At 73.0% G+C, this 54,612-nt stretch carries 56 protein-coding genes (1 of these 56 running past the window's edge); 27 read left to right on the top strand and 29 right to left on the bottom strand.

Features of this window, described 5'->3' with window-relative positions:
- A protein-coding gene (locus tag AC07FK_RS09625) for an ABC transporter permease (protein ID WP_479104085.1) crosses the window boundary here: on the bottom strand, window positions 1–139 show its start. It extends 599 nt beyond the left edge of the window; only the first 139 of its 738 coding nucleotides appear in the window; it begins with the start codon at window positions 137–139; the stop codon falls past the left edge of the window.
- 2 nt (window positions 140–141) lie between these two features.
- Complete coding sequence (locus AC07FK_RS09620; protein ID WP_479104083.1) at window positions 142–1,074, bottom strand: ABC transporter ATP-binding protein; 933 nt, start codon at window positions 1,072–1,074, stop codon at window positions 142–144.
- Between the two features lie 108 nt (window positions 1,075–1,182).
- Between AC07FK_RS09620 and AC07FK_RS09615 the strand changes: the two genes are divergently transcribed.
- From AC07FK_RS09615 to AC07FK_RS09605, 3 genes are all read left to right on the top strand, one after another.
- Complete coding sequence (locus AC07FK_RS09615) at window positions 1,183–2,373, top strand: sensor histidine kinase (protein WP_479104081.1); 1,191 nt, start codon at window positions 1,183–1,185, stop codon at window positions 2,371–2,373.
- Between the two features lie 4 nt (window positions 2,374–2,377).
- Window positions 2,378–3,028 carry a response regulator gene (locus tag AC07FK_RS09610; protein WP_479104079.1) on the top strand — a complete coding sequence of 217 codons (651 nt, stop codon included), beginning with the start codon at window positions 2,378–2,380 and terminating at the stop codon, window positions 3,026–3,028.
- A gap of 120 nt (window positions 3,029–3,148) precedes the next feature.
- The gene (locus AC07FK_RS09605; RefSeq protein WP_479104078.1) at window positions 3,149–4,306 is read left to right on the top strand and encodes an ROK family transcriptional regulator; all 1,158 of its coding nucleotides are present in this window, start codon (window positions 3,149–3,151) and stop codon (window positions 4,304–4,306) included.
- 462 nt (window positions 4,307–4,768) lie between these two features.
- Here the strand turns inward: AC07FK_RS09605 and AC07FK_RS09600 are convergent, their stop codons facing one another.
- Both AC07FK_RS09600 and AC07FK_RS09595 read right to left on the bottom strand, forming a co-directional pair.
- Window positions 4,769–5,533 carry a GntR family transcriptional regulator gene (locus AC07FK_RS09600; protein WP_479104077.1) on the bottom strand — a complete coding sequence of 255 codons (765 nt, stop codon included), beginning with the start codon at window positions 5,531–5,533 and terminating at the stop codon, window positions 4,769–4,771.
- A gap of 138 nt (window positions 5,534–5,671) precedes the next feature.
- Window positions 5,672–6,553 carry an RNA polymerase sigma-70 factor gene (locus AC07FK_RS09595; protein ID WP_479104075.1) on the bottom strand — a complete coding sequence of 294 codons (882 nt, stop codon included), beginning with the start codon at window positions 6,551–6,553 and terminating at the stop codon, window positions 5,672–5,674.
- A gap of 130 nt (window positions 6,554–6,683) precedes the next feature.
- Between AC07FK_RS09595 and AC07FK_RS09590 the strand changes: the two genes are divergently transcribed.
- The 3 genes from AC07FK_RS09590 to AC07FK_RS09580 all read left to right on the top strand — a co-directional run bounded on the left by AC07FK_RS09590 (window position 6,684) and on the right by AC07FK_RS09580 (window position 11,051).
- Entirely contained in the window at window positions 6,684–7,514 is an 831-nt protein-coding gene (locus tag AC07FK_RS09590; RefSeq protein WP_479104074.1) for an alpha/beta fold hydrolase, read from the top strand.
- 226 nt (window positions 7,515–7,740) lie between these two features.
- Window positions 7,741–9,465 carry an alkaline phosphatase D family protein gene (locus tag AC07FK_RS09585; RefSeq protein ID WP_479104072.1) on the top strand — a complete coding sequence of 575 codons (1,725 nt, stop codon included), beginning with the start codon at window positions 7,741–7,743 and terminating at the stop codon, window positions 9,463–9,465.
- A 107-nt stretch (window positions 9,466–9,572) separates the two neighbouring features.
- Window positions 9,573–11,051 (top strand): N-acetyltransferase family protein, encoded by a 1,479-nt coding sequence (locus tag AC07FK_RS09580; RefSeq protein WP_479104942.1) that lies wholly within the window; start codon window positions 9,573–9,575, stop codon window positions 11,049–11,051.
- Here the strand turns inward: AC07FK_RS09580 and AC07FK_RS09575 are convergent.
- On the bottom strand, window positions 10,954–12,180 hold the full coding sequence (locus tag AC07FK_RS09575; RefSeq protein ID WP_479104070.1) for a trans-sulfuration enzyme family protein: 1,227 nt from the start codon (window positions 12,178–12,180) through the stop codon (window positions 10,954–10,956). The genes AC07FK_RS09580 and AC07FK_RS09575 overlap by 98 nt on opposite strands.
- A gap of 59 nt (window positions 12,181–12,239) precedes the next feature.
- Here AC07FK_RS09575 and AC07FK_RS09570 point away from each other — a divergent pair, with 59 nt between their 5' ends.
- From AC07FK_RS09570 to AC07FK_RS09560, 3 genes are all read left to right on the top strand, one after another.
- Complete coding sequence (locus AC07FK_RS09570; RefSeq protein WP_479104068.1) at window positions 12,240–12,734, top strand: Lrp/AsnC family transcriptional regulator; 495 nt, start codon at window positions 12,240–12,242, stop codon at window positions 12,732–12,734.
- Between the two features lie 76 nt (window positions 12,735–12,810).
- Entirely contained in the window at window positions 12,811–14,502 is a 1,692-nt protein-coding gene (locus AC07FK_RS09565) for a DUF885 domain-containing protein (protein WP_479104067.1), read from the top strand.
- Window positions 14,503–14,593: 91 nt separating this feature from the next.
- On the top strand, window positions 14,594–15,511 hold the full coding sequence (locus AC07FK_RS09560) for an ATP-grasp domain-containing protein (protein WP_479104065.1): 918 nt from the start codon (window positions 14,594–14,596) through the stop codon (window positions 15,509–15,511).
- 213 nt (window positions 15,512–15,724) lie between these two features.
- Here the strand turns inward: AC07FK_RS09560 and AC07FK_RS09555 are convergent, their stop codons facing one another.
- Complete coding sequence (locus tag AC07FK_RS09555; RefSeq protein ID WP_479104063.1) at window positions 15,725–16,231, bottom strand: rhodanese-like domain-containing protein; 507 nt, start codon at window positions 16,229–16,231, stop codon at window positions 15,725–15,727.
- A gap of 94 nt (window positions 16,232–16,325) precedes the next feature.
- Between AC07FK_RS09555 and AC07FK_RS09550 the strand changes: the two genes are divergently transcribed.
- Window positions 16,326–16,772 (top strand): Lrp/AsnC family transcriptional regulator, encoded by a 447-nt coding sequence (locus AC07FK_RS09550; RefSeq protein WP_479104062.1) that lies wholly within the window; start codon window positions 16,326–16,328, stop codon window positions 16,770–16,772.
- Here AC07FK_RS09550 and AC07FK_RS09545 read toward each other — a convergent pair.
- From AC07FK_RS09545 to AC07FK_RS09530, 4 genes are all read right to left on the bottom strand, one after another.
- On the bottom strand, window positions 16,762–20,070 hold the full coding sequence (locus AC07FK_RS09545; protein ID WP_479104060.1) for an AAA family ATPase: 3,309 nt from the start codon (window positions 20,068–20,070) through the stop codon (window positions 16,762–16,764). The genes AC07FK_RS09550 and AC07FK_RS09545 overlap by 11 nt on opposite strands.
- Window positions 20,067–21,233 carry an exonuclease SbcCD subunit D gene (locus AC07FK_RS09540; RefSeq protein ID WP_479104059.1) on the bottom strand — a complete coding sequence of 389 codons (1,167 nt, stop codon included), beginning with the start codon at window positions 21,231–21,233 and terminating at the stop codon, window positions 20,067–20,069. The genes AC07FK_RS09545 and AC07FK_RS09540 overlap by 4 nt, the downstream gene beginning before the upstream one ends.
- 149 nt (window positions 21,234–21,382) lie before the next feature.
- Window positions 21,383–22,009 carry a YigZ family protein gene (locus AC07FK_RS09535; protein ID WP_479104058.1) on the bottom strand — a complete coding sequence of 209 codons (627 nt, stop codon included), beginning with the start codon at window positions 22,007–22,009 and terminating at the stop codon, window positions 21,383–21,385.
- Window positions 22,010–22,041: 32 nt separating this feature from the next.
- Window positions 22,042–22,596, bottom strand: a complete 555-nt coding sequence (locus AC07FK_RS09530) for a DoxX family membrane protein (RefSeq protein ID WP_479104056.1) — start codon at window positions 22,594–22,596, stop codon at window positions 22,042–22,044.
- Window positions 22,597–22,802: 206 nt separating this feature from the next.
- Here AC07FK_RS09530 and AC07FK_RS09525 point away from each other — a divergent pair, with 206 nt between their 5' ends.
- Window positions 22,803–23,210 (top strand): CoA-binding protein, encoded by a 408-nt coding sequence (locus AC07FK_RS09525; RefSeq protein WP_479104054.1) that lies wholly within the window; start codon window positions 22,803–22,805, stop codon window positions 23,208–23,210.
- Window positions 23,211–23,227: 17 nt separating this feature from the next.
- Here AC07FK_RS09525 and AC07FK_RS09520 read toward each other — a convergent pair whose 3' ends face one another.
- Window positions 23,228–24,052 carry an acyltransferase gene (locus AC07FK_RS09520; RefSeq protein WP_479104052.1) on the bottom strand — a complete coding sequence of 275 codons (825 nt, stop codon included), beginning with the start codon at window positions 24,050–24,052 and terminating at the stop codon, window positions 23,228–23,230.
- A 73-nt stretch (window positions 24,053–24,125) separates the two neighbouring features.
- Here AC07FK_RS09520 and AC07FK_RS09515 point away from each other — a divergent pair, with 73 nt between their 5' ends.
- Window positions 24,126–24,656, top strand: coding sequence for a gamma carbonic anhydrase family protein (locus AC07FK_RS09515; protein WP_479104051.1), 531 nt, complete (start codon window positions 24,126–24,128; stop codon window positions 24,654–24,656).
- 16 nt (window positions 24,657–24,672) lie between these two features.
- Here the strand turns inward: AC07FK_RS09515 and AC07FK_RS09510 are convergent, their stop codons facing one another.
- Together AC07FK_RS09510 and AC07FK_RS09505 are read right to left on the bottom strand one after the other, a co-directional pair.
- Window positions 24,673–25,344, bottom strand: a complete 672-nt coding sequence (locus tag AC07FK_RS09510) for a DedA family protein (RefSeq protein ID WP_479104049.1) — start codon at window positions 25,342–25,344, stop codon at window positions 24,673–24,675.
- Between the two features lie 132 nt (window positions 25,345–25,476).
- Window positions 25,477–25,914, bottom strand: a complete 438-nt coding sequence (locus AC07FK_RS09505) for a DUF4442 domain-containing protein (protein WP_479104941.1) — start codon at window positions 25,912–25,914, stop codon at window positions 25,477–25,479.
- Between the two features lie 108 nt (window positions 25,915–26,022).
- Between AC07FK_RS09505 and AC07FK_RS09500 the strand changes: the two genes are divergently transcribed.
- Both AC07FK_RS09500 and AC07FK_RS09495 read left to right on the top strand, forming a co-directional pair.
- On the top strand, window positions 26,023–27,087 hold the full coding sequence (locus tag AC07FK_RS09500; protein WP_479104047.1) for a DUF8017 domain-containing protein: 1,065 nt from the start codon (window positions 26,023–26,025) through the stop codon (window positions 27,085–27,087).
- A gap of 59 nt (window positions 27,088–27,146) precedes the next feature.
- Window positions 27,147–28,454, top strand: a complete 1,308-nt coding sequence (locus AC07FK_RS09495) for an MFS transporter (RefSeq protein ID WP_479104046.1) — start codon at window positions 27,147–27,149, stop codon at window positions 28,452–28,454.
- Here AC07FK_RS09495 and AC07FK_RS09490 read toward each other — a convergent pair.
- The gene (locus tag AC07FK_RS09490; protein ID WP_479104940.1) at window positions 28,416–29,261 is read right to left on the bottom strand and encodes a spermidine synthase; all 846 of its coding nucleotides are present in this window, start codon (window positions 29,259–29,261) and stop codon (window positions 28,416–28,418) included. The genes AC07FK_RS09495 and AC07FK_RS09490 overlap by 39 nt on opposite strands.
- 217 nt (window positions 29,262–29,478) lie before the next feature.
- Window positions 29,479–30,672, bottom strand: a complete 1,194-nt coding sequence (gene tuf / locus AC07FK_RS09485) for an elongation factor Tu (RefSeq protein ID WP_479104044.1) — start codon at window positions 30,670–30,672, stop codon at window positions 29,479–29,481.
- Between the two features lie 366 nt (window positions 30,673–31,038).
- Between tuf and AC07FK_RS09480 the strand changes: the two genes are divergently transcribed.
- Window positions 31,039–31,752 carry a TVP38/TMEM64 family protein gene (locus tag AC07FK_RS09480; protein WP_479104043.1) on the top strand — a complete coding sequence of 238 codons (714 nt, stop codon included), beginning with the start codon at window positions 31,039–31,041 and terminating at the stop codon, window positions 31,750–31,752.
- Between the two features lie 205 nt (window positions 31,753–31,957).
- On the top strand, window positions 31,958–32,833 hold the full coding sequence (locus tag AC07FK_RS09475; protein WP_479104042.1) for an undecaprenyl-diphosphate phosphatase: 876 nt from the start codon (window positions 31,958–31,960) through the stop codon (window positions 32,831–32,833).
- 10 nt (window positions 32,834–32,843) lie between these two features.
- Here the strand turns inward: AC07FK_RS09475 and AC07FK_RS09470 are convergent, their stop codons facing one another.
- On the bottom strand, window positions 32,844–33,740 hold the full coding sequence (locus tag AC07FK_RS09470) for a pentapeptide repeat-containing protein (protein WP_479104040.1): 897 nt from the start codon (window positions 33,738–33,740) through the stop codon (window positions 32,844–32,846).
- A gap of 132 nt (window positions 33,741–33,872) precedes the next feature.
- Here AC07FK_RS09470 and AC07FK_RS09465 point away from each other — a divergent pair, with 132 nt between their 5' ends.
- From AC07FK_RS09465 to lnt, 3 genes are all read left to right on the top strand, one after another.
- Window positions 33,873–34,046, top strand: coding sequence for a hypothetical protein (locus AC07FK_RS09465; RefSeq protein WP_453404082.1), 174 nt, complete (start codon window positions 33,873–33,875; stop codon window positions 34,044–34,046).
- A gap of 177 nt (window positions 34,047–34,223) precedes the next feature.
- Window positions 34,224–34,712 carry a nuclear transport factor 2 family protein gene (locus AC07FK_RS09460; RefSeq protein ID WP_479104038.1) on the top strand — a complete coding sequence of 163 codons (489 nt, stop codon included), beginning with the start codon at window positions 34,224–34,226 and terminating at the stop codon, window positions 34,710–34,712.
- Window positions 34,713–34,842: 130 nt separating this feature from the next.
- Complete coding sequence (gene lnt / locus AC07FK_RS09455; RefSeq protein ID WP_479104036.1) at window positions 34,843–36,426, top strand: apolipoprotein N-acyltransferase; 1,584 nt, start codon at window positions 34,843–34,845, stop codon at window positions 36,424–36,426.
- On the opposite strand, the gene AC07FK_RS09450 is transcribed toward lnt, so the two are convergent.
- Window positions 36,347–37,255 (bottom strand): Gfo/Idh/MocA family protein, encoded by a 909-nt coding sequence (locus AC07FK_RS09450; protein WP_479104034.1) that lies wholly within the window; start codon window positions 37,253–37,255, stop codon window positions 36,347–36,349. The genes lnt and AC07FK_RS09450 overlap by 80 nt on opposite strands.
- Before the next feature lie 11 nt (window positions 37,256–37,266).
- Window positions 37,267–38,496: an FAD-dependent monooxygenase gene (locus tag AC07FK_RS09445; protein ID WP_479104032.1), complete on the bottom strand. Its 1,230-nt coding sequence runs from the start codon at window positions 38,494–38,496 to the stop codon at window positions 37,267–37,269.
- An 84-nt stretch (window positions 38,497–38,580) separates the two neighbouring features.
- Here AC07FK_RS09445 and AC07FK_RS09440 point away from each other — a divergent pair, with 84 nt between their 5' ends.
- From AC07FK_RS09440 to AC07FK_RS09430, 3 genes are all read left to right on the top strand, one after another.
- Window positions 38,581–39,210, top strand: a complete 630-nt coding sequence (locus AC07FK_RS09440; RefSeq protein WP_479104031.1) for a TetR/AcrR family transcriptional regulator — start codon at window positions 38,581–38,583, stop codon at window positions 39,208–39,210.
- A 32-nt stretch (window positions 39,211–39,242) separates the two neighbouring features.
- Window positions 39,243–39,767: a DinB family protein gene (locus AC07FK_RS09435; RefSeq protein WP_479104939.1), complete on the top strand. Its 525-nt coding sequence runs from the start codon at window positions 39,243–39,245 to the stop codon at window positions 39,765–39,767.
- An 85-nt stretch (window positions 39,768–39,852) separates the two neighbouring features.
- Complete coding sequence (locus AC07FK_RS09430; RefSeq protein ID WP_479104029.1) at window positions 39,853–40,365, top strand: hypothetical protein; 513 nt, start codon at window positions 39,853–39,855, stop codon at window positions 40,363–40,365.
- A 203-nt stretch (window positions 40,366–40,568) separates the two neighbouring features.
- Here AC07FK_RS09430 and AC07FK_RS09425 read toward each other — a convergent pair whose 3' ends face one another.
- Window positions 40,569–41,042, bottom strand: coding sequence for a hypothetical protein (locus AC07FK_RS09425; RefSeq protein ID WP_479104027.1), 474 nt, complete (start codon window positions 41,040–41,042; stop codon window positions 40,569–40,571).
- Between the two features lie 85 nt (window positions 41,043–41,127).
- Window positions 41,128–42,105 carry a helix-turn-helix transcriptional regulator gene (locus AC07FK_RS09420; protein ID WP_479104025.1) on the bottom strand — a complete coding sequence of 326 codons (978 nt, stop codon included), beginning with the start codon at window positions 42,103–42,105 and terminating at the stop codon, window positions 41,128–41,130.
- 112 nt (window positions 42,106–42,217) lie between these two features.
- On the opposite strand from AC07FK_RS09420, the gene AC07FK_RS09415 reads away from it, so the two are divergent.
- Complete coding sequence (locus AC07FK_RS09415; protein ID WP_479104023.1) at window positions 42,218–42,625, top strand: DUF3224 domain-containing protein; 408 nt, start codon at window positions 42,218–42,220, stop codon at window positions 42,623–42,625.
- Here AC07FK_RS09415 and ung read toward each other — a convergent pair whose 3' ends face one another.
- The 6 genes from ung to AC07FK_RS09385 all read right to left on the bottom strand — a co-directional run bounded on the left by ung (window position 42,626) and on the right by AC07FK_RS09385 (window position 48,039).
- Window positions 42,626–43,309: a uracil-DNA glycosylase gene (gene ung / locus AC07FK_RS09410; RefSeq protein WP_479104021.1), complete on the bottom strand. Its 684-nt coding sequence runs from the start codon at window positions 43,307–43,309 to the stop codon at window positions 42,626–42,628.
- Window positions 43,310–43,378: 69 nt separating this feature from the next.
- Window positions 43,379–44,959 (bottom strand): ABC transporter substrate-binding protein, encoded by a 1,581-nt coding sequence (locus AC07FK_RS09405; protein WP_479104019.1) that lies wholly within the window; start codon window positions 44,957–44,959, stop codon window positions 43,379–43,381.
- Between the two features lie 118 nt (window positions 44,960–45,077).
- Window positions 45,078–45,845, bottom strand: a complete 768-nt coding sequence (locus tag AC07FK_RS09400) for an SDR family oxidoreductase (protein WP_479104017.1) — start codon at window positions 45,843–45,845, stop codon at window positions 45,078–45,080.
- Window positions 45,846–45,881: 36 nt separating this feature from the next.
- On the bottom strand, window positions 45,882–46,643 hold the full coding sequence (fabG, locus tag AC07FK_RS09395; protein ID WP_479104015.1) for a 3-oxoacyl-ACP reductase FabG: 762 nt from the start codon (window positions 46,641–46,643) through the stop codon (window positions 45,882–45,884).
- A 158-nt stretch (window positions 46,644–46,801) separates the two neighbouring features.
- Window positions 46,802–47,188 (bottom strand): DUF3037 domain-containing protein, encoded by a 387-nt coding sequence (locus AC07FK_RS09390; RefSeq protein ID WP_479104013.1) that lies wholly within the window; start codon window positions 47,186–47,188, stop codon window positions 46,802–46,804.
- The gene (locus AC07FK_RS09385; RefSeq protein ID WP_479104011.1) at window positions 47,185–48,039 is read right to left on the bottom strand and encodes a HipA family kinase; all 855 of its coding nucleotides are present in this window, start codon (window positions 48,037–48,039) and stop codon (window positions 47,185–47,187) included. The genes AC07FK_RS09390 and AC07FK_RS09385 overlap by 4 nt, the downstream gene beginning before the upstream one ends.
- Window positions 48,040–48,214: 175 nt before the next feature.
- Between AC07FK_RS09385 and AC07FK_RS09380 the strand changes: the two genes are divergently transcribed.
- A complete protein-coding gene (locus AC07FK_RS09380) occupies window positions 48,215–48,697 on the top strand; it encodes a Rieske (2Fe-2S) protein (protein ID WP_479104009.1) in 483 nt (160 codons plus the stop codon).
- On the opposite strand, the gene AC07FK_RS09375 is transcribed toward AC07FK_RS09380, so the two are convergent.
- The gene (locus AC07FK_RS09375; RefSeq protein WP_479104007.1) at window positions 48,684–49,352 is read right to left on the bottom strand and encodes a cysteine hydrolase family protein; all 669 of its coding nucleotides are present in this window, start codon (window positions 49,350–49,352) and stop codon (window positions 48,684–48,686) included. The genes AC07FK_RS09380 and AC07FK_RS09375 overlap by 14 nt on opposite strands.
- A 104-nt stretch (window positions 49,353–49,456) precedes the next feature.
- Here AC07FK_RS09375 and AC07FK_RS09370 point away from each other — a divergent pair, with 104 nt between their 5' ends.
- A complete protein-coding gene (locus AC07FK_RS09370) occupies window positions 49,457–49,924 on the top strand; it encodes a pyridoxamine 5'-phosphate oxidase family protein (RefSeq protein ID WP_479104005.1) in 468 nt (155 codons plus the stop codon).
- 45 nt (window positions 49,925–49,969) lie between these two features.
- Here AC07FK_RS09370 and AC07FK_RS09365 read toward each other — a convergent pair whose 3' ends face one another.
- Window positions 49,970–50,875 (bottom strand): LysR substrate-binding domain-containing protein, encoded by a 906-nt coding sequence (locus AC07FK_RS09365; RefSeq protein ID WP_479104003.1) that lies wholly within the window; start codon window positions 50,873–50,875, stop codon window positions 49,970–49,972.
- A gap of 74 nt (window positions 50,876–50,949) precedes the next feature.
- Here AC07FK_RS09365 and AC07FK_RS09360 point away from each other — a divergent pair, with 74 nt between their 5' ends.
- Window positions 50,950–51,954, top strand: a complete 1,005-nt coding sequence (locus AC07FK_RS09360; protein ID WP_479104001.1) for a DMT family transporter — start codon at window positions 50,950–50,952, stop codon at window positions 51,952–51,954.
- A 489-nt stretch (window positions 51,955–52,443) separates the two neighbouring features.
- Here AC07FK_RS09360 and AC07FK_RS09355 read toward each other — a convergent pair whose 3' ends face one another.
- Window positions 52,444–53,781: an aminotransferase class I/II-fold pyridoxal phosphate-dependent enzyme gene (locus AC07FK_RS09355; protein ID WP_479103999.1), complete on the bottom strand. Its 1,338-nt coding sequence runs from the start codon at window positions 53,779–53,781 to the stop codon at window positions 52,444–52,446.
- A gap of 35 nt (window positions 53,782–53,816) precedes the next feature.
- Between AC07FK_RS09355 and AC07FK_RS09350 the strand changes: the two genes are divergently transcribed.
- Complete coding sequence (locus AC07FK_RS09350) at window positions 53,817–54,479, top strand: pyridoxamine 5'-phosphate oxidase family protein (RefSeq protein WP_479103997.1); 663 nt, start codon at window positions 53,817–53,819, stop codon at window positions 54,477–54,479.
- The last annotated feature ends 133 nt before the right edge of the window (window positions 54,480–54,612 follow it).

Raw genomic sequence — 54,612 nt, 5'->3', positions numbered from 1 at the left:
CCTCCGCCTGTCCCACCGTGGCGCTCACGAGCACGGTGATCGCGACGGTGACGGCGAAGACAGCTCCCAGAGAGCCGGTGAGCGAGCGCATGGACCGGATCTTGAGCCACTCGGAGTGCAGGGCAGCGGTAGTGGGCATGGTCAGGCCTCCTGCGGTGTGGTGGGGGAAGCGGACGCGAACTGCGTCTCGGTGGCCGTGAGATCGAGGTAGGCCTGCTCCAGTGAGGTCTGCTCGTCCGAGAGTTCGAGGATCGTGATGCCTGCCCGGGCCGCTGTCGCGCCGATCGCCCCGGCCTTGGCGCCGTCCACGCTCCAGCGCCCGTCCTCGAGCGGCTCAAGTGCGTGACCCGTGCGGGCGAGTGCGGCGCGCAGCCGGTCCGGCTCGGTGGTCCGCAGCAGGACCCTGGGCCGGCTGCGCGCTTCAAGGAACTCCCGCACGGGTGTGTCGGCCAGCAACCTGCCCCGGCCGAGCACGACCAGGTGGTCGGCGAACGAGGAGGTCTCGTTCATCAAGTGGCTGGAGACGAGCACCGTGCGGCCCTCGCGGGCCAGCCTCTTCAACAGTTCACGGATCCAGACGATGCCCTCCGGGTCGAGACCGTTCGACGGCTCGTCGAGCATCACCACCGGCGGGTCGCCGAGCAGTGCCGCGGCGACGCCGAGGCGCTGGCGCATGCCGAGCGAGAACGTCTTGATCCGTCGCCCCGCGACCGCCGCCAGACCGGCCTCCTCCAGCACTTGGTCGACGCGGCGCACCGCTATGCGGTTGGTCGCCGCGAGAACGCGCAGATGGTCGCGGGCGGTGCGGGACCCGTGCGCCGACTGGGCGTCGAGCAGCGCACCCACCTGGCGCAACGGTTCCTGAATCTCCGCGTATCGCCGCCCTCCGACGGTGGCGGAGCCGGACGTGGGCCGGTCAAGACCGAGCACGAGGCGCATGGTGGTGGACTTGCCGGCGCCGTTGGGGCCGAGGAAGCCGGTGACCCGGCCGGGCCTCACGCTGAACGTGAGACGGTCCACGGCGCGTGTGGTGCCGTACTCCTTGGTGAGCTCTTGGACGTCGATGCTGTTCATGGCTCCAGGCTGGCCTCGGCGGCACCGCCTGGTCCTCCCCCGTCCGAGGGGATCGGCTCCCCCGCGCGGGGGAGCCGTCGCCGCCACCGGCCCTGAAACGATGACGTCATGCGCCACTCCGTATCGCGACTCCTGCGCCCCTTGACCCGGCCGGTCACCTACACCCGCTGGGTGCATCTGTGGATCGCCGTGGTGGTGATCGGCCTGTGGATGTTCATCGACACGTCACACCTGTACGTACCCGTGGTGCTGGTCGGACTGGCCGGCCTGGTCCCCTGGGTCCGGCTGGTGGAAGGCGTTCAGGCCCGGTTGCTGCTCCTGCCTGACGGTGACGGCCAGGATGACGCGGCCATCGTCGCGGCGCCTTCGTCGTCGTGGGCCGACCGCTGGCGCACCGTCGTGTGGCTCGAGGCACGGCTGGTGCTGGGGTGTGTGGTGGCCCTGCTCACCGGCCAGTTGCCGATGACCTCGGTCGACCTCGTCGTCATGGCGGGCGGCGGTGCCGTCGACGAGTCCATATTTCTGGGTTCCATGACGGGGGGCCACTGGTGGTACGCCCTGCTGTCCCCGTTGCCGTTGGTCGTTCTGCTGGCCGTCGTCGTGGGCGCCGGCGAGCTGATCACGTTCATCGCCCGGCGCCTGCTGGGGCCGTCCCCGGCCGACCGGCTCACCATGCTCGAACAGCGCACCGAGCAACTCCTGGAGCGCAACCGCATCGCTCGCGAGCTGCACGACTCGATCGGGCACGCCCTGACCGTGGCCGTGGTGCAGGCGGGCGCCGCCCGCGCCGCGAACAGCGCGGAGTTCACCGAACGCGCTCTGGTGGCCATCGAGGAGACCGGCCGGGCGGCACTGGAGGACCTGGAGCGCGTCCTGCTCGTCCTGCGGGAATCGGGGCGTTCCCCCGGGGCCGGCCCGACTCTCGCCGAGGCCGGCCGGCTGCTGGAGTCCGCTCGGGCGTCCGGCGCGAAGGTGGACGCGGACCTGTCCGGTCCGCTGGAGGGCATCGCCGGACCTGTGTCGCGAGAGGGGTACCGCATCCTCCAGGAATCGCTCACCAACGTGCTGCGGCACAGCGGCCCGGTCCCGGTCCGGGTACGCATAGCGGTTCTCGCGGGCCGCCTCGAACTGGACGTGATCAGCCCGCTCAACGGTTCCGGGCCGACGACGAGCGTCGACGGCAACGGCCTGCGCGGTATACGGGAGCGGGCCGCTCTGCTCGGCGGCGAGGCGCACGCGGGGCCGCACGAGGGCGAGTGGTGGGTGTACGTGAGGCTGCCGCTTGACGGCCTACGCTGAGCGGATGCCGGTTACCGTTCTCCTGGTCGACGACGAGCCCCTTGTCCGCGCGGGTCTGCGCGCCGTCTTGGAGGCGCAGCCCGACATCAGCGTCGTCGGGGAGGCGGCCGACGGGGCCGCGGTGATTCCGCTCGTGCGCCAACTGCGGCCGGACGTCGTGGCGATGGATGTGCGGATGCCGCTGATGGACGGCATCGAGGCGACCCGGGCCGTGCTCCGCACCGTGCAGGCTCCGCCGAAGATCCTGGTCGTCACGACGTTCGAGAACGACGAGTACGTCTACGAGGCGCTGCGCGCCGGGGCGGACGGCTTCCTTCTGAAGCGCTCGCGGCCCGCTGAGATCGTGCACGCCGTCCGCCTCGTCGCCGAGGGCGAGTCGCTGCTCTTTCCCGCCGCGGTCCGCGCCCTGGCCGCCGAATACGGCAGCAGCCCGGCCCGCGAGGCCATGGACCGGGCCGCGCTCACAGAACGAGAGGCCGCAGTGCTGCGGCTGATGGCCCGGGGCCTGTCCAACGCGGAGATCGCCGCGCGCCTCGTCGTGGGGACCGAGACGGTGAAGACGCACGTCAGCGCCGTGCTCGCCAAGCTCGGCGCCCGGGACCGCACCCAAGCCGTGATCGCCGCCTACGAGTCCGGCTTCGTCACGCCCCGGTAGGTGCTCCCGGCGCTGCGCGGTGGCGGTGCGGGAGGCCGACGCGGTGGGACCGCTCTCGCCGCGTTACCGACCAGCGAGTACGATCCGGCAGAACAAGCGCGCGAGCTGGGAGGACACACCGTGGGGCGGTTGACCGGCGGGGACCCCTCTCTGTTGCGGCGCATCAACTCCGCGGTGGTGCTGCACGCACTACGCGGCGCGGATTCGCCCACCCTCACCGATTTGACGCGGGTGACCGGACTGTCCCGGCCCACGGTCGAGGGGGTCGTCGAGGGGCTCATGGAGACCGGGCTCGTCGTCGAGGCCCCGCCCGAGGAGGGCGAGGCGCGGCGGCAGGGGCGGCCGGCCCGGAGGTTTCGGTTCCGCGCCGAGGCCGGGCACCTGATGGGCGTCGAAATCGGTCCGCACCGGATCGCCGCTCTACTGTCGGGCCTGGACGGCCGGGTCATCGGCGCCGGTTCACGCACGGTGTCCGAGACCGCCTCGGCCGACGAGCGGCTCGACCGGGTACGTGCCATGGTGGCGGACGTCCTGCGCCGCACCGGCGTGCCGCGCAGCTCGCTGCGCGCCGTCGGGGTCGGGACCCCGGGCATCGTGGAAGCCGACGGCACCGTACGGCTGGGCACGGCGCTCCCCGACTGGACCGGGCTGCCGCTCGGTGAGCGGTTGCGCCGCTCCTTCCGCTGCCCCGTGCTCGTGGAGAACGACGCCAACGCGGCGGCGGTCGCCGAGCACTGGAAGGGCTCCGCCGTCGACTCGGACGACATCGTGTTCGTCCTGGCAGGGCTCAGCCCCGGTGCGGGTTCACTGATCGGCGGGCGGTTGCACCGCGGGTTCGGCGGCGCGGCAGGTGAGATCGGCGCGTTGCACCTGCTGGGCCGCGAGGTCACACCGGAGATGCTGCTGTCGACGACGGACGAGCCGGTGCTCCCGCTGGACGAGCAAGCCGTCGCCACCGTCTTCCGGCGCGCCAGGCAGGGTGACCGCGCCGCGCGGGAGGCGGTCGAGCGGTTCATCCAGCGGTTGGTGCACGACGTGGCGGCGCTGGTTCTGGCGCTCGATCCGGAACTGGTGGTGATCGGCGGATGGGCAGCTGGCATCGACGGCGTACTGGAGCCGCTGCGCGGCGAGTTGGCACGGTACTGTCTGCGCCCGCCGCAGGTTGCCCTGTCCCTGCTCGGTGAGGCGGCCGTGGCGACCGGTGCGCTGCGCCTCGCGCTCGACCATGTCGAGGAGCAGCTCTTCGCTGTCGAGGGAACGGTGACGGCCCGCCGCTGAGCGCGACGGGCCGGGCGTGCGACGTGCGGTGCCGTAACGGCGGGTCGGGCGTGTGCGACGTGCGGTGCCGTTGCGGTCGGCCCGGCCTGGGAGGAGTTCGTGGCTGCGCCGGGCGTGCCGTACGACCCGCAGTACCGAGCCGGCCGGGCAGTGCGGTACGACCGCACCGTGCCCTGCCTGCCTGCGTGCGGCGGGCCGTACCGTGAGGTGCCGGTTCGTCACACTGTGCCGTCCACGTGCCGCGATGGAATGCCCACCGTGCCGTGCCGTGCCGTACGGCGTACCGCGCCTCGTACGGTGGCCGTTCGAGAAACCGCGCCGTACGACTGGCCACGACGTACGACGGGCTGCGACCCGACGCGCGCTGTACCGCGCCGCTTCGAGGACCCTGCCGCGTTGGAGCCCGCATCGTACGACGGACCGTGCCGTAACACCTGCGCGCCCTGCCGTCCGGCGGCCCGGTCAGGAGGCCTGGCGTTCCTGGCCGTGGTGGCTGATCTCGAGGTCGCCGGAGTCGCCGAACGTGAGCCGGCAGGTGTCCGCCCGGTAGGTGGCCACGGAGACGGCGGCCGTCCGGCCCTCGGCGAAGTAGCGCGTGGTGACGACGAGGACGGGCGCGCCCGGCAGCCGGTCGAGTTCCTTCGCGTCGTCCGCGCGGGCCGAGCCGAGTTCCACGGCGCGGTCCTGGCCGTCCATCGCGAGGCGCTGCAGTTCCCGCAGTACAGCCCGCGCGCGGGCCGGGCCCGAGGGCGCTTCGATGGCGGCGAGGTCCGGTACGGACGACACCGGTACGTAGATCAGTTCGGCGGCGACCGGCTGGCCGTGGCTCACGCGGATCCGGCGCACGGTGTGCACCTCGTCCCCCGTGCCGCCGTCGAGCATGCGGGCCACCGCGGCGGGCGCGGCGGCGCCGACGCAGTCGACGGGCTGCCACGAGTCGCCGGCCGCGCCGGGCCAGCCGTGCTGCGAGGCGCCCACGTCCACGCCGACGCGCGGCGGGGCGACGGTGGTGCCCACGCCGCGACGGCGCTGCAACCGGCCTTCCAGCTCCAACTGTTCGAGCGCCTGACGGAGAGTGGCGCGCGCGACGCCGAAGCGCGCCGCGAGCTCACGCTCGTTGGGCAGGATCTCACCGACCGCGAAATCGGAGTCGAGTGCCTCGCTGAGCACGGTCTTGAGGTGCCAGTACTTCGGCTCAGGCACCGTATCGAGCTGCGTGGTCCCCACCCTGATCCTCCGCAATCGGCCTGGTCCCCGGGCGAGTTTCCGCGCCCTTGTTTATTAAAGGTTCCTGCACTAACTCTGCGACCATAAGTCCGGCGTCTGGCTTGGTCAAGACCAATCGACGCGGTGCGAGCGCCGCCCTTATGGGGCGAGCGTGTTGAGTTTGTCGGGGTTTCGAACGATGTAGACGCACTGAATGAGGCCGTCCACGACATCCACCTGGAAGACGGCGTCGGGCTTTCCACCGGACAGGACGAGCAGGGCGGGCCCGCCGTTGAGCTCCAGAAAGCGGAACTCGCTGTCGGGCACGGGCTGCCGGGCCGCCCCGAACAGGAAGCGGCCCACCTTGTCGGCGCTCTCGATGACCCGCACCGGCGCCTTGGCCTTGCCGCCGCTGTCGGCGACCAGCCTGACGTCCGGCGCGAGCAGCCGGAGCAGCGCGTCGAGGTCCCCTCCCGACGCGGCGGCCAGGAACCGCTGAGTCAGGTCCTGCCGTACCGCGGGGTCCACGTCGAACCGCGGCCTGCGTTCCCCGACGTGCCTCCGGGCGCGTCCCGCGAGCTGCCGCACGGCAGCTTCCGAGCGTTCCAGGGTGGCCGCGATCTCCTGGTACGGGAAGCCGAACGCCTCCCGCAGCACGAACACCGCGCGCTCCAGCGGCGACAGCGACTCCAGAACGACGAGGACCGCGAGCGAGACGGACTCGGCGAGCAGCACGCGCTCCGCGGTGTCCTCGACGGTCGCGCCGAAGTCGGTCTCGAGCGGCTCCGGCAGCCACGGTCCGACGTACGCCTCGCGCCGCGCCTGTACGTGTCGCAACCGGTCGACGGCGAGCCGGGTGGTGATCCGTACCAGGTAGGGCCGTGGTTCCCGTACGTCGTCGCGCGCCTGGGCCGACCAGCGCAGCCACGCCTCCTGCACGACGTCCTCGGCGTCGGCCACCCGGCCGAGCATCCGGTACGCCACTCCGGTCAGCAGGGGGCGGTGCTCTTCGAAGACCTCGGTCAGGGTGTCTGCGGTCACCGTTCCATCCCAGCACATCGAGGAAGACGGCCGAACGCCGGAGCCGAACAACCTCTTGAACTCCAGTCTACTGGGCGGTAGTTATTGCTGACGCATTGTCTAGCGACACCCCCACCCAGGGAGCAGCAGCATGGCCGCACAGGTCTCCTTCAGCGTCGAGTCCCCCACGGGCAGCCACACCCTCTCCGTCGCGTACGAGCGCAGGGGCGCCGGCGAACCGCTCCTGCTGCTGCACGGGATCGGCCATCACTGGCAGGCCTGGGAGCCCGTGATGTCGGCGCTGGCCGCCGAACGCGACGTGATCGCCGTGGACCTTCCCGGGTTCGGCCGCTCGACCGCGCTCCCCCACGGTTTCGCGTACGACCTGGCGACGGTCGTTCCCGTACTGGGTTCCCTGTGCGAGGCACTGGGCGTCGAGCGCCCCCACGTCGCCGGGAACTCCCTCGGCGGCCTGCTGGCCCTGAAACTGGGCCGGGAGAAGCTCGTACGGTCGGTCACGGCGCTGTCACCGGCCGGTTTCTGGACGGAGAGCGAGCGCCGCTACGCCTTCGGCACGCTCCGGGGGATGCGGCTGGGGGCGCGGACGCTGCCGACGCCGGTCGTCGAGCGCCTGGCGCGAACGGCCGCCGGCCGGACGGCGCTCACCAGCACCATCTACGCGCGGCCGGGGTGGCGTACACCGGAGGCCGTCGTCGCGGAGACACTGGCGCTGCGGGATGCGACCGGATTCGCCGAGACGCTCTCGGCCGGCCGCTCCGTGCTGTTCACCGACGACGTGCCGGACATCCCGGTGACGGTCGCCTGGGGCAGCCGCGACCGGTTGCTGCTGCGCCGCCAGGGGGTCAGGGCCAAGCAGGCGATCCCCGGCGCACGGCTGGTCAGGCTGCCCGGTTGCGGGCACGTTCCGATGAACGACGATCCCGCGCTGGTGGCCCGGGTCATCCTCGACACGAGCAGCTGATACGACGCGGAGGCGTCCCCTCGGACAGGCAGACGGAAGCGCCCCGGGTCACGCCCCCGGCGTGACCCACGCGCGCGTACGGCGCGAGGGGCCGGCCATGACGGAGGGTGCCGGCCTGTTCCCCGGAACGACGGCCGGTTGTTCACTTGTGGTTCGTGTGATCGCCGCGGCCGGGGACCAGGCATGGCGTCGCACACCGGAACACACCGTCACTGGAGGCTCCTTGATGCCGTACCGCCGACCGCAGAGCAGCACGGAACGCCCCGGGGAGAGCCGCACGGAACCCAGCACAGAGAGCCGCACGGAAAACCGCGCCGGGACCCCCGCGGAGAGCCGGCCGGAGAACCCGGCGCCGAGCCAGTCCCCCGACCGGCGCACCCTCCTGCGCGGCTCCCTGGCCGCCTCGGCCGCGCTCGCCCTGCCCGCCTTCGCCGGGGGCGCGACGGCGGCGGCAGCCCCGGGCCAGGCGCTCTCCGGGCGCCCGCGCGCCGCCTGGGGCGTGCAGACGGGCGACGTCACGTCGTCTTCGGGTCTGGTGTGGGTACGGTCCGACCGCCCCGCCCGGATGATCGTGGAGACGTCCGCGACGGAGTCCTTCCGTTGCCCGCGCAGATGGCACGGCCCCCTGCTCGGCCCCGGAACGGACTTCACGGGAACGACGGCGCTGCGCGGACTGCCCTCCGGCGAGCAGGTGCACTACCGGGTGATCCTCGCCGATCCCGACGATCCCCGGCGCACCGGGGAGCCGTTCCTGGGAACGTTCCGTACGGCGTCCGCGAAGCGACGCGACGGGGTGCGCTTCCTGTGGTCCGGTGACATCGCGGGGCAGGGCTGGGGCATCAACCCGGACATCGGCGGCTACCGCGTGTACGAGGAGATGCGCCGGCTGGACCCCGACTTCTTCCTGTGCAGCGGAGACACCATCTACGCGGACGGCGTCGTGAAGCCGTCCGTGACGCTGCCGGACGGTCGGATCTGGCGCAACATCACCACGCCGGAGAAGTCGAAGGTCGCCGAGACGCTGGACGAGTTCCGCGGGAACTTCCGCTACAACCTGCTGGACGGGAACGTACGCCGTTTCAACGCGCAGGTCCCCTCGATCGTGCAGTGGGACGACCATGAGGTGCGCAACAACTGGTACCCCGGCCAGATCCTCGACGACGCCCGCTACACCGAGAAGAACGTCGACGTGCTCGCGGCGCGCTCGATGCGGGCGTTCGGCGAGTACTTCCCGGTTTCGACGCTTCCCGCGCGCGGGCGCGGGGAGGGCCGCGAGGACAACGGGCGGATCTACCGGGTGGTCCGGCAGGGCCCTCTGCTCGACGTCTTCGTGCTCGACATGCGCACGTACCGCAACGCCAACTCGCCCGGCCGGCAGCCCGACGACGCGACCGGGATCCTCGGCGCGGAGCAGCTCGCCTGGCTGAAGCGCGAGCTGTCGCGCTCCCGCGCCGTGTGGAAGGTGATCGCGTCCGACATGCCGCTGGGGATCGTCGTCCCGGACGGTGCTGCGAACTTCGAGGCGGTCGCGCAGGGCGACCCGGGAGCGCCGCTGGGCAGGGAGCTCCAGATCGCGGAGCTGCTGCGTCACATCAAGCACGCGCGTATCACCGGCACGGTGTGGCTCACCGCCGACGTGCACTACACGTCGGCCCAGCACTACGACCCCTCCCGTGCGGCGTTCAAGGACTTCGCGCCGTTCTGGGAGTTCGTCTCCGGGCCGCTGGCCGCCGGCGGCTTCCCGGCGGGCCGGCTCGACGCCACATACGGCCCGGACCAGGTCTTCGTACAGGCGCCGACGCGGGCCAACGTGTCGCCCATGGAGTCGCCGCAGTACTTCGGCGAAGTCGAGATCGACGGAGGCAGCGGCGAACTGACGGTGCGCCTGCGCGCCGAGGGAGGCGTGGTGTTGTTCAGCAAGGTGCTTCAGCCGGGCCGGGTGGGACTCTGAAGTGGTTGAAAATGAGCCTTAATTGCCCAGAAGCACACTTAACCCATCAGTCACAAAGCGTTCGCGATCACGCAACACCGCTCGGTCACAGTGGTGCCATGACCGACATGACTGAAGTGACCGGGCCGGCGTCCGCGCGGAACCCCAAGCGGACCCGCCGCACCCACCACTGGCGGCGGGACCTCGTCGAACTCGCCGCGCTGTTCACGGCGGTGGCCGTCGCCGACGCCGTCGCGAACACGATCGTGCACGGTCCGGACGGACCGTACCTCCTGGTGATCTCGGCCGTGGCGCTGGCCGCCACGGCCGGGTTCCACACCTGGTGGGCCCGAAGGCACAGCCATGCACCGCCGCCGGAATCGCGCCGTACGGCCCCGGCCGGCGCGGGCGCGCACCCGACGGCCGCGGACGCGAAGGGCGGACAGGCCGGCGACACCACGGCCGCTCCCGACACCGCGCTGTGGCGGATGCGCACCACCGTCAAGGACGAGCCCGGCAGCCTCGCGCTGCTGTGCACGGCACTGGCGCGCCACGGCGTGGACATCCTGACCCTGCAGACCCACCCCCTCGCCGAAGGCACCGTCGACGAGCTGCTGCTGCGCGCCCCCGCCACCCTCCAGGCCGCCCACCTCAGCCGTGAGACCGCTGCCGCCGGCGGCAGCGACACCTGGCTGGAGCGGGCCGACGCCCACGACCTGGTCGACGCCCCCACCCGGGTGCTCGGCCTCGCCACCCGCACCGCCCTCGACGCCGCCGAACTCCCGCTGGCGCTGCGCCAGCTGCTCGGCCGCTGCACCATCCACTCGCTGCCGGCGACCACCCTCGGCGGGCGGCCCACCGGCGAGAGCGCTCCGGTCGAGGGCATACTCGACGGCACGGTCATGAAGCTGCGCGACCCGTCGGGCGGGGCGATCACCGTCGAGCGCCACTACCTGCCCTTCACCCCCACGGAGTTCGCCCGCGCCCGCGCCCTCGTCGAGCTCGATGCCCGCCTCGGCCCCCGCATCCCCCGCAGCGCGGACGTTCTGACACTTCCCGAGGGCAACGAGATCACCGTCCGCAGGGCCGGACTCGACGACCTCGAAGCCGCCCGGGCCATGCACGACCGCTGCGGCGACCGCACCCTGAGCCTGCGCTACCACGGGCCGGTGGGCGACGCCGATCGCTACCTCGCCCACCTCCTCAGCCCCCGTTACGGCCGCACCCTCGCCGTACAGACGGCCTCCGGCCGCCTCGTCGCCCTCGGCCACCTCCTGTGGGACGGCGACGAGACCGAGGTGGCGCTGCTCGTGGAGGACGCGTGGCAGCGCCGCGGCATCGGCACCGAGCTGCTGGAACGCCTGGTGACGCTCGCCGTCGAGGCGGGCTGCGAAAGCGTGTACGCCGTCACGCAGTCGTCCAACACCGGCATGGTCGCGGCCATGCGGGGGCTCGGCCTGCCCCTCGACTACCAGATCGAGGAGGGCACGCTCGTGGTCACCGCGCGGCTCACCGCGCCGGACCGGCGACCGAGTCCCGCCCGTGCGGGAGCTGAGCCGGCTCCGGCGCAGGCAGTGACACAGGCCGGGCAGCCCCGGCGGCACTGAGCGCCTCGCACAGGTCCCGCCACAGGTCCTCCACGTCCTCGAGCCCGATGGACATCCGCAGCAGCCGGTCGCTGACGCCCGACTCCCGGCGGTCCGTCTCGGCCACGATGCGGTGGCTGATGGAGGCGGGGTGCTGGATGAGCGAGTCGACGCTGCCGAGGCTGACGGCCGGCGTGATCAGGCGTACGCCGCCGATCACCGCGTGCGGATCGCCGTACACCTCGAAGGCCACCATCGCGCCGCCGATCCTCGGGTAGTGCACCCGCGCCACCCGCGGGTCGGCGGCCAGCCGGCGGGCCAGCTCGGCGGCGGTCGCCGACGCGGCCCGCACCCGTACGGGCAGCGTGGAGAGGCCGCGCAGCAGCAGGTATCCGGCGAGCGGGTGCAGTACGCCGCCGGTGGCGAATCGCACCTGGCGCAGGGTGCGGGCGAACTCCTCGTCGCACGCCACGACGCCGCCCAGTACGTCGCCGTGCCCGCCGAGGTACTTCGTGGCGCTGTGCAGGACGAACCGCGCGCCGTGCTCCAGGGGCCGCTGGAGCACGGGCGTCGCGAACGTGTTGTCCACGAGCAGCGGCACCTGCCCGCAGGACGCCGCGACGGCCCGGACGTCGACCTCGGCGAGCGTCGGGTTGGCGGGGGTCTCGACCATCACCAGGCCGGTGTCGGGGCGTACCGCGTCCGCGATCCCGGCCGGGTCGACCCAGGTGACCTCGGTGCCGAGGAGCCCGGCGTTCAGCAGGTGGTCGCTGCATCCGTATAGCGGCCGTACGGCGACGACGTGGCGCAGCCCCGCGCTCGCGCGGGCGAGGAGTACGGCGCTGAGCGCGGCCATGCCGCTGGCGAAGGCGACGGCGCTCTCGGCGCCCTCCAGCCGCGCCAGGGCGTCCTCGAAGCGGGCGGTGGTCGGGTTGTCGAGGCGGGCGTAGACGGGCGGGCCGTCCGGCCGCGCGCCGGTGGTGGCGAAGGCGTCGATCCTGGCCGCCTCCCCCCGGCTGTCGTGCGACGGATAGGTGGTCGACAGGTCGAGCGGCACGGAGTGCACGCCCAGCGCGGCGAGGTCTTCGCGGCCGGCGTGCACGGCTTCGGTGGCCAGGGCCCGGGGTGTGGTCGAGGCGTCGGTGTTCATGACATGACTCTGAACAACTACCGGGAAGTAGGGCGAGAACTCCGTGTTACGTTCGGGCCATGGCCGAATCCGTCGCACTCGACCCGGTTGATCTCCACATTCTGCGCCTGTTGCAGAACGACGCGCGGACCACCTACCGCGACCTGGCCGCTGAAGTCGGGGTCGCGGCCTCCACCTGCCTGGACCGGGTGGCGCGCCTGCGCCGGTCGGGGGTGATCCTCGGCCATCAGCTGCGGCTGGACCCCGCCAAGCTCGGCCGCGGTCTGGAGGCCCTGCTGCTGGTTCAGGTGCGCCCGCACCGGCGCGAGCTCATCGGCCCCTTCGTGGACCGGGTCAGGGCCCTGCCCGAGACCCGGGCGCTCTTCCATCTGACCGGCCCCGACGACTACCTCGTGCACGTGGCGATGGCGGACCCGGCGGATCTCCAGCGGCTGGTGCTGGACGAGTTCACCTCGCGGCGCGAGGTCGCCCGCGTCGAGACGCGGCTGATCTTCCAGGCGTGGGACTGCGGACCGCTGCTGCCGCCCCCGGCGAAGGCGCCGGCCGGCCGCTGAACCGGAACCGGACGCCTCAGGTCACCGGCGCCCGACGGTAGTGACGAAGGGGCCCTCCCCGTACGAGGATGTCCGCATGTCAGTCACTCCGAGCAGCCCGCTCGCCCTCCCCCGCCAGGTCGCCGACGCGTACGTCGACGCCCTCGTCGCCCTCGACCCGATCACCGGTACGTACCTGGGAGTGAGGGAGTGCTCCGCCAGCCTGCCGGACTTCTCTCCCGAGGGGCAGAAGGCGTTCGCCGAGCTGGCCCGTACGACGCTCGCCCTGTTGGACGAGGCGGAGGCCCTGCCGGGCGCGGACAGCGACGCGGAGCGCCGTTGCGGCCGGCTGCTGCGCGAGCGGCTGACCGCCGAACTCGCCGTGCACGAGGCCGACGAGAACCTGCGGACCGTCAGCAACATCCACTCCCCCGCGCACAGCGTGCGCGGCGTCTTCACCGTGACGCCCACCGAGACGGACGACGACTGGGCCGCCGTCGCACAGCGGCTGCGCGCGGTGCCGGGCGCGCTGGAGGGGTACCGGGCGTCGCTGGCGCTCGGTCTGGAGCGGGGACTGCTCGGCGGCCCGCGCGCCACGGAGACGTTCACCGGCCAGCTGACCGAGTGGGCGGGCGACGGGCGCGGCTGGTTCGAGGACTTCGCCGCCGCGGGACCCGGGCCGCTGCGCGCCGAGCTGGACGAGGCGGCCCGCGCCGCCACGGGCGCGGTCGCCGCGCTGCGCGACTGGATGCGGGACGTGTACGGCCCGGCCGTCAAGGGCGCGCCGGACACGGTGGGCCGCGAGCGCTACGCCCGCTGGTCGCGCTACTTCAACGGCACCGACCTCGATCTGGACGAGGCGTACGCGTACGGCTGGGCGGAGTACCACCGCCTGCTCGGCGAGATGCGCACCGAGGCCGAGAAGATCCTGCCGGGCGCGGCCACGCCGTGGGAGGCGCTGTCGTGGCTCGACGAGCACGGCACGCACATCGAAGGGGTCGAGGAGACCCGGGCCTGGCTGCAGAACCTGATGGACGAGGCGATCGAGGCGCTCGACGGCACGCACTTCGAACTCGCCGAGCGCGTACGGAAGGTGGAGTCGCGCATCGCGCCGCCCGGCAGCGCGGCGGCCCCGTACTACACCACCCCCTCGGAGGACTTCTCACGGCCGGGCATCACCTGGCTGCCGACGATGGGCGAGACCCGCTTCCCGGTGTACGACCTGACCTCGACCTGGTACCACGAGGGCGTTCCCGGCCACCACCTCCAGCTGGCGCAGTGGGTGCACGTCGCGGACCGGCTGTCCCGCTACCAGGCGTCCGTGGGCATGGTCAGCGCCAACGCCGAGGGCTGGGCGCTGTACGCGGAGCGGCTGATGGACGAGCTGGGCTTCCTCGGCGATCCCGAGCGCAGGATCGGCTATCTGGACGCCCAGATGATGCGCTCCACACGGATCATCGTGGACATCGGCATGCACCTGGAGCTGGAGATTCCGGCGGACTCCCCCTTCCACCCGGGTGAGCGCTGGACACCGGAGCTCGCCCAGGAGTTCTTCGGGATGCACAGCGGCCGGCCCGCGGACTTCGTGGAGAGCGAGCTGACCCGCTACCTGTCCATGCCGGGCCAGGCGATCGGCTACAAGCTGGGCGAACGCGCCTGGCTCCTGGGCCGGGAGAACGCCCGCAAGGCGCACGGCGAGGCGTTCGACGCGAAGGCGTGGCACATGGCGGCGCTGTCCCAGGGTTCGCTGGGCCTGGACGACCTGGTGGACGAGCTGTCGAAGCTCTGACCCGGCTCACGCGGGGTGGCACGGCGGCCGGGCTCGGGCGGTTCGACGAGCCCGGCCGCCCTCTGGCAGGTGCGAACGGGGAGTGCGTTTCATGGGTACCGGTTATCTCTTCTGCTCCGACCCGCTCGGCGGCCGGCGGCCCGACCCGGTTTTCGCCGCGGAGGCGGCGTGCGCGCGGCTCTCCGGCGGGGAGGTGGCGCTCCTCGACCACGACGCGCTGCTCGCCGGGGACACGGAGGCGGCGCTCGCCCGCGTGCCGCGCGGCTCCGGACCGTACTGGTACCGGGGGTGGATGGTCCCGGTGTCCCGGTACGAGGAGCTGGCCCGCGGCCTGCGCGCGCGTGGCTGCGCCCTGCTCACCCCGGCCGCCGACTTCGGCCGCGCCCACGAACTTCCCGGCTGGTACGGCGCCTTCGCGGACCTCACGCCGCACAGCGTCTGGCGGGCGCTGCCCCCGGGCCGGCCCCCCTCCGCGTCCGAACTCGCCGCGCTCACCGCCCCGCTCGGTCCGGGCGCCGCTGTCGTCAAGGACTTCGTGAAGTCGCGCAAGCACGAGTGGGACGAGGCGTGCTTCGTCCCCGCGCTCGCCGACACGGGGAGGCTCGCCGCCGTCGTACGCCGCCTCTTCGAGCTTCAGGAGGAGGCGCTGGCGGGCGGCCTCGTGGTGCGGGAGTACGAGCCGTTCGTGCCGGGTGGCGAGGCGCGTGTGTGGTGGGTCGACGGTGAGCCGGTCCTCGCTACGGCGCACCCCGACTCCCCCGCCGAACTCCCCGTGCCCGACCTCACCGCCGTGCGCCCCGCCGTGCTGGCGCTCGGATGCCGCTGGGTGACGACCGACCTGGCGTTGCGCGAGGACGGGGTGTGGCGGGTGGTGGAGGCCGGCGACGGGCAGGTCAGCGGTCTGCCGGCCGGTGCGGACCCGGCCCCGCTCTTCGACGCGCTGACCCGCGCCGGGAGCCGTGCGGCAACCGGCGGCGGGAGAACCGATGGGCCCGCTTCTGCCGGATGAGGCTGCCGAGTGCGGTGGTGCCGGACGTCGCGCCGTGGACGGGGAGTGGCGGTCGTGGCGGCCGGGCCGGCCTGGGCGAGCGGCCAGGACGCGAGCGACGGCACAGACTCGCCCGACGTGCTGCTGCGGGCGGCGTGCCCGGTGGCCGAGGCGGGGCCGCGTCGCACGTGGTTTCTGCGGCCCAGGCGTCACGCCGTACGGTGAACCCGGCTGTCAGCAGCCGCAGTCGTCGGATCCGAGGGGGGCGGTCAGCGGGTCGGCGTCGCGCCGCTCGCGGCCCTCCCGGGTCTCGACCTCGAAGCCCTCGCGGATCCAGTACTCGATGCCGCCGAGCATCTCCTTGACCTGGTAGCCGAGCTCGGCCAGGGCGAGGGCGGCGCGGGTGGCGCCGTTGCAGCCGGGCCCCCAGCAGTACGTGACGACCGGAACGGCCTTGTCGAGGAGCCGCTCGGCCTGGGCGGGGATCAGGGCCGTCGGCAGGTGCACGGCGCCGGGCACGTGGCCCTGGTCCCACGATTCGGTGGAGCGGGAGTCGACCACGACGAAGCCGGGGTTCTCGCCGGACGCGAGGACGGAGGCCACGTCGGACACGTCGGCGTGGAACGCGAGGCTTGCGCCGAAGTACGCGGCGGCCGCGGCGGGGGCGGCCGGCGGGACGCGCAGAACGGCGTTCGCACGGGTGGAGGCGGTCGGGGCGGAGGTGAGCGGTGTCGTCGTCATGGACAGAAATCTACGGCGAGTGATCATCGGGCTGAAGTGGGATTCCCCGGCTCCTGCCTTGATCTGCCGGTGGATTCCCTGTTGTCTCGGGGACATGAGCGGATATTCACCGGACGCCACCGACTGGCGCATTCTGGAGGCCCTGCAGCGGGAGGGCCGGGCCACCTTCGCCGAGCTGGCCCGCACCGTTTCCATGTCCGCGAGCGCCGTGACGGAGCGGGTGCGGCGGCTGGAGGAAGCGGGGGTGATATCGGGCTACACGGCCGTCGTCGAGCAGGAGCCGCTGGGAATGCCCATCCTCGCGTTCGTGCGGCTGCGCTATCCGCACGGCAACTACAAGCCGTTCCACGACCTGCTCGCCGTGACGACCGAGGTGCTCGAAGCACATCACGTGACGGGCGACGACTGCTTCGTCATGAAGGTCGCGGCCCGTTCGATGAAGCACCTGGAAGAGGTCTCGGGCCGGTTCGGCACGCTCGGCTCGGTCACCACCAGCGTCGTGTACTCCTCGCCGCTGCCCCGGCGCGCACTCAGCCGCTGACCCCGGCGGTGCGGTGGCGCACCACGGATCCGTGCCGGTCCTTGACGACCTCCAGCTGCGTGGTGACGCGGCGCCGCAGGTCGGCCACGTGGCTGACGATGCCGACGCTGCGGTCGCGGTCGCGCAGGGAGTCGAGTACGTCGAGCACTTCGTCGAGGGTCTGGTCGTCAAGGCTGCCGAAGCCCTCGTCGATGAAGAGGGTGTCGAGCCGCACACCGCCGGCCTCGTCGGTGACCACGTCGGCCAGCCCGAGCGCGAGGGCGAGCGAGGCGAAGAACGTCTCGCCGCCGGAGAGGGTCGCCGTGTCGCGCTCGATGCCCGTCCAGGCGTCGACGACGTGCAGACCGAGACCGGAACGGCCGCGACCGCCGGATCTGGCGTCGGAGTGCACGAGCGTGTAGCGCCCGGACGACATGCGCTGGAGGCGGGCGGTGGCAGCGGCCGCCACCTGCTCCAGGCGGGCCGCGAGGACGTACGACTCCAGCCGCATCTTGCGTTCGTTGTCGGCGGAGGTGCCCGCGGTGAGCGAGGCGAGGCGCGCCACGCGCTCGTACTCCTCGCGCAGCGGGCCGAGGCGTCGCGTCTCGTCGGCGGCCTGCCGCGACAGCGCGGCCAGTGCGTCGCGGCGCTCGCGGGCGGCGTCGAGCGCGGACGAGGCGTCGAGCAGTGCGCGCTCGGCGGCGTCGAACTCCTGCTGGGCCCGTTCCGGCGCGGCCTCGGGGCGGGCGGCGGCCGCCGCGGTCTCCGGTTCGGCCAACCGGTCCGCGACGGCAGCCTGTTCGCGCTGCCACTCGTCGGTCCGGCGCTGGAGGTCGCGATGCTCCGCGTCCGCGAGCAGTGCCTCGGCGGCGGCCCGCGGTGTATCGAACCCGGCCGTGAACGCGGCGTCGGCGAGCCGGTCGTCGGCCTCCTTCAGGCGCTGGGCGGTGGCCTCGACCGCGCGCACCGCCTCGGCGGCCCCGCCGAGCAGCCGGACACGGCGCTCCAGCAGCGCGGCGTGCTCGGCGACACTGCGCGCCTCGCCACGGGCCTGGGCCAACTCGGCTTCAAGAGACGCCAGTTCGCGGTCGAGTGCTTCGCGTTGCGACGTACGGGCGGCGGCCCGGCGCTCGGCCTGTCGCTGCGCGTCGACGCGCAGCGCGTACTCCTGCTCGGCCCGGTCGAGCGCCTCGCGGGCCGCGTGCAGACCTGCGGCGGTGGCGCGCGCCCGGGCGTGCTCCCGGTCCAGCTCCTCGACGAGGGCGGACAGTTCCCCGACGCCCACGTCGCGCGGGCCGCTCGCACCGCCGGCCGCAGCGCGCGCCGAAGGGGCACCCGAAGGTTCCGGCTCGGGACCGGTGGACTGCGCCGGGAGCCCTCGTACGGCGGCGCCGGGCCCACCCACGGGTTCCGCGTCCCAGACCCGCCGAGCGCCGTCACATCCGGCGACTGCCGCGTCACCGCCGCCGGAGCCGGCGGCCGACTCCGGGTGCGGGGCCGCGCCGACGTGCGCGTCGGCGGGGAGCCCGGCCGACGGGGCAAACCTCGGCGTCTGGTGCGGCACCCCGTCGGCGTCGGAGCCCCGAGCCTGCGCACGGGCCGCCGCGTGGCTCTCGCGTACGGCGGCCAGTGCGCGCTCCGCGTCGGCGCGCGTCGCCTCCGCCCGCGTGTGGGCGTCGTACGCCGCTTCCTCCGCCGTACGGTCCACCTGGTCCGCCGCCGCGCGGGCCGGCTTCGGGTGCTCGGTGGAACCGCAGACGGCGCACCGCGCACCGTCGCGCAGGCCGGCCGCCAGCTCGGCGGCGATGCCCAGCAGGCGGCGCTCCTTCAGGTCGAGCCACGTCTCGTGCGCCGTGACGGCCGCTTCGCGAGCCGCCCGCAGCCGGTCCTCGGCGGCCGTGACCTGGTCGGCGAGCGCGTCGCGCCGACGCGCGGCGTCGAGCCGGCGGCGGGCCGGTTCCAGCCGCCCGGCCAGGTGCTCGGCACGGGCCACCGCGTCCTGCGCCGCCTCGATGCGCTCCTGGCACCGGCGGCGGGTCGCGTCCCAGCCGCCGAGCCAGTCGGCGGCGTCCCGCAGCAGCTCCTCGTCGGCCCGGGCCTGACGCTCCAGTGCCGTCCGCTCCCGGACGATCTCCTCGCCGCGCCGCTCCGCCCTGCGCGCGGCTTCCAGGCCGCCGAGTTCCTGCCGCAGCTGCCGCTCCAGCGCGGCGAGCCGCTCGGCCCCGGCGTCGGCCAGGTCCGGCGGCAGTTCGCCCCGCGAGCGCTCGCGGGCCGCGCTCGCCGCGCGGTGCTCCCGCTCGGCGTCGTCGCGCAGCGACAGGGCCGGGGCGACGCGCTCGGCCCGGCGGGCGCGGTCGTGCCGTTCGCGCAGCCGCTCGTACTCCGGACGCCGCGCCTCCAGTACGTCGGAGCGGCGTCGCGCGTCCGCGTACCGCTGCTGGAGGGCGGCCAGTTCGCGCTCGGCGTCCAGCGTGCGCCGCGCTGTGTCCCGGCGGCTGCCGGCCGCCGTCACGGCCGACTCGGCGATGTCGAGGCGCTCGTACGCCCCGCCGCGCGCGATCGCCGCCCACTCCCGTACGGCCGCGGCGAGCCCGGGATCGCCCGGCTGCGCGTCGGGCAGCGGCCAGGCACGCGCGTCCGCGCTGTCGCCGGCCGCCTGCGCCATCCGCTGCGCCACGGCGAGCAGCCGCTCGTCACCCGCGCGTACCCGCTGCTCCGCCGAGCGCCGCAGTTCGGCGAGACGGTCCTCGACGGCGGCGAAGCGGCGGGTGTCGAAGAGACGGCCGAGGAGCTTGCCGCGCGCCTCCGCGTCGGCGCGCAGAAAGCGCGCGAAGTCGCCCTGCGGCAGCAGGACCACCTGGCAGAACTGTTCCCGGCTCATGCCGAGGAGCTGCGTGATCTCCTCGCCGATCTCCTGGTGGGAGCGGCTGAGCGCCTTCCACCCGGTGTCGTGCTCGTGCTCGCGCAGCCAGCTCTGCGCCTTCTCTGTGGTGAAGCCGGCGCCCTTCTTCTTGGGGCGCGGCTGTGCGGGCCGGCGGGTGATCTCCAGACGCCGTCCGCCCACGGTGAGTTCGAGGCGCACCTCGGTCGGCAGGTCGTGCGGGGCGTGGTCGCTGCGCAGCGAGGCCCCGGGGCTCTGCCGCGCGCCGGGCACGGCCCCGTACAGGGCGTAGCAGACGGCGTCCAGCACGGACGTCTTACCCGCGCCGGTCGGCCCGTGCAGCAGGAAGATCCCGGCGGCGCCGAGCGCGTCGAAGTCGACGCGCTGGGTGGCGCCGAAGGGCCCGAAGGCCGTGATGTCCAGGGCGTGCAGCCTCACCGGGCGACCTCGCGGGTCGTGTCGTCCACGCGTACGTCGTCGAACGCGCCGTACAGCACCGTGCGTTCCCGTTCGTCCGGTCCGCTGCCGCCGCGCACATGGGCCACGAAGTCCTCGGCGATCTGCTGGTCGTCGCGTCCCCTGAGCCGCTGGGCGTACGAGGCCCGGGGGTCGTCGGATGTGCGTTCGGGGTCGAAGACCAGGCTGATGGTGTGCGGGAAGCGCGCGCAGAGCCGCGCCATGGGTTCCGCGGGGCGGACGGTGTCGGTGAGCGTCGCCTCGATCCAGGACTCCTCGTGCCGTTCCAGCGCGGGGTCCTCGACGAGCTCGTCCAGCGGGCCGCGGATCCGCGCGACCCGCCTCGGAACGGGGCAGTCCAGCCGCTCCGCCTCGATCTCCCCGCCGGGGCCCAGGTCGATCAGCCACATCGTCTTGCGGTGGTCGGCCTCCGAGAAGGAGTACGCGAGCGGGGAGCCCGAGTAGCGCACCCGGGCGGTGATGGCCTGGGAGCCGTGGAGATGGCCGAGCGCCACGTAGTCGACGCCGTCGAAGACGCCGGCGGGGACGGAGGCCACGCCGCCGATCGTGATGTCGCGCTCGCTGTCGCTCGGTTCGCCGCCCGTGACGAAGGCGTGCGCGAGAACGACCGACCGGGTGCCGGCGGGCCGCCCGGCGAGGTCCTCCCGTACGCGCTCCATCGCCGCGCCGATGACCGCTTCGTGTCCCACCCGGGAGACCTTGAACTCGTCGCGCACGAGAGCGGGCTCCAGGTAGGGAAGGCCGTAGAAGGCGACGTCGCCGTGGGCGTCGCCGAGTACGACGGGTGTCGCACAACCGGCGGGGTCGGTCCGCAGGTGGATCCCGGCCCGGTCGATCAGCCCCGCGCCGACGCCGAGACGGCGGGCCGAGTCGTGGTTGCCGGAGATCATGACCGTCGGCACGCCGGCGGCGGCCAGCCGGTGCAGGGCCCGGTCGAAGAGCTCGACGGCGGCGAGCGGCGGCACCGCCCTGTCGTACACGTCACCCGCCACCAGCACGGCTTCCACGTCCCGCTCGCGCACCGTCGCCACCAGGTGGTCGAGGAAGGCGGCCTGGGCGTCGAGCAAATTCACCCGGTGGAAGGACCGCCCCAGATGCCAGTCCGAGGTGTGCAGAATCCTCAAGTGACGGCTCCGACCCGCATGCGCACTTCCTCCGCCCCCTGAGCCCGCGCCGGCCGTACCGGACCGCCGCGGACCTGAATGTCAGCTCCGACCACGTTAGCGCCGTCCGGCACCTCGCCCACCACGGACCTCGGTTTTGGCCGGGGCGCTCAGGCGTCGCCGTACGCCTCGCCGCCGACCTCGCACCGCGCCGTGCCCGCCGTGGTGTCGGCGAGCCAGGCGCGGAAGGGCTCGACGTCCGCCTCCGGCAGACCGATCTCGATCATGACCGCCTCGGCGTACCGCACGTCGCGCACGGCGCGTCCGGTCGCCCGGAGGTCGTTCTCCAGCTTTCCGGCGCGCTGGTGGTCGACGGTGACGGTGACGAGCCGGAACCGCTGCCGCGTGATCGTGCCGACGGCGTCCAGGGCTTCACCGACCACACCCCCGTAGGCCCTGATGAGCCCGCCCGCGCCGAGCTTCACACCGCCGTAGTAGCGGGTGACGACGGCGACGGCGTACCGGACCTCGCGGCGCATCAGCATCTGGAGCATCGGGACTCCGGCCGTGCCGCCCGGCTCGCCGTCGTCGCTCGCCTTCTGCACGGAGGCGTCCGCGCCGATGACGTACGCGAAGCAGTTGTGCGACGCCGCCGGGTGCTCCTTGCGGACGCGCGCGACGAAGTCCTGCGCCTCCCGTTCGGTCGCCGCGGGCGCGAGCGCGCAGAGGAAGCGCGATCTGTTGATCTCGGCTTCGTGCAAGCCCGCGCGGGCGACGGTCCGGTACTGCTCCTGCATTCGGCCCACCCTATGCGCAGGCCGCGGGGGCGTTACTTCCGGAGCAGCAGGGTCGCGCCCGCGACCACCAGGCCGACGGCCACGGCGGCGGCTCCGTACGCGAGACGGTGTTCGCGCAGGCCGGGCAGGAAGCGGTCGGCGGCGAACCGGCCGGGGCCGGTCAGGGTGAGCGCCGCGGCGGCGGCCGTGAGGAGCACCTCGTACTCCACGCCCGCGGGGGCGAAGAAGCCGCCGCCCCACTTCACGGCCAGCACGTTGACCATGGTGCCCAGGACGGCCGCGCCGGCCAGCGGGGTGAGCAGGCCCAGCGCGAGCCCGAGACCGCCCAGGGTCTCGGTGAGGCCGGCCACGGCGGCCAGCGCCTCACCGGCCGGGTAGCCGCTCGCGGTGAAGAACTGCCCGGTTCCTTCCAGCCCGCCGCCGCCGAACCAGCCGAACAGCTTCTGCGCGCCGTGTGCGGCCATGGTGAGGCCGAGGGCGAGGCGGAGCACGAGGAGGCCGACGTCGTAGCCGTGGAGCGAAGAGGTGCGGCCGGCTGCGGGGCCGCTGACGACGGGTACGCCGAGGGTACTGGTGGGGGGAGTCATGTGAGGGGCTCTCTCCTGTTGCCTGGGTGGGGGACCGGCTTGGCCGCGTTACTTGAAACTTCAAGTCACAGGTCGCGACGATACACATCCGTACAACGTTGAACAACAACGCGCCCGTGAACGGCTCGTGCGTGTTCCGGGGAATGCCACCGCGACACCGCCTGTTGGCCACGGTCAGCGACTCTTTCGACCTCAGGAGGCAGGGCGTGTACGGCGACCCGGCAACGATCCGCAAGATCCTCACGCAGTCCGGCGACACATGGGCGGTCGTGGGCCTCTCCAGCAACCGGGCGCGCGCGGCGTACGGCGTCGCGGAGGTGCTGCAGCGCTACGGCAAGCGCGTCGTGCCGGTGCACCCCAAGGCGGAGACGGTCCACGGCGAGCAGGGGTACGCCTCACTGGCCGACGTCCCGTTCCCCGTCGACGTCGTGGACGTGTTCGTCAACAGCGACCTGGCGGGCGGCGTCGCGGACGAGGCGACGGCGGTCGGCGCGAAGGCGGTGTGGTTCCAGCTCGGGGTGATCGACGAAGTGGCGTACGAGCGCACGCGCGCGGCGGGTTTGGACATGGTCATGGACCGCTGCCCGGCGATCGAGATCCCCCGGCTGGGCTGACGGCCGGGCCTACCGCTTCACTCGGCGGTCTCCGCCTCCAGCTCGGCCAGCGCCACCAGCTGCTCCGGAGTGACACCGTCCGGAATCGGTACGGGCGCGGGCGTCCGCAGCGGCGGCTGCCAGCCCCGCGCGGCGTCCCAGCTGCGCACGACGCGGGCGGGCGCACCGGCCACCACCGCGTGGTCGGGCACCTCGCCCCGGACGACCGCGCCCGCGGCGACGACGACGTTGCGGCCGAGACGGGCGCCCGGGAGTATCACGGCGCCCGTGCCGATCCAGCAGCCGGGGCCTATCTCCACCGGTGCGGTGCGCGGCCACTGCTTGCCGACGGGGACGTTCGGATCGTCGTAACTGTGGTTCGTGGACGTGACGTACACGTAGGGGCCGAAGTAGCAGTCGTTCGCGATGGTCACCGTCGTGTCGGCGATGACGTGGCTGCCGCGGCCGAGGACCACACCGTCGCCGAGCCGCAGGATGGGATCGGGGCCGAGGTCGAGGCCCGGCATCATGCCGGCCGTCAGCGTGACCTGTTCCGCGATGATGCAGTGCTCGCCGAGATGGATCCACTCCTCGCCGAACACGGTCCCCTGCGGGAAGGCGAGCTTCGTACCGGCGCCGATCGCACCGAAGCGCAGCCGCCCCGGGCTCTCGGCGCTGACCGCTCCGGCCCGCTGCACCCAGCGCCAGCCGCCGTGCACGGCGCCGGTGACCATGCGGCGGCGCCAGGCGGCGAACGCGGTCAACGATGAGAACGTGTTTCTGTTCTTCGGCACCCGCTCACGGTAGTCGGCCGCGCGCGGGCGGCCCCTCGCGGCGGCTGTGATGTTCGCCCCACCCGGCATCCCGGGAGCGAAGGGCGTCGCTTACGGTTCCCCCTGGCGCGACCGACAGCACCGAAGCACCGAGGAGCACGCGATGGCAGAGCAGGCTTTGATCACCGGCGTGGGCGGCAAGAAGCCGGACATCGACCCGTCGGCCTTCGCCGCGCCGACGTCCGTCGTCATCGGGGACGTCACCCTGGGCGCGGGCGCCAGCGTCTGGTACCACACCGTGCTGCGCGCCGACTGCGGCCCGATCGTCCTCGGCGCCGACAGCAACATCCAGGACAACTGCACCGTGCACGTCGACCCGGGCTTCCCCGTGACGGTCGGCGACCGCGTGTCGGTCGGGCACAACGCCGTGCTGCACGGCTGCACGGTCGAGGACGACGTACTCGTCGGCATGGGCGCGACGGTGCTCAACGGCGCGCACATCGGCGCCGGCTCGCTGATCGCCGCGCAGGCGCTCGTCCCCCAGGGCATGCGAGTGCCCCCGGGCTCGCTGGTCGCCGGCGTACCCGCCAAGGTGAAGCGGGAGCTGACGGACGAGGAGCGCGAGGGCATCAAGCTGAACGCGGCGATGTACCTGGAGCTGGCGAAGGGGCACCGCGAGGCGCACGCCGGCTAGCCGCGGCGGGGAGCCGTCAGTCGGTGGTGGCCGCCGCCGCGACCTTCTCGGGTGCGGCGGCCCCGGCCTGCGCCTCGGCCTCCGCGGCGGCCTTCTTCGCACGGTTCTTGAGCACGAGCATGGAGGTGAGGCCGAAGAGGACGGCGACCACCAGGCCCAGCCACGAGAAGCGCTTCAGCCACGCCTCGGCGACCACGCCCACCGAGTAGATGACGGCGGTGGTGCCGCCCGCCCACAGGATGCCGCCGAAGACGTTGGCGATCAGGAACTTCCAGTACGGCATGCGCAGAACCCCCGCGAGCGGTCCCGCGAAGATCCGCAGCAGCGCCACGAAGCGGCCGAAGAAGACCGCCCACATACCCCACTTCTCGAACGAGCGCTCCGCCATGGCGATGTTGGACGCGCTGAAGTGCTTGGGGAACCTGCGGCCCAGTTTCGCCAGCAGCGGCCTGCCGCCCTTGCGGCCGATGGCGTACCCGATCGAGTCGCCGATGATCGCGCCGGCCGTGGCGCAGGCGCCGAGGACGTACGGGTCGATGTCGCCGTGCTGCGAGGCGAGCAGGGCCGAGCTGACGAGGACGATCTCACCCGGCAGCGGAATGCCCAGACTCTCCAGCCCGATGACAACCCCCACCAGGAGGTAAATGCTGACCGCGGGGATGGTCTCGAGCCACTCCGTGATGTGCAACGCCGGTTCCTGTCGTCGAAAAGGTGCGGCTGCCCGCCGTGCGCCCCCGTGGCACACGGCGGGCAGCCTACCCGCACCTCGTCGTGGCGTGACGGCGAGCGTGAGGTCGCACCCGTCACACGGGGAGGCGGATCAGCTGTTGGGGCGCAGGGTCCAGACGACCGTCATCTCGCCCGTCACGGCGCCGTCCTCGCGCCGGATGGCGATCTCGACGGGGAACTCGGGGCGCTGCCCGGCGTCGAGCTCCGCCACGACGTCCGCCACCGGACGGCCGAGCGTCGCGGTCGCGGTGACCACGCCCATGGCGAGCTTCTTGTACCCGATCTCGGCCTTGACGGCGAGCGGCACGGCGCGGCTCAGCTGGTCGCCGAACGCGGCGATGACGATGGCGCCGCTCGCCGACTCGGCGAGGGTGAACATGGCGCCGGCGTGCGGGCCGCCCACGTGGTTGTGGTAGTCGGCCTGGTCCGGCAGGCGGACCACGGCGCGTTCCGCGGTGGTCTCCAGGAACTCGAGGTGGAGGGTACGGGCCATGGGAACCGTGGCGACGAGCATCTCGCCGACGGACATCTGATCTGCGCTCATGGGGCGCGATGTTACCCACCAGTAGGCGGGCTTGGCCATCCCTCCGGGGGCGGGCGTCGCGGCGGCGGGCGTACCCCTCTATCGTTACGGGCCATGTGGCCAGGACAGCAGCCGCCCGGGGGCGAGCAGAACCCGCAGGACGCGCACCAGAACCCGTACCGGCAGCCTGGCGGTCAGCAGCCGTATCCGCAGCCGGGGCAGCAGCCGGCGGGGCAGCAGTACCCGGGCCACCCGCAGACCGGGCAGCACCAGCCCGGGTACCCGCCGAGTGGTCAGCAGCCCGGGTACCAGCAGCCGGGGTACCAGCAGCCCAACCCCTACCAGCAGCCGGCCGCGCCGCAGTACGCGCAGCCCGGAATGCCGCCGGGTCCTCCACCGCCGGACGGCAGCCGCAGGAGGAGCACCGTCGTCGCCGTCTCCGTGGCCGCCGCCGTCGTCGCCGCGGCCGTCGTCACCGGCGTGGTGGTCCTCGGTGGGGAGGAGAAGGGTGACACCCCCCGGGCCGGCGGCGGAGGATCGTCCGCGCCGCCGTCCGCCACGCCCGAGGAGCCCTCCGCTCCCGCCTCCGCCACCGAGAATCCGCGCGGCGGGTCGGTCGAGGGGGCCAAGCCGACGATTCCCGGCTGGAAGGTCGTGACCAACCCGAAGTACGGCACCGCCTTCGACGTGCCGCCCGAGTGGGAGGTCAAGTCGCCCGGCCTGACGGTCAGCTTCTCGGACGACAAGGACAAGCCGCTCATCTCGATGTCCTCCCCGGCGTACTTCAAGAGCGGCTGGTGCGGCAAGAACACGATCCTCGGCGCGGCCGGGACCCGTGGTGCGAACGGAGCGAGCAAGACCGGCCCCGAGGCCGAGAACGTGGCCGCCGCGTGGGTCTTCGGCGGGTACGACCAGAAGGAGACCGGCACGGTCAAGGTCTCCGAGGCGGCGCCGTACACCGCGGCCTCCGGGCTCAGGGGCAGCGTCTCCGTGGCCACCGTCACGGGCGTCAAGAAGGCGACCACGTGCGACACCGACGGCAAGTCGATCGCCTTCGCCTTCAAGAACGCGAACGGTGACTTCGCCGTGTGGAGCCTGTTCACCTCCAAGGGCGTCAAGGACGAGCTGCCCGACGCCACCGTCAAGCGGATCCTCGGCACGGTCCGGCTGGCCGGCTGATCCCGGCCGGTGCGCCGCCCGGTTTGGCAAGGGCGGGGGGCGGCAGCGATAGTCCCGAGGTGAGAACTGCCGCCACCGCTCCCCGCCGTGTTCGCCGCCCCGAGTGGGCCGACCGCAACTACGTCCTGCTGACCGTCGCCGCGATCGTGACGAACCTCGGGACCCACGGTGCGCTGATCGCGTCGGCGTTCGCGGTGCTCCAGTCGGGCGGCGACGGCGGTGACGTGGGGTTGGTGGCCGCCGCCCGTACGCTGCCGCTCGTCCTGTTCCTGCTCATAGGCGGCGCGGTGGCCGACCGCCTCCCCCGCCACCGCGTGATGGTCGCGGCCAACGCCGTCAACTGCGTCTCCCAGGCCGCGTTCGCCCTCCTCGTACTGACGGGCGACCCCCAGCTGTGGCAGATGATGCTGCTGACCGGGCTCTGCGGCGCGGGCCAGGCGTTCTTCAACCCGGCGGCCGAGGGCATGCTCCTGTCGAGCGTCAGCGGTGAACAGGCCAACCGCGCGTTCGCGCTCTTCCGGATGGCCGTGCACGGCGCGGCCATCGGGGGCGCGGCGCTCGGCGGCGCGCTGATCGCCGCGGTGGGCCCCGGCTGGGTCCTCGCCGTCGACGCCGCCGCGTTCGCCTTCGCCGGCGCGCTGCGCGCCTTCCTCGACGTGAGCCACATCCTCCCCCGCAAGCCCGGCGGCGGGATGCTGTCCGACCTGCGCGAGGGCTGGCAGGAGGTCGCCGGGCGGCCCTGGCTGTGGGCCGTCGTGGCGCAGTTCTCGGTGGTCGTCGCCGTCGTCGGAGCCGCCGAGGCGGTGTACGGGCCGCTGGTCGCCCGGGACGAACTGGGCGGCGCGGCGCCCTGGGGCCTCGCGCTGGCCGCCTTCGGCGTGGGCACGGTCGGCGGCGCGCTCGTGATGATGCGGTGGAAGCCCCGGCGGCTGCTGCTCGCCGGGACGCTGTGCGTCTTCCCGCTCGCCCTGCCGTCGGCTGCGCTCGCGGTGCCGCTGCCGGTGGCCGGTCTGGCCGCGGTGATGTTCGTCAGCGGCGTCGCGATCGAGGTGTTCGGCGTCTCCTGGATGACGGCGCTGCACCAGGAGATCCCGGAGGACAAGTTCTCGCGGGTGTCGGCGTACGACTGGTTCGGGTCGGTCGCGATGCTGCCGGTCGCGACGGCGCTGGCGGGCCCGGTCGAGAACCTCGTGGGGCGCAGGGAGGCGCTGTGGGGGTGCGCGGCGCTGGTGGTGCTCGTGACGGCGGCGGTGCTGTTCGTGCCGGATGTACGGCGGTTGACGCGCCGTACGCGGGAAGTGGCCCGGACGGACGGGGCCCTGGCCGTGTCAACCGACGTGGAAGGCGCCCCCGGGCGGCTCGGGTGACTCCACCGCGTCCTCGTCGCGCACGGTCGCCGCGCCACCGGTGAACCGCGCCAGGGAGGGGCCGCTCTCCACGCGCGCCGGGAACACGTCGGCGGCCGCCCTGCGGGCCAGGGCCGGCGTGTCGATGGAGCCGTGCGAGGCGATGAGCACCGCGTTGCCGAAGCGGCGGCCGCGCAGCACGCCCGGTTCCGCGATCAGGGCCACCTCCGCGAAGACGGCGGCGAAGTTGGCCAGTTGGGAGCGGAGGAAGGCGAACGGCGCGCCGTCCGCGAGGTTGGCGGCGTACGTCCCGCCGGGGCGCAGCACGCGTTCGGCCAGGCGCGCGTACTCCACGGACGTCAGATGCGCCGGCACCCGTGAACCGCCGAAGACGTCGGCGACGAGTACATCGGCGGACGCGGCCGGCGCGCTCTCGAGCCATTGGCGCGCGTCGGCGCCGTGCACCCGCACGCCGGAGCCGTCGGGCAGCGGCAGATGCTCGGCGACCAGCGCCATCAGACCCCGGTCGGCCTCCACCACGTCCTGGCGCGAACCGGGCCGGGTGGCGGCGGTGTAGCGGGGCAGCGAGAGGCCGCCGCCGCCGAGGTGCAGTACGTCGAGGGGCGCGCCCTCGTCCGCCGCGCAGTCGACGACGTGGGCGAGCCGGCGCGCGTACTCGAACTCCAGGTGGGTGGGCTCGTCCAGGTCGACGTACGACTGGGGCGCGCCGTCGACCGTGAGCAGCCAGGCCCGCGGCCGGTCCACGTCGGGCATCAGCTTGGCGGTGCCCCCGTCCACGTCCCGGATCACCGGTATCGGCTCGTCCACCCCACGCGCGTCCACCCCACCATTGTGCGCCGCCCGGCACCCCGCCCCGACCGCGACGGCGCGGGCGCCGCGCCCCCGCCGGAGCGCCGCTCCCCGCCGTACCCGCGCCGCCGGGCAGAGCCCAAGGCCGCCCGTCGCGCGGGTCCGGCGCACGACGGCACGGTCGAGGGGCGGCCGGGGCGGGGAGCCGCCCCGGCCGCCGGGTGGGTCGTCCGGGTCAGGCGAGCAGGTCCGTCACCGTCCCCGCGCCCACCGTGCGCCCGCCTTCGCGGATCGCGAAGCCGAGCCCGGGCTCCAGCGGCACCGCGCGGCCCAGCTCGACGGTCACCGTGACCGTGTCACCGGGGCGGGCGACAGCGGTCGCGCCGAGGTCGATGTCGCCGACGACGTCCGCCGTCCGGATGTAGAACTGCGGCCGGTACCCGGTCGTGACGGGCGTCGTACGACCGCCCTCACGCGCCGACAGCACGTACACCTGCGCGGTGAAGCGACGGGTGGGCGTGACGCTGTCCGGCGCCGCCATCACGTGACCGCGGCGCACCGCGTCGCGCGGCATGCCGCGCAGCAGCAGCGCGACGTTGTCGCCGGCCTCGGCGGACTCCATCGGCTTGCCGAAGGTCTCGAGGCCGGTGACCGTACTGGCCTGCGGACCGGTGTCCGCGCCCAGCACCTCGACCCGGTCGCCGACCCTGATCGTGCCGCGCTCGACGGCGCCGGTGACGACGGTGCCGCGCCCGGTGATGGTCAGCACGTTCTCCACCGGCATCAGGAACGGCGCGTCCGTGTACCGCTCCGGGACGGGCACGTAGGTGTCCACCGCGTCCAGCAGCGCCTCGATCGCCGCCGTCCACCGCGGGTCGCCCTCCAGCGCCCGGAGGCCCGAGACCCGCACGACCGGTACCGCGTCACCGCCGTAGCCGTGCGCGGAGAGCAGTTCGCGCACCTCCAGCTCGACCAGGTCGGTCAGCACGGCGTCCTCGCCGTCGTCGACGGCGTCGGCCTTGTTGAGCGCGACGACGATGTGGTCGACACCGACCTGGCGGGCGAGCAGGACGTGCTCGGCGGTCTGCGGCATGATCCCGTCGAGCGCGGACACGACGAGGATCGCCCCGTCGAGTTGCGCGGCGCCGGTGACCATGTTCTTGACGTAGTCGGCGTGGCCGGGCATGTCGACGTGCGCGTAGTGCCGGGTGCCGGTCTCGTACTCGACGTGCGCGACGTTGATGGTGATGCCGCGCAGCGCCTCCTCGGGGGCTCGGTCGATGCGGTCGAACGGCACGAAGGTGCCGGTCCCGCGCTCGCTCAGGACCTTGGTGATGGCGGCGGTCAGGGTGGTCTTGCCGTGGTCGACGTGGCCCATGGTGCCGATGTTGAGGTGGGGCTTGGTGCGCACGTATGCCGTCTTGGGCATGGTGACTTCCTCGGAAGCTCGAAGCGTGATGGGGACCCCTGGGCCTCGCCGACCCTCCCCCTGTGGGGTCCGCCGGACGATCCGGGAAGGGTCAGCTTCGGGCGCCGTCGAGGGGCGCTGCGGCAGTCGCGACTGCGGCGACTGCGACGGATGCCGCGACTGCGGTGGCTGCCGCGACTGCGGCGAGCGTGGACAGGGCAGCCTTCGGCGCGGCCGCGACTGCGGTCCGTGCTGCGAGGAAGGCGTGCCCGTTCATGCGCTGATCTTCGCCGACGCCCGCCGGCGCGTCGAACGATTTATCCGCTCGAGCGGCTCGTGCGGTGCGCGTTACGGCGATCACATGTGCTTGTCGGTTAGTCTCCCCGGATGCTCGACACCGCCGCCCCGCCCGTGGGGTTCGCCGTCCGCTGCACCAGGACGCTGCTCTCCCCGTGGTCCCGGCTCTCGTTCCTCCTGCTGATGCTGGCGGCGGCGGTGACGACCGTGCTGGTCTTCGAGCCGCAGCGGCTGCTGAGCGCGGGCTGGCCGCCGCACCTGAGCGGCGCGGCGGCCGTGGTGCTCTTCGCCGCCGCGTACGGGCTGTGCACGGCGGCGTTCGTACCGCGTCCGATCCTGAACCTGGCCGCGGGCGCCCTCTTCGGTTCGCAGGTGGGCCTCGCCGCCGCCGTGGCGGGCACGGTGGTCGGCGCCGGGATCGCCTTCGGTCTCGGCCGCATGCTGGGGCAGGACGCGTTGCGCCCGCTGCTGCGCGGCCGGGCGCTGCTCGCGGCGGACGGCCAGCTGAGCCGGCACGGGTTCCGCACGATGCTGGCGATCAGGCTGTTCCCGGGTGTGCCGTTCGCGGCCGCCAACTACTGCGCCGCGATCTCCCGCATGGGGTGGCTGCCGTTCCTGCTGGCCACTGGCATCGGTTCGGTCCCGAACACGGCGGCGTACGTCATCGCGGGAAGCAGCGCCTCGTCGCCGACCTCCCCCGCGTTCCTGATCGCCATGGGTTTCATTGCGGTGTCGGGCCTCGCCGCCGCCGTGGTCGCGTGGCGCAAGCGACACCGCCTGCGCGGCGAGCGGCCCGGCGCCTGAAGCGCGGCCGGGAGCTCCCCGCGGGGAGCGGCCCGCACAGGCCCCGGCTGGACTCCGGTAGGGCCCGTTCCCCTCTGATTCGACTGCGCAGCCGGGGGCTTGCGGCAGCGCCGACATCTTCGGGCGATACGCTGCCCACCGACTGACCGCACTTGCCTGCACGCTGCACGCCGCTGCACGAATACATCGGGACGGCCTTAGCCCCATGAGTTGGTTCGAATCATTCATCCTCGGACTCGTCCAGGGGCTCACCGAGTTTCTGCCGATCTCGTCGAGCGCCCACCTGCGGCTGACGGCGGCCTTCGCCGGCTGGCACGACCCGGGTGCGGCCTTCACGGCGATCACCCAGATCGGCACCGAGGCGGCCGTCCTCATCTACTTCCGCAAGGACATCGCGCGGATCGTCTCCGCCTGGTGCAGGTCGCTCGTCGACCGGTCGATGCGCAGTGACCACGACGCCCAGATGGGCTGGCTCGTCATCGTCGGCTCCATTCCCATCGGCGTGCTCGGTGTCACCTTCAAGGACCAGATCGAGGGTCCGTTCCGCGACCTGCGCCTGATCGCCACCACGCTGATCGTCATGGGCATCGTCCTGGGCATCGCCGACCGCCTCGCGGCCCGCGACGAGGCTGGCGGCAAGCACCGCGCGATCCGGGAGCGCAAGACGCTCAAGGAACTCGGCGTGCGGGACGGCCTGATCTTCGGCGTCTGCCAGGCCATGGCCCTGATCCCGGGCGTCTCCCGCTCCGGTGCGACGATCAGCGGCGGGCTTCTGATGGGCTACACCCGCGAGGCGGCGGCGCGCTATTCGTTCCTGCTCGCCATTCCCGCCGTGCTGGCGTCGGGGGTCTTCGAGCTCAAGGACGCGGGCGAGGGCGGACACGTCTCGTGGGGCCCGACGATCTTCGCGACGCTCATCGCCTTCGTCGTCGGGTACGCGGTGATCGCCTGGTTCATGAAGTTCATCACGACCAAGAGCTTCATGCCGTTCGTGATCTACCGGGTCGTCCTGGGCATCGCCCTGTTCATCCTGGTCGGCACGGACACGCTGAGCCCCCACGCGGGCGAGTCGGCGGGCTGACCGGCACGCCTCACCAGTGCGAAGGGCGAGTCAGCGCGGGCGGCAGCCCGGTGCCGGCGTCGCCCTTCGCCGCGTTCAGCTGCGACTGGGTGAGGAAGAAGCTGCCCGTGAGGTCGGCTCCCGACAGGTCGGCGTCGCGCAGGTCCGCGCCGATCAGGTCGGCCACCCTGAGATCGGCGCCCCTGAGGTCGGCGCCGATCAGGTACGCGCCCCGGAGGTCGGCGCCCCTGAGGTCGGCACCCCTGAGGTTCGCGCCGATGAGGTCCGCGCCCCGGCGGTTCTTCTTCGCCTTCGCCCCTCCCCTCCTGCCGCCCTTCCCGCCCTTCCCGGCGGAGCCGCCCGCCCCGCCCGTGGCGCCGGCCCGCACGAGCTCGCTCGTACGCAGCAGGAGCACGTTGACCTCCTGCCGGTACGCGGCCACGTTCAGGGCGAGGATCTCCTCGGGGCTGCCCTGGGAGAGGCGCTCGACCCTGGCCAGCGCCCCGCGCAGGTCGTCGTGGAGCGGGCGGGCCGGCTCCAGCGCGAGCGCCTCGGTGAGGTACCAGAGCAGTTCGTGGAGCTGCCGTACGACGGGGAGCAGTGCGAACATCTGCCGCGCCGTGTCCGGGGCCCGGCGCCAGTCCTGCCCGGCGTACGTGACCTGCGATATCCGCTGGCCCGCGCCGAAGCAGTCGTACACCGTGCAGCCCTGGAAGCCCTCGGGCCGCAGACGCGCGTGGACGCCGCAGCGGAAGTCCGGCCGGAGGTTGTGGCAGGGGTCACCGGCTTCCTTGTCGACCGCGAAGTCGGCGGAGGCCGTGAAGGCGAGTGCGACGCAGCACAGTGCGAAGCAGTTCTCGCAGTCGGCGCGCAGCTCGGGGGCGCCACGGCCGGGGACGGATTGCACGTGGACGCGCTGCTCGGACAAGGTGTGCGATCTCCTGGTGACTGCGGGTAACCGGCTGGACGCCGTCGCCGGCGCAAGACGATCAACTGTAGTGCGAGGAACGACACTGCCGATCGGGTGCTCACTGTCAGTGCTTGGACGTAGTCTTATCTCATGTACCGCACACCCCCGCCGGTTGGATCCGTGCGCCCCCTGACCGAGGCGAACGAGGCGATTCGCGCTCTGGTGGAGTCGCGCGCCGACGAGGCATGGCCCGCGGACGAGTACGAGACGCTGCTCCTGCAGTGGGCCGCGGCCGTACGCGGCGAGGTCGTCGAAGCGGCCTGACCGGCACAGTCGGCCGGAGATGGACACCGTGGTGGTCTGGGCCCTGTGCACGTACCGGCCGCACACCACCCCTTCGCAGGCCTGGCCTTCGCGGCCGCGCGCTCCCGTGCCGCACGGGGGCGCCCTCTCGCGTGCGCGGCTCTTGGCGCGGGCCACCCGCTGCCGGAGACTGGGCCGATGACGCAGCGGGAAGAACTCGCCACCATCATCGACCGGCTCGCCGTCGACGCGGTCGTCACCGACTACGCGGCGGCCGTGGACGACGCCGACTGGGCCGCGTACCGCGCCCTGTTCACCCCGGGCGGCCGGGCCGACTACCGCACCGCCGGCGGCATCGAGGGACCGGCGGCCGAGCTCGCCGACTGGTTGGCGGACACGATGCGCCTCTTCCCCGTGCGCCAGCACCTCATCGTCAACAGGCGGCTGCGGCTGGATCATCTGGACGGCGCCGCCGGGGACCGCGCGGCGCTCCGGGCCGACTACGTGAACCCGATGCGGCTGGAGACCACGCCCGCCGACGGCGCGGCCCGCGACAGCTCACGACCGTCGACCGAGCCCAACTTCATGTCCGGCGGCCGCTACGCGTTCGGTCTCCTGCGCACGGAGGACGGCTGGCGGCTCAGCTCGGTGGTCGTACGGGAGAAGTGGCGGCGCACGGCCCTCTGACGTGCGGGAACCTGTTAGGCCCGGCCCGTCGCGGGCACACTGTCCGCGATCGTCGCGCTGCCCCACACTGGAGGCAGGCACCGCTCCCGGGCTCCTCGGGGGCGCAGCGGCGGGACGAGGAGGCGCACGTATGCGGATTCCGGCCGGCCGGTGGGACCGGTTGTCGTCACCCTGGTGGCGCGGCGCCGTCGCGGTGGTGCTCGGAGCCCTGCCCGCGCTCTCCTTCCCCGCGCCCTCCCTCTGGTGGTTCGCGTACGTCGCCCTCGTGCCGTGGATGCTGCTGATCCGCTCGGCGCCGACGGGCCGGCGGGCGGCACTGGACGGCTGGCTGGGAGCCACCGGATTCATGATCGCCGTACATCACTGGCTGATGCCGAGCCTCCATGTGTTCATCGTGGTCCTGGCGGCGCTGCTGGCCCTTCTGTGGCTCCCCTGGGGCTGGCTGGTCGGGTCGATGCTGGGCGGGGCCCCGTCGGCCCGTCGTACGACGGCCGCGCTCGCCGTCGTGCCGTCCGGCTGGCTGATGGCTGAACTGGTCCGATCCTGGCAGGGGTTGGGCGGCCCGTGGGGGCTGCTCGGTTCGAGCCAGTGGGAGGTCGCCCCGGCGCTGCGGGTGGCGTCGGTCGGCGGTGTCTGGCTGGTGAGCCTGCTGGTGGTGGCCGTGAACACCGGCGTCGTGGTGCTGGTGGCCGTGCCCGCGGCCCGCAGGCCCGTGGTCGCGGCGCTGGCGGCCTGCGCCGTCGCGGCGGGCGCCGTCTGGGCATGGGCGCCGCGCCCCGAGCAGACCGGCCGGGTGCGCGTGGCCGTCGTACAACCGGGCGTCGTCAGCGGCCCGGAGCGGCGTTTCGCGGTGAGCGAGGCGCTCACCCGCGAGCTCGCGGGGCAGGACCCGGATCTGGTGGTGTGGGGCGAGAGCAGCGTCGCGGCGGATCTGACCGCACGGCCCGACCTCGCGGCCCGTCTCGCCGACCTGGCCCGCCTGGTGGACGCCGACGTACTGGTCAATGTGGACGCGCGGCGCTCCGACCGGCCCGGCATCTTCAAGAGTTCGGTGCTGGTCGGCGCGAACGGCGTCGACGGGCAGCGCTACGACAAGATGCGTCTGGTCCCCTTCGGTGAGTACGTCCCCGCGCGGTCGGTGCTCGGCTGGGCCACCTCCGTGGGCAAGGCCGCGGGCGAGGACCGCCGGCGCGGCACGAGCCCCGTGGTGATGACGCTCGCCGGTGGCGCGCCCGGCGGGCTGCGCGTCGGTCCTCTGGTGTGCTTCGAGTCGGCGTTCCCGGACATGAGCCGGGAGTTGGTCCGGCGGGGCGCGCAGATGCTGGTCACCCAGTCGGCGACGTCGACGTTCCAGAACAGCTGGGCTCCCGAGCAGCACGCCTCGCTCGCGGCGCTGCGGGCCGCCGAGACCGGCCGTCCGGTGGTGCACGCGACGCTCACCGGCGTCAGCGCGGTGTACGCGCCCGGCGGCGAGCGCGTCGGCCCGCCGCTGGGGACCCAGGAGAGCACTTCGGCGGTGTACGACGTTCCGCTGGCCGAGGGTTCGACGGTGTACGTCCGGGCGGGCGACTGGGCCGTGTACGGCGCGCTCGCCGCGCTGGCCCTGCTGGGCGCGGTGACGGGCGTACGGGCCCTCAGGCGGCCCGCTGCTCCTCGACCGCCAGGACCACCCGCTCGCACAACTCGTGCGTCAGCAGGGCGTCCTGGGCACTGAGCCGCTTTCCGGCCCGTACGGCGTCCAGGAATGTGTCGACGGACTGCTCGATGCCCCGCTGGCGGGCCACCGGCACCCAGTCGCCGCGCCGCCGGACGGTCGGCTGCCCCTTGTGGTCGACGACGTCGGCGAGGTTGAGCACCTGGCGCTTGGCGTCCTGGCCGGAGACCTCGAGGATCTCCTCGGTGGAACCGTTCATGCGGTTCATGGTGCCGATGGCCGTGAAGCCGTCGCCCGACAGCTGAAGGACGACGTGGTGGACCAGCCCCGCCACCGTCTTCGCCCGTACGTCGACGTGGTCGACCGTGCCGGGGACGAGGAAGCGCAGGGTGTCGACGACGTGGATGAAGTCGTCGAGGACGAGGGTGCGCGGGTCCTCGGGAAGGCCGACACGGTTCTTCTGCATGATGATCAGGTCGCGCGGGTGCTCGGCGCACTGCGCGTACGGGGGAGCGAGCCGCCGGTTGAAGCCGACGGCGAGGCTGACCCCACGGTCCTCGGCGAGCCGTACGAGCCGCTCCGACTCGGCCAGTTCGTACGCGAGCGGCTTGTCGACGTACGTCGGGACGCCCGCCTCCAGGAGCCGGGTGACGATCTGCGGGTGCACGGCGGTGGGCGCGTGCACGAAGGCGGCGTCCAGGCCCTGCGCGAGCAGCGCGTCGAGGCCCGTGTGGCACTGCTCCGCGGGGATCCGGTACATGGCGGCGACCCGCGCGAGGGTGGCCGGCGTGCGCGTCTGCAGGTGCGGTTCGAGGCCCGGGCGGGTGGTCAGTACGGGCAGGTACGCCTTCTGCGCGATGTCTCCGAGCCCGATGACGCCGACCTTCACGGAGGGTCTCCCTAACGCTGTGCCTGATCGCGGACCTGGCGGTCCCCTGCCCCGGCAGCATACGTGCGCTGCGGCGGCTGCCAGTTCGCGATGCCGTCGAAGGTGCGCAGGGCGAGGCCGGGGCCGAATCCGGCGAGGCGCACCAGGGTGTCGCGCACGGCCACGGCGGGGGCGCTGCGCAACGACACAAGGCGCGCGACCGTCGCGGACTTGCGGACGATGCCGGTGGTGCGCGGCAGCCGGTCGGCGGAGTACGCCGCGAGTCCGGTCCCGACGGCCGCCGCGTCCGGGAGGTGGTGGGCCAGTACGACGCCGTCCTCGATGGCCTGGTTCCCGCCCTGGCCGAGGGTGGGGCACATGGCGTGCGCGGCGTCGCCGACCAGCACGGTCCGGCCGCGGTGGAAGGCGGGCAGCGGGTCGATCAGATGGTGCACGTCGTGACGCAGGACCTGGTCGGGGCCGGCCGCTTCGATGATCCGGGGGACGGGGTCGTGCCAGTCGCCGAACCTGCGCAGGAGCTCGGCCCTCTCGCCGCCGGGCGCGCGTTCTCCGGCGGGGGCGACGGCGGCGCCGTACGCGTACACCCGCCCGTCCTTCAGCGGCTGACTGCCCCACAGGGCCCCGCGGCCCCAGGTCTCGTGCGGCGGGAAGGCGGGGACGGCGCCGGCGGGGACGACCACGCGCCAGGTGGTTATCCCGGAGTAGCGGGGGCCGGCGTGGTCCGGGAAGAGGGCGCGTCGCGTCGCGGAGCCGATGCCGTCGGCGCCGACGACGAGATCCGCCTCGACGTCCCCGTCGGGGGTGGCGACCACGGCGGGGCGGCCGCCGGCGACCCCGGGGTCGGCCGGCGTCGCGGGGCACCCGGTGCGGATCGCGCCGTCGGGGAGCCGGGCGGTGATGCGGTCGACGAGGGTGGCGCGGTGGAGGAGGACGAGCGGGCCGCCGAAGCGCTCGGCGGCGGCGGTGCTGTCCGTACGGGAGAGCCAGCGGCCCGTGGGGGAACGCATGCCCCCGTCGCCCTGCCAGGCGGCCAGCGCGCGGATCTCCTCACCGACTCCGACGACGTCGAGGGCGCGGTGCCCGTTGGGGGCGAGAGCGATCCCCGCGCCGACGGGTTCCACGGAGGCGGCGCGCTCCAGGACGGTGACGTGCCAGCCGCGCTGGTGGAGGGCGACGGCGGCGGTCAGTCCGCCGATTCCGCTCCCCACGATCACGGCGCGGGGCTGGGCCTTGGAACTCATGGGCATGACTACTCCTCGGCAACTACACCTGTAGTAACCCCATGACCGTACTACAGATGTAGTGCGCACGGTAGGTTGGTTCTCATGACCGCACGCGCCGCCGCGGGCCGCTCCCGCCCCGAACTGATCGCCGACGCCGCCCTGGCCCTGCTCGTGGAGCGCGGCATGCGCGGGCTGACCCACCGGGCGGTCGACGAACGCGCCGGGCTTCCGCAGGGCTCCACCTCCAACTACGCCCGCACCCGGCAGGCGCTGCTGGAGGCGACGGTCCGCCGGCTGGCCGAGCGCGAGGCGCGGGTGCTCGCCGTGGACGAGATGCCGGCCCCGGCGGGCGGGCTCGACGCCGTCGTGGACGCGCTCGCTACGGCCCTGCACCGCCATCTGGCGCACCACCGCGAGCTGCTCGTCGCGCGGTACGAACTGGGCCTGGAGGCGACCCGCCGCCCCGAACTGCGCGAGTTCTACGACGCGACGGGCCGGCGCCGCTTCCGGGAACCCCTCAACGCGCTGATGACGGCGGCGGGTTCGCGGGAGCCCGAGCGGCACGCGCTGTCACTGGTGGCGTGGTGCGAGGGGCTGATGTTCTCCTGCGCCGCCGGTTCGTACCACGCGGCGGTCCCCAGCGAGGAGGAGCTGCGCAAGGGGTTCGGCGAGCTGCTGCGCGGGATGCTCGGCTCCCCGGCCCCCGGGGGCCGGGGAGCGGTCGGCGCGTAAAGGGCTGGCGGCGAGTGGATCAGTGCGTGACCATGACCGCCATGACGCATCCTGACGTTCGCACCGATCCCTCCACCACCGCCGGCGAGCGCGAAATGCTCGAAAGCTGGCTGGACTTCCACCGCGAGACGCTGGCGCTCAAGTGCGCGGGCCTGAACGAGGAACAGCTGCGGGAGACTTCCGCGCCGCCGTCGTCCCTGTCGCTGCTGGGACTCGTACGGCACATGACGGAGGTCGAGCGGGGCTGGTTCCACCGGGTGCTGGGCGGCGAGGACGCCCCGCGCCTCTACTACAGCGACGGGAACCCGGACGGGGACTTCCGGGTGACGGAACAGGACACCTGGGCCGAGGCGCACACCGCCTGGCGCGACGCGATCGGCCGGGCACGCGAACTGGCCGCACAGCACTCACTCGACGATCTCGGCAAGGGCGAGCACCGCAGCGGGAAGTCGTACAACCTCCGCTGGATCTACGTCCACATGATCGAGGAGTACGCCCGTCACAACGGCCACGCGGACCTGCTGCGCGAACGCATCGACGGCACGACGGGCGACTAGGGCACCGGACCGGGGCATCACTCGTGCGGGCCAATATCCCGTGCGGGTTCGCGAAATCCGCCCCGCGCCCACCAGAGTTGAGCGGGTGCACCGAACGAGAACCACCGTGAAGATCCTCGTGGGAGTGGCGGTCACGGCCGTCTCCGCCACCGTCAGCGGCTGCGTGGCGGTCGAGCCCCCGCCCGCCCCCGCCGCCGTACCCACCCCCGATGCTCCGCCGCTCCCCCGGGGCCGGGCGGTGGAGCCGCAGATCGTGCAGGCTCCCGCCCGCGAGGCCCTGGACGCCGCGCTGCACCCGCCGAAGGAGGCGGCGGCCGGGGCCGAGCGGCGGGAGACCCCGGCGGTACGCCGGGACGCGCGGCCCGCACCGCCCCGCCGCCCGGCCCGGCTGCCGGCGACGGACCCGGCCCCCGCCCGGCCCGTGCCCGCCGCCCCCGCGCCGCCGAAGGCAGCCGTGCCGGTGCCGCGCGTCCTGCCGTCCCTGCCGGTGCCCGCCCCGGGCGGCGGGGCGGACGTGTGCGCGCTCGGCGAGGGGTACGGCGGCTGGCAGCACGACAGCGCGCAGGCCCGCATCTGCCGCGATACGTACGGACGGTGACGCACAGGGCGGTCGGCCCGCGCCCGCCGTCCGGCGTGCCTCCCCGGCCGTCACCCGTGTCCGCGGCCCCGAGCCCGTCACCCCCGCGTGCTCACCCCCTGTCCGTCACCCCGAGTCCGTCACCCTCGCGTGCTCACCCCCTGTCCGTCACCCCGAGTCCGTCACCCTCGCGTGCTCACCCCCTGTCCGTCACCCCGGGTCCGTCATCCCGCGTCCGCCAGCCTCCGCTCCAGCCGGTCGATGGCCGCCCGCACACTGTCCCCGTACCCGTCGTTCCCCAGCGCGTCCGACGCTGCCCGCGCCCGCCCCAGGTGGGTGCGCGCGGCGTCCGGGCGGTGCAGCTTCAGGTAGTCGGCGGCGAGGTTGAGGTGCAGCGAGGGGTAGAACCCGCGTACCGCGACCGACGCGTCGTGCCGGGCCACCCGCTCGTCGGTGAGCCCGTCGGCGGCCGCCAGCGCTCTGAGGTCCCACGCCAGCTCGTCCCCGGCGTCGTCCTGCGTGTCCGCCATGTAGTGGGCGAGCGTGCAGCGGTGGAACGCGTCACCGTCCTCACCGATCTCCGTCCACAGCTCGCCGAGGCGGTTGCGCGCCTCCTCGCGGTCCCCGGCGTGGAGAAGCATGATCGCCTGTCCGATCCGCGTCATCGTGACGTCCTCGGACGCCTCCTGCTGCTCCATCGCCGTTTCTCCTCGCCCGCCGCACCTGCGCGTGAAAGCCAATACCGACGATCACGACGCTAGACCCAGGCACTGACAATCGGGCTCAGGCTCGGGCGGCGCCCCGGTAGCGCTGCGCCAGGCCGGTGACCGTACGGGCGAGCTCCGCCCGCAGTTCCGGCGGCCCCAGGACCTCGACCTCCAGGCCGAGCCGCAGCAGGTCCCCCAGCGCCACGGGTGGCGCCTCCACGCGCAGTACCGTCTCGACCCACCCCTCCGCGTCCGGCGGCCCCGCAGCCCGCACCGCCTGCGAACCCGCCGCCCCGCACTGCACAGGCAGCAGCGTGAGGCCGCGCGGCGACACGCGCAGCCGCGCCTCGCCCCGCAGCACCCCGGCCTCCATCCGGCGGGCGCTCTCCTGCCAGTACGCCGCCAGGTCGAACCCGGCGGGGCGCGCGAAGCTCTCCTCCAGCGCCTGTGCGGCGAGCATCCGCGACACCCGGTACGTGCGCACCGACTCCCCGGCGTCCGCCACGAGGTACCAGTTGCCGCCCTTCAGCACGAGGCCCAGCGGCCCGAGGTCCCGGTGCACGTCACCGCGCCAACGCCGGTAGTGGACGCGCAGAAGCCGCTCCCGCCAGACCGCTCCGGCGACCTCGGCGAGGTACGGCGCGGGATCCGCGTCGCGGAACCACGCGGGGGCGTCCAGGTGGAACCGCTCCTGCACACGCCGGGTGCGCTCCCCCAGACCGTCCGGCAGCGCCGCCTCCAGCTTGAGCCGGGCCGTCGTCAGGTCGGCGGCAAGACCCAGTTCGGCCGCGGCGTCCGGCATGCCCGCGAAGTGCAGCGACCCCGCCTCGTCGACCGTCAGGCCGGTCAGCCGGGTGCGATAGCCGTCCATCAGCCGGTAACCACCGGCCGGGCCCCGGTCGGCGTACACCGGCACGCCGGACGCGCTGAGCGCCTCGACGTCCCGGTAGACGGTGCGGACGGAGACGCCCAGCTCACGGGCGAGTTCGGGAGCGGTCGTGCGACCGCGGTTCTGCAGCAGGAGAAGGAGGGAGAGCAGTCGGTCGGCGCGCATGGGCCAAGTCTGCGGCCACCTCCGCCGTACCTGACAGGAGGTGTCAGGTACGGAAGCAATGCTGGTCCCAGGGAGCGCGAGAGGGTCGCGCCGGCTCTTGAGAGGAACCTCCATGCCCGCACAGGCCACCGGAAGCTTCACCTTCACCCACTGGGACGAGACCCCGGCCGCCGGGACGGAACCGGGCCCCAGGCTGGCCCGGGCGTCCGTCACCAATGTCTTCACCGGCGTCATCGAGGCGGCCCCGACCACGTGCGAGTACTCCATCGCCTACGCGAGCGCGAAGACCGGGACGTTCGTCGGCCACCAGCTCTTCAGCGGCTCCGTAAACGGCCGTGCGGGAACGTTCGCCGTCGAGGAACGGGGCACCTTCGGCGAGGACGGCACGGTCCACTGCGCCTTCGAGGTGGTGACCGGCTCCGGCACGGGCGAGCTGGCCGGGCTGAGCGGGACGGGCGGTTACACCGCGCGGCACGGCGAGCCGGCCGTCCCGTACACCTTCGCCTACGACCTGGGCTGATCAGCCCAGATTCGGCACGGTCCAGTCGATGGGCCGGTGGCCCTGGGCCTCCACCGCCTCGTTGATCTGCGTGAACGGCCGGGACCCGAAGAACTTCTTCGCCGAGAGGGGCGAGGGGTGCGCGCCCTTGACGACCACGTGGCGCTCCTGGTCGATCAGCGGCAGCTTCTTCTGCGCGTAGTTGCCCCAGAGCACGAAGACCGCCGGGTCGGGCCGCGAGGCCACGGCGCGGATCACCGCGTCCGTGAACGTCTCCCACCCCTTGCCCTTGTGGGAGTTGGCCTCGCCGGCCCGCACCGTCAGCACGGCGTTGAGCAGCAGGACGCCCTGCTCGGCCCACGGCATGAGGTAGCCGTTGTCCGGGATCGGGGTGCCCAGCTCCGCGTTCATCTCCTTGTAGATGTTCCGCAGGGACGGAGGCACCTTGACACCCGGTCGCACCGAGAAGCACAGGCCGTGGCCCTGGCCTTCGCCGTGGTAGGGGTCCTGGCCGAGGACCAGGACCTTCACCCGGTCGTACGGCGTGGCCTCCAGGGCGGCGAAGACCTCCTCGCGCGGCGGGTAGACCGGCCCGTTCGCCCGCTCCTTCTCGACGAATTCGGTGAGCTGCTGGAAATAGGGCTTCTGCAGCTCGTCCCCGAGGACGCCGCGCCAGGAGTCGGGCAGCATGTCGGTGTCGGTCACGTCAACAACCTCCGGTAAACGATCAGTTCTTCGTCAAAGAACCTACCTGGGGCCACTGACAACGGACTCCTACCAGCTGGTCTTCTTGTGCAGCTGCCAGACCTGCATGATCGTCTGCGGGTCCAGCGCCCGTTCGGCGCCCGCGATCTCGTCGGAGGCGGCGACGTACAGCTTGCCCTGCCACAGCGGCAGCAGGCGTACGTCCTCCAGCAGGATCTCCTGGGCACGGCCGAACTGGTCGCCGACCGCGGCGCGGTCGCTCTCCTGGCGCGTCTTGGGCAGCAGGCTGGCCGTGATCTCCGGGGTGTCGTACGGCGTGCCGACGGCGTTGTTCTCGCCGACGAAGGGCGCGACGAAGTTGTCCGGGTCCGGGAAGTCGGGAGACCAGCCACGGCCGAAGACCGGGTACTCGCCCTTCTGGTAGCCCTTGTAGAAGGCGTTCCACGGGCGGTGCTTCAGCGTGATCTTGAAGAGCCCCGACTCGTCCAGCTGCCGCTTGAGCTCGGCGAACTCCAGAGCGGTGGAGGAGCCGTACCGGTCGGAGGTGTACCAGAAGGTCAGCGGGACCGGCTCGGTGATGCCCGCCTCGGCGAGGATGTTCTTCGCCTTCGGCACGCTCGGCTCGCCGTAGGTGTCGAAGAAGCTCGTCGCATGGCCGGCGACCCCGCTCGGGATCATGGAGTACAGCGGCTCCGCGGTGCCCTTGTAGACCTTGTCTACGAGGGCGCCGCGGTCCACCACCTGGGCGATGGCCCGGCGGACGGCGGGCTTGCGCGCGTTCGGGTCCTTGGGGTTGAAGACCAGGTAGCGGATCTCGGCGCCCGTCGCCTCGACGACCTGGAGCTGCTTCTCCTTCGGCTGGTCCTCGAGGTCGATGACCTGCTCGGCGGTCAGACCGCGGAACGTCGCGTCGATCTCCTTCTTCTTCAGGGCCGCGACCATCACCGCGGAGTCCTGGTAGTAGTGGATCGTGACGGCGTCGTTCTTGAGGTCGGCGAACCCGTCGTACTTCGGGTTCTTCACGAGCTCGGCCATCTTGTCGCGCTGGTACGACGCGAGGGTGTAGGGCCCCGAACCCGTCAGCTGGTTGCCCGTGCGGAGCTTGTCCTTCGGGTAGTCCGCGGGGCTGACCATCGACATCGCCGGCGTCGCGAGGACGAAGGGGAAGGTGGCGTCCGGCTTGTTCAGACGGAAGGTGATCTCCCGGTCGCCGCTCGTCTCCACCTTGTCGAGGCTGGAGAGAAGCCCGCTCGGGCCACCCTTCTGCCCGATGGTGAGGATCCGCTCGATCGAGTACTTGGCCGCCTCGGCGTCCAGCGCCGTACCGTCGGAGAACGTGAGGCCCTCGCGGAGCGTGCAGGTGTAGACCTTGTTCGAGGTGTCCGCGAAGCCGCACTTCTCCGCGGCGTCCGGCTCGGGGGTGGTGCTCCCCGTGGGGTAGCTCACCAACGTCTGGAAGACGTTTCTGTACAGCTCCCACGAACCGTCCCACGCACCGGCAGGGTCGAGTGTGCTGGGCGTGCTCGTCGTACCGACGGAGAGCTTCTGCTCGGTGTCGGACTGATCACTGGACAGCATCCCGCATCCGCTCAGCAGGGATATGGACGCAAGGGCTGCAGCGGACTGCAGACATCTGGTCCGGTTGAACACGTGCACGCTCCTCGATCAGCCATGGGTCGGCAGACCATACCGCAGCGCCCTGTCCGGTCAACGGGCAGACCCGGCAGGGCGCTTGGGCATAATCCACAGTAAAACCGGGTAAAGCGACTCAGCCGACGCCGGCGTTCAGGAAGATACCGCCGTCGACGACCAATGTCTGCCCCGTGATCCAGTCCGATTGGTCCGAAGTGAGGAAGGCGGCCGCTCCCCCGATGTCCTGGGGAACACCGAGCCGGCCCAGCGGGTACGCCGCGGCGGCCTCGGCCTCACGGCCCTCGTAGAGAGCCTCGGCGAACTTGGTCTTCACCACGGCGGGCGCGATCGCGTTCACCCGGACCCCCGGCGCGAACTCGTGCGCCAGCTGGAGGGTCAGGTTGACCATCGCCGCCTTGCTCATGCCGTACGCACCGATGAAGGGCGAGGCGGAGATGCCGGCGACCGATGCGATGTTGACGATCGCCCCGCCGTTCTCCTTCTGCCACGCCTTCCAGGTCTGCTGCGCGAACCCGAGCGCGGAGATCACGTTCGTCTCGTACGTCTTGCGGGCGACCCCGAGGTCCAGCTCCGCGATCGGCCCGAAGACCGGATTCGTCCCCGCGTTGTTGATCAGGAAGTCGACGCGGCCGAACGCCTCCATGGCGCGCTCCACGGCGACCGCCTGGTGGGCCTCGTCGTGAGCCTTGCCCGCGACGCCGATGACCCGGTCCGCGCCGAGCCGCTCGACGGCCTCCTTGAGCGCGTCCTCGTTGCGCCCGGTGATGCACACCCGGTCGCCGCGGGCGACGAGCGCCTCGGCGACGCCGTACCCGATGCCACGGCTCGCGCCCGTGATGAGCGCGACCTTCCCGCTGTCCCGTGCCTCTGCCTCAGCAGCCATGTTCCTCAGTCCCTCGATCCCTGGTCGGTGAGCGCGTCAGTTGAGCGGGCCGCCGGCGACGTACATGACCTGGCCGGAGACGAACCCGGCGTCCTCGCCCGTGAAGAAGGCGATGGCGTTGGCGATGTCGTCCGGCGTGCCGACGCGCTGCACGGGGATCTGGGTGGCGGCCGCGGCCTGGAACTCCTCGAAGCCCATGCCGACGCGGGCGGCGGTCTGCGCGGTCATCTCGGTGACGATGAAGCCGGGCGCGACGGCGTTGGCCGTGATGCCGAACTTGCCGAGCTCCTTGGCGAGGGTCTTGGTGAAGCCCTGGAGGCCCGCCTTGACGGCGGAGTAGTTCGCCTGGCCCCGGTTGCCGAGCGCCGAGCTGCTGGAGAGGCTGACGATGCGGCCGAACGTGGCGTCCACCATGTGCTTCTGGCAGGCCTTGGCCATCAGGAACGCGCCCTTGAGGTGCACGTTCATCACGATGTCCCAGTCGGACTCGCTCATCTTGAAGAGCAGGTTGTCGCGCAGGACGCCCGCGTTGTTCACGAGGATCGTCGGCGCACCGAGCTCCGCGGCGACGCGCGCCACTGCTGCCTCGACCTGAGCGCTGTCGGATACGTCGCAGCCGACGGCGAGGGCGGTGCCGCCCGCCGCCGTGATCTTTTCGACGGTGTCCTTGCACGCGGCCTCGTCGAGGTCGAGTACGGCGACGGCGCGGCCCTCTGCGGCCAGACGCACGGCGGTGGCGGCGCCAATGCCGCGCGCCGCCCCGGTCACGATCGCGACACGCTGCTCGGTGGTGGACATGCTGGTTCTCCTCGCCCTTGGGTGCGGCCGCCGCGTCACCGGGAGTGAGTTCCCGATCACTGAGCAACCGCTTAGTAGCTTCAGCAGACGTGACGCTAGAAGCCCTGGCACGCGGTGTCAACGGCCCACGGATCCACCCGGCGTATCCGTAGCGGAGATCACCGCACCAGCAGGTCGAGCAGACGCTCGACCTCGGCCTCCGGATCCGCCGTCAGGCCGGTGTGCACCGGCCCCGGCTGCACGACGGTGCTACGCGGCGCGATCAGCCAGCGGAACCGCCGTCCGGGGTCGTCGCCGGCCGCCTGCCCCGCCGCCGCCCCGCCGCCGCAGACGCCCTCCACGGCGCGCAGGGCGGCCCGTACGCCCGTCACGTCGGCGCCGGGGTCCAGGGCCCGCAGCTTGGCCTCGTCGAGGTGCGTCCGGGCGGCCACGAAGGACTTGGCCCGGCAGTAGACGAGCACGCCGGCGTTGAACATCTCGCCCCGCTCCATCCGCGGCACGACGCGCACCAGCGCGTACTCGAAGACATCGCGCCCGGTGCTCATGCGCCGCCGTCCTTCGTGTCCTGTCCGGCCGGCCTCGGCCGCGGCGTCAGGCGGTCCGCCAGCCAGCCGGGGGCCTGCGACGGCTTGTCCTCGGTCGGCGCGCTGATGGTGATGCGCTCGTGGATCGTCGCGGCGCGCGGCAGCAGGGCGTCGACGTAGGCGCGGCGCAGCGCGTCGGTGCTCTCGAAGCCGGGCTCGTCGACGAGCCACTCGACGGGGATCTCGGCGGCGACCTCGGTCAGCAGCTCCTCGGTGACCAGCGGCGCGAGCTCGGCGGCCGCGCCCGCGGTGTCCGGCCCGAAGGGCGCGAGCACGTGGTCCGAGGCGTTGTACGGCTTCGCGGACGCGTTCGCGGCGGTCGGCCAGTTGTGCTGCCAGATCATGGTGGCTCCGTGGTCGATGAGCCACAGGTCGCCGTGCCAGACGAGCAGGTTGGGGTTGCGCCAGGAACGGTCGACGTTGTTGATCAGTGCGTCGAACCACACCACCCGGCCGGCCTCGGCCGGGTCCACCTCGTAGGCGAGTGGGTCGAAGCCGATCGAGCCGGGGAGGTAGTCCATGCCGAGGTTCAGTCCGCCGCTCGCCTTGAGCAGTTCCTGCACCTCCTGGTCGGGCTCCGCCAGGCCGATCACCGGATCGAGCTGGATGGTGACCAGTTCGGGGACGCGCAGCCCGAGCCGGCGGGCCAGTTCGCCGCAGACGACCTCGGCGACCAGGGTCTTGCGGCCCTGCCCCGCACCGGTGAACTTCATGACGTACGTACCGAGATCGTCGGCCTCGACGATCCCCGGGAGCGAGCCGCCCTCACGCAGGGGCGTGACGTAGCGGGTCGCTGTGACTTCGGAGAGCATTTCCCCAGATTACTGCCGTCTTGACGGCCTTTCGCTCACAGATTCGCGCGGCTGGATGCCCCGCCCGACGCGCCGCCGGTGCGAGACTCGCCGAAGAAATCGCCCGGCCGGTGAACACCGCCGCCCGGCCCCCCGTACAACACCGCACAGCCAGTGACCGAAGGGGAGTACGCGCATGACGGGCACCACGGGATCTCACGAGACAGGGCGGCTGTTCGGCCGCCGTACGGTCGTCGCCGCAGTGGGCGCCGCCGGGGTCGCCGCCGCGCTGACGGCGTGCGGCGGTTCGGACGGCGACAGCCCGTCCGGCACCGTGGCCGACAAGCCCGTCGGCGGCGAGGGCGCGGCGGGCGGAGGCGGCCAGGACGCCGGTGCCGTGCTGGCCAGGACGGCCGACATCCCGGAGGGCGGCGGCAAGGTCTTCGCCGACCAGGGCGTGGTCGTCACCCAGCCCACCGCGGGACAGTTCAAGGCGTTCTCGTCGAAGTGCACGCACCAGGGGTGCGCGGTCAAGGACGTGGCCGACGGGATGATCAACTGCCCGTGCCACGGGAGCATGTTCGACGCGACGGACGGCAGCGTGAAGGGCGGCCCCGCGAAGCAGCCGCTGCCCGCCGCGGCCATCAAGGTCGAGGGCGACTCGATCACCCTTGCCTGAGCCCCGGCCCGCCGCCCTCCCGGCGCGGTCGCTTCCAGCATGCGAGCACGTCGTCGGTCGTCGTGATCGTGGCGACGAGGGCGAGCGTGTTGCGGATCATCGCGGGGGTGTAGTCGGCGGGCACTCCCGCGATGGCGTCCGCGGGCACGACGGCGGTGTAACCGAGGTTGACCGCGTCGAAGACGGCGTTGGGAATCGCCACGTTCGCCGAGACTCCCGTGACGACGAGGCTCGTGCAGCCGAGGTTGCGCAGGAGCGCGTCGACGCCCGTTCCCGAGAGCGGCGAAAGGCCGTGCAGCCGCCGTACGACGAGGTCCTCGTCCGCGACGTCGAGCGGCTCCGCGACGCGCACCGCGGCCGTTCCCGAGAACTGCTGTACGGGCAGCCGCCGCGCGGCACGGAACAGGCGCGCGTTCGCACTGGAGCCGCGCCCGTCGGGACGCCGTTCCGCCACGGCGTGCAGCACCTGCACGCCGGCCTCGTGGGCGGCGTCGACCAGCCGCGCGACGCGGAGCAGCGCCCCTGAGGAGCGGGCCTCCCGGGCGAGTTCGGGCAGTGCGCCGTCCGGTCCGACGACGCCCTGCTGGCATTCCACGGTGAGCAGGACCGTGGTTGCCGGATCGAGCTGCTCCGCGAGCTGTTCGTACGACGGCACGGCTCCCCCTCGGGTCTGGGCGCGCGAGGCTAACGGGCATTGCGTGATGAGGGAAGAGACCCCATGATTTCTGACACCTGGTCAGAAACCATGAAGGGACGCCGATGAGCGCCACACAGCGCAGAGGCCGCCGCATCATGATGACGGACGCCGAACGGGACGCGTTCCTCACCGAACAGCGCACCTGCCGGGTGGCGACCGTCTCGGCGGACGGCAGCCCGCACGTCGGCGCGCTGTGGTTCGTCTGGGACGGGGAGTCCCTGTGGCTCTACTCCATCACCCGCAGCCGCCGGTGGGCACAGCTGCGCAAGGACGCCCGGCTGGCCGTGGTCGTCGACGACGGCGTGGAGTACGGCGAACTGCGCGGCATCGAACTGTCGGGCACCGCCGTCTTCGTCGGCGAGGCGCCGCGCACGGGCGAGCCCTGCCCGGAACTCGACGTACCGGAGCGCCTCTTCCCGCGGAAGTACTTCGGCATGACGCAGATGCCGCACGACGGCCGGCACGCCTGGCTGCGGCTGATGCCGGACGCGGTGACGTCCTGGGACTTCCGCAAGCTCGGCGGCGCCTGAGCCCCGGCCTGCGGCGCCGCCGAGCCCCGCGGCTGCCCGATCCCTTCAGCTGACGACGGCCGCGCCCGCCGTGCACAGCGCGTCGACCGCCGCGCGGATGGAAGGCCGCCGGTCGGCGTCGGCGCGCCAGACGGCGTAGACGTGCCGCCGCATCGCGTGCCGCACCGGTACGACGCGGACCCGGTCCGGCACCGGGCCGCGCCCCAGCCGGGGCGCCACGCACACGCCGAGGCCCTCGGCGATCAGCGCGAGCTGGGTGGCGTGCTCCTCCGCGACGTGCGCGATCCGGGGCTCGACGCCCTTGCCCCGCAGCGTGAACATCAGCCACTCGTGGCAGAACTCGCCCTCGGCCCAGGTCACCCAGTCGTCGTCGGCGAAATCCTCCAGCTCCACGGAGGCACGGTCGGCGAGCGGGTGGTCGACGTGCATCGCGACATCGGCGGGGTCGTGCAGCAGCTCCTGCTTGGCCAGCCCTTCGGGCACGGAGAGCGGCCTGTTGTACCAGTCGAGCACGACGGCGAGGTCGAAGTCGCCCCGCACGACCCCGCGTACGGATTCGTCCGGCTCCACCTCCCGCATCTGCACCCGCAGGTGCGGGTGTTCGACGCGGAGCGCGGCGAGCGCGGCGGGGAGCAGCCCGCGGGCGGCGGTGGGGAAGGCGGCGACCGTGAGGTCGCCGACGACGCGGCCGCGCTGCGCCTCGATGTCGGACTGCGCGAGTTCGACCTGCGAGAGGATGCGCGCTGCGTGGTCGGCGAGCAGCCGCCCGGCGTCGGTGAGGCGCACACCGCGGCCGTTCTTGGCGAGCAGGGGCTGACCGACCTCGCGCTCCAGCTTGGCCATCTGCTGGGAGACGGCGGAGGTCGTCACGTGCAGGCCGTCGGCCGCGCCGCTGACGGAACCGTGCCGGGCGAGGGCGTCGAGCGTACGCAGGCGCTCCAGATTCAACATGTAAGCGATACTAAGCGAAACGATCCACAAAATCTCGCTTGTGCTACGACGTGTGGCACGCGAGGGTACACACCATGAGCTTCGTCGCCCCACTCCGCCGCGCCGCACAGCCCGCCCCGGCACAACCCGCCGGCCCCGCCCCGCAGGACAGCCCTCCCGCGCCCGACCGACGCCCCGCCCTCGACTGGCGCATCCGTTTCGGCGTGCTCGCACTGATCTGGGGCTTCAGCTTCCTGCTCATCAAGGTCGGAACACAGGCGTACGCGCCCTTCCAGGTCACCCTCGGGAGGCTGCTCTTCGGTACGGCCGTGCTCGCCGCGGCGATGGCCGTGAAGCGGGTGGGGCTGCCGCGCGGCGCCCGGACGTGGGGTCATCTCACCGTCGCCGCGTTCTTCCTCAACGCCCTGCCGTTCACGCTCTTCGCGTACTCCGAGCTGACGATCCCCTCGACGCTCGCCGGCATCTGCAACGCCACCTCGCCGCTGTGGGGCATGGCGCTCTCGCTCGTGACCTTCTCGGAGGACCGCCCGACCCGCCGCCGCGTGGCGGGGCTCGGGTTGGGGTTCATCGGCGTCCTGACGGTCCTCGGCGCGTGGCAGGGCTTCTCGGGCCTGGACTTCGGCGGTACGGCGATGGCGCTGCTGGCCTCGCTCAGCTATCCGGTGGGCTGGATCTACCTGCGCCGCACGCTCGGCGGCACCGGCAACTCGGCCCTGTCCATGACGGGCGCCCAGCTCCTGCTCGGCACCGCCCAGCTCGCCGTGGTGACACCCCTTTTCACGACCATGCCGACGTCGTTCCCGGTCGTTCCCCTGCTCGCGGTGGTGGCGCTGGGCGCGCTCGGCACGGGCTTCGCGATGCTGCTCCAGTACGGCCTGGTGGCCGAGATCGGCCCGACGACCGCCCAGATGGTCACGTACTTCATCCCGGTGATCGCCACGGTCGCAGGCGTCACCCTGCTCGGTGAACACCTCAGCTGGAACACCCCGGTGGGCGCGCTCATCGTCCTCGCGGGCGCGGCCCTGACCCAGAGCCGCCCCCGAACCCGAGAGGCGACTGCGACTCCGGCGGGCGACTGAACCAGCTCCCCAGGGGCGGCCGCCCCCACACCAGGCCGGTTTGCGGGGCGACCCAGTGAGCGGTGACTACCCGACCGGCTCCCACAACCGTTGAAACGGGGCCCGGCGCGACGACCGGCGCCGCCTGGGCCCCACCACCCCGCCCCGGTGCGGCGGCCGGCAGCGGCGAACCAATCGGAGGGCAACCGGCCGGACCACCGACCGGAGGGCAACCGACCGAACCATCCGGACCGGTCCGCACAAGCGGGCCCGGCCCACGAACGGTTCGTCGCGGCGGTGGCAGCACCACCCCGACGCCGTGCGGCGGCCGGACGCCACGACCCGTCCGCCGCCGTGGCCGCAGTCCGGGGGAGGCGAGGGCGTCCGCAGCGCCCGGCCTGACGCCCCTGCCTGAGGCGACCCACCGAACCCTCGGCCGCCCAGGCCCCGGCTGTCGCGGTCGCCCCGGCCCTCACGCCCAGGCCCAGGGGGGGGGCGCGCCCCCGTACGTCACCCGTAACGCCGCCCACCCGACGGCGGGCCCGCCGCGGCGGCGACGGCGTCGGCGAGGGGGCCGACGTCCGCCGGCGCCATCGCCGACACCGTCAGCCGCACACCCGGCGGCGCGGCCATCCGGAACCGAGCCCCCGGCGCGACGGCCCACCCCGCGTGCAGCAGCCGTGCCACCACCCCCGTCTCGTCCGCGACCGGCACCCAGACGTTCAGCCCGCTGCGTCCGTGCGCCTCGATCCCCCGCTCCCGCAGCGCACGCATCAGCGCGTCGCGCCGCTCGCCGTACTCGCGCGAGACGGTCCGTACGTCCACGGCGCCGGCCTGCCACAGCTCGACGACCGCCCGCTGCACCAGCCGGCTCACCCAGCCGGGGCCGAGCCGCTGACGCCCCACGACGCGGTCGACCGTGACCGCGTCGCCGGTCATCATCGCGAGCCGCAGGTCGGGCCCGTACGCCTTCGCGACGGACCGCACGAACACCCATTGATCAGTCACGCCCGCGAGCGGACGCACCGGGAGATCGACGATCGCGTGCCCGTGGTCGTCCTCGATGAGCAGAACCTCCGGGAACATCGTCAGGACCCCGCGGAGCTCCTGGGCGCGCGCGACGCCGACGGCCGCGCCGGTCGGGTTCTGCGCCCGGTTGGTGATCACGAGGGCCCGGGCTCCACCCCGCAGCGCCCGTTCGACCTCACCGGGCAGCGGCCCGTTGTCGTCGAGCCCGACCGGTACGGCCGTCAGCCCGAGCGCCGGGATGAGGTCGAGCAGGCTGGCCCACCCCGGGTCCTCGACCGCCACCGCGTCACCCGGTTTCAGCCGGGCGGCCAGCACGCGCTCGATCGCGTCCAGCGACCCGGACGTGACGACCACGGAGCCGCTCGGCACCTGGTCCGCGTCGAACGCCGCCCGCGCGAGCCGGGTGAAGTCCGGATCCACCGGATCCTGCCCGTACAGCACGGGCCGGTCCGCGTTGTGCCGCACGGCGGCGGCGAACGCGTCGTGCAGCGACGGCAGCAGCGCCGGGTCGGGATTGCCCTCGCTCAAGTCCCGTACCCCGGGCGGTACGTCGACCCTGATCGACTCCCGCGCCGTACTGGCCGGCCGGGGGCGCACCCGACTGCCCCGACGGCCCGAGGTCTCGATCACCCCCCGGTCGCGCAGCGTCCGGTACGCGGCCGCGACCGTATTCGGATTGACCCCCAGCTCTCCAGCCAACTCCCGCATGGACGGCAGCAGTTCACCCGGGGCCAGCTCCCCGGACCCCACCGCACGCTCCACACTCGCGGCAATTTCCGACGCACGTCGCCCACTGATCCGATACTGTCGCCCTAGCACAAACAAAAGTATGCACTAGTACAATGGAGAACGCAATGACGGACACCACCTCCTACGCGCCGTCCGAGCGCACCGTCCCCACCCGCTCCCGGGAACGCGCCTCGTACGACCGCGACCTGGTGCACGCGATACTCGACGAGGGTTACGTCTGCCACCTCGGCTTCGTCCGTGACGGCGCGCCCGTTGTCCTGCCGACGCTCTACGCCCGCGTCGGCGACCGCCTCTACGTGCACGGTTCGACGGGCTCCCGCCCCCTGCGCATGGCAGGCCAGAGCGACCCCGGGCTCGCCGTCTGCCTGACCGTCACCCACGTGGACGGCCTGGTGCTGGCCCGCTCCGCCTTCCACCACTCGATCAACTACCGCTCCGTGGTGGTTCACGGCGTCGCCCGCGAGGTGACCGACGGGGAGGAGCGCCGCGCCGCGCTCGACGCGCTGGTCGACCACGTCGTTCCCGGCCGCTCCGGCGACTCTCGCCCGGCCAACGCCAAGGAACTCGCGGCGACCGCCGTGATCCGCCTCGACCTGGAGGAGGTCTCCGCGAAGGTCCGCACCGGCGGTCCCAACGACGAGCCCGAGGACGCTGCACTCCCCCACTGGACGGGCGTCGTCCCCCTGATCCGCGGCTACGGCGCACCGATCCCGGCAACGGACCTGGACCCGGCCGTCGCCCTCCCCGACTACCTCGCCGCGCTCTGAGCAGGGTCCGCCGGACCCGGGGGGGGGGGGGGGGGGGGGGGCCCGGCCCCCCCCCCCCCCCCCCCCCCCCCCCCAAAAAAAAAACAAGGGAAACACCGGAGGCGGGCGCGGGGGGGGGGAAGGGATGCGAACC

It is taken from the genome of Streptomyces sp. NPDC046122 (assembly GCF_056429965.1).
The sequence above is the reverse complement of the archived record's forward strand: the minus strand, read 5'-3'. Positions and strand labels throughout refer to the sequence as shown.

Coding starts and splice junctions, on each gene's coding strand:
- AC07FK_RS09570 (WP_479104068.1), top strand. CDS start 12,240: ATGGCCGAATCCGTCGCACTCGACCCGGTTGATCTCCACATTCTGCGC.
- AC07FK_RS09560 (WP_479104065.1), top strand. CDS start 14,594: ATGGGTACCGGTTATCTCTTCTGCTCCGACCCGCTCGGCGGCCGGCGG.
- AC07FK_RS09610 (WP_479104079.1), top strand. CDS start 2,378: ATGCCGGTTACCGTTCTCCTGGTCGACGACGAGCCCCTTGTCCGCGCG.
- AC07FK_RS09390 (WP_479104013.1), bottom strand. CDS start 47,188: ATGAGCACCGGGCGCGATGTCTTCGAGTACGCGCTGGTGCGCGTCGTG.
- AC07FK_RS09435 (WP_479104939.1), top strand. CDS start 39,243: ATGACCGCCATGACGCATCCTGACGTTCGCACCGATCCCTCCACCACC.
- AC07FK_RS09365 (WP_479104003.1), bottom strand. CDS start 50,875: ATGTTGAATCTGGAGCGCCTGCGTACGCTCGACGCCCTCGCCCGGCAC.
- AC07FK_RS09480 (WP_479104043.1), top strand. CDS start 31,039: ATGCTCGACACCGCCGCCCCGCCCGTGGGGTTCGCCGTCCGCTGCACC.
- AC07FK_RS09370 (WP_479104005.1), top strand. CDS start 49,457: ATGAGCGCCACACAGCGCAGAGGCCGCCGCATCATGATGACGGACGCC.
- AC07FK_RS09385 (WP_479104011.1), bottom strand. CDS start 48,039: ATGCTCTCCGAAGTCACAGCGACCCGCTACGTCACGCCCCTGCGTGAG.
- AC07FK_RS09530 (WP_479104056.1), bottom strand. CDS start 22,596: ATGACTCCCCCCACCAGTACCCTCGGCGTACCCGTCGTCAGCGGCCCC.
- AC07FK_RS09380 (WP_479104009.1), top strand. CDS start 48,215: ATGACGGGCACCACGGGATCTCACGAGACAGGGCGGCTGTTCGGCCGC.
- AC07FK_RS09440 (WP_479104031.1), top strand. CDS start 38,581: ATGACCGCACGCGCCGCCGCGGGCCGCTCCCGCCCCGAACTGATCGCC.
- AC07FK_RS09465 (WP_453404082.1), top strand. CDS start 33,873: ATGTACCGCACACCCCCGCCGGTTGGATCCGTGCGCCCCCTGACCGAG.
- AC07FK_RS09575 (WP_479104070.1), bottom strand. CDS start 12,180: ATGAACACCGACGCCTCGACCACACCCCGGGCCCTGGCCACCGAAGCC.
- AC07FK_RS09535 (WP_479104058.1), bottom strand. CDS start 22,009: ATGCAGGAGCAGTACCGGACCGTCGCCCGCGCGGGCTTGCACGAAGCC.
- AC07FK_RS09415 (WP_479104023.1), top strand. CDS start 42,218: ATGCCCGCACAGGCCACCGGAAGCTTCACCTTCACCCACTGGGACGAG.
- AC07FK_RS09425 (WP_479104027.1), bottom strand. CDS start 41,042: ATGGAGCAGCAGGAGGCGTCCGAGGACGTCACGATGACGCGGATCGGA.
- AC07FK_RS09350 (WP_479103997.1), top strand. CDS start 53,817: ATGACGGACACCACCTCCTACGCGCCGTCCGAGCGCACCGTCCCCACC.
- fabG (WP_479104015.1), bottom strand. CDS start 46,643: ATGTCCACCACCGAGCAGCGTGTCGCGATCGTGACCGGGGCGGCGCGC.
- AC07FK_RS09555 (WP_479104063.1), bottom strand. CDS start 16,231: ATGACGACGACACCGCTCACCTCCGCCCCGACCGCCTCCACCCGTGCG.
- AC07FK_RS09565 (WP_479104067.1), top strand. CDS start 12,811: ATGTCAGTCACTCCGAGCAGCCCGCTCGCCCTCCCCCGCCAGGTCGCC.
- AC07FK_RS09420 (WP_479104025.1), bottom strand. CDS start 42,105: ATGCGCGCCGACCGACTGCTCTCCCTCCTTCTCCTGCTGCAGAACCGC.
- AC07FK_RS09500 (WP_479104047.1), top strand. CDS start 26,023: ATGTGGCCAGGACAGCAGCCGCCCGGGGGCGAGCAGAACCCGCAGGAC.
- AC07FK_RS09590 (WP_479104074.1), top strand. CDS start 6,684: ATGGCCGCACAGGTCTCCTTCAGCGTCGAGTCCCCCACGGGCAGCCAC.
- AC07FK_RS09550 (WP_479104062.1), top strand. CDS start 16,326: ATGAGCGGATATTCACCGGACGCCACCGACTGGCGCATTCTGGAGGCC.
- AC07FK_RS09505 (WP_479104941.1), bottom strand. CDS start 25,914: ATGTCCGTCGGCGAGATGCTCGTCGCCACGGTTCCCATGGCCCGTACC.
- AC07FK_RS09400 (WP_479104017.1), bottom strand. CDS start 45,845: ATGGCTGCTGAGGCAGAGGCACGGGACAGCGGGAAGGTCGCGCTCATC.
- AC07FK_RS09515 (WP_479104051.1), top strand. CDS start 24,126: ATGGCAGAGCAGGCTTTGATCACCGGCGTGGGCGGCAAGAAGCCGGAC.
- tuf (WP_479104044.1), bottom strand. CDS start 30,672: ATGCCCAAGACGGCATACGTGCGCACCAAGCCCCACCTCAACATCGGC.
- lnt (WP_479104036.1), top strand. CDS start 34,843: ATGCGGATTCCGGCCGGCCGGTGGGACCGGTTGTCGTCACCCTGGTGG.
- AC07FK_RS09520 (WP_479104052.1), bottom strand. CDS start 24,052: ATGCCGGGTGGGGCGAACATCACAGCCGCCGCGAGGGGCCGCCCGCGC.
- AC07FK_RS09620 (WP_479104083.1), bottom strand. CDS start 1,074: ATGAACAGCATCGACGTCCAAGAGCTCACCAAGGAGTACGGCACCACA.
- AC07FK_RS09475 (WP_479104042.1), top strand. CDS start 31,958: ATGAGTTGGTTCGAATCATTCATCCTCGGACTCGTCCAGGGGCTCACC.
- AC07FK_RS09445 (WP_479104032.1), bottom strand. CDS start 38,496: ATGAGTTCCAAGGCCCAGCCCCGCGCCGTGATCGTGGGGAGCGGAATC.
- AC07FK_RS09615 (WP_479104081.1), top strand. CDS start 1,183: ATGCGCCACTCCGTATCGCGACTCCTGCGCCCCTTGACCCGGCCGGTC.
- AC07FK_RS09360 (WP_479104001.1), top strand. CDS start 50,950: ATGAGCTTCGTCGCCCCACTCCGCCGCGCCGCACAGCCCGCCCCGGCA.
- AC07FK_RS09460 (WP_479104038.1), top strand. CDS start 34,224: ATGACGCAGCGGGAAGAACTCGCCACCATCATCGACCGGCTCGCCGTC.
- AC07FK_RS09580 (WP_479104942.1), top strand. CDS start 9,573: ATGACTGAAGTGACCGGGCCGGCGTCCGCGCGGAACCCCAAGCGGACC.
- AC07FK_RS09585 (WP_479104072.1), top strand. CDS start 7,741: ATGCCGTACCGCCGACCGCAGAGCAGCACGGAACGCCCCGGGGAGAGC.